The sequence below is a fragment of the Agrobacterium genomosp. 2 str. CFBP 5494 genome, from assembly GCF_900013495.1.
Taxonomy (GTDB): domain Bacteria; phylum Pseudomonadota; class Alphaproteobacteria; order Rhizobiales; family Rhizobiaceae; genus Agrobacterium; species Agrobacterium pusense.
This window is the reverse complement of record NZ_LT009719.1, coordinates 1,740,965-1,798,072: the sequence shown is the minus strand read 5'-3', so window position 1 is coordinate 1,798,072 and position 57,108 is coordinate 1,740,965. Positions and strand designations below refer to the sequence as shown.

The 57,108-nt window shown below is 60.4% G+C and carries 49 protein-coding genes (1 of these 49 running past the window's edge); 18 read left to right on the top strand and 31 right to left on the bottom strand.

The annotated features are described in order from the left end of the window. Both AGR2A_RS23140 and AGR2A_RS23135 read right to left on the bottom strand, forming a co-directional pair. A protein-coding gene (locus tag AGR2A_RS23140; protein WP_004445205.1) for an NAD(P)H-dependent oxidoreductase crosses the window boundary here: on the bottom strand, positions 1–529 show its 5' portion. The gene continues 101 nt to the left of window position 1, outside the view; 529 of the gene's 630 nt are visible here — the first part of the coding sequence; it begins with the start codon at positions 527–529; the stop codon falls past the left edge of the window. 292 nt (positions 530–821) lie between these two features. Then, on the bottom strand, positions 822–2,201 hold the full coding sequence (locus AGR2A_RS23135) for a GH1 family beta-glucosidase (protein ID WP_072493039.1): 1,380 nt from the start codon (positions 2,199–2,201) through the stop codon (positions 822–824). Between the two features lie 623 nt (positions 2,202–2,824). Here AGR2A_RS23135 and AGR2A_RS23130 point away from each other — a divergent pair. Beyond that, complete coding sequence (locus AGR2A_RS23130) at positions 2,825–3,907, top strand: IS5 family transposase (RefSeq protein WP_167378241.1); 1,083 nt, start codon at positions 2,825–2,827, stop codon at positions 3,905–3,907. 253 nt (positions 3,908–4,160) lie between these two features. Here the strand turns inward: AGR2A_RS23130 and xylA are convergent, their stop codons facing one another. From xylA to AGR2A_RS23095, 6 genes are all read right to left on the bottom strand, one after another. After that, positions 4,161–5,471, bottom strand: coding sequence for a xylose isomerase (gene xylA / locus AGR2A_RS23125; RefSeq protein ID WP_004445208.1), 1,311 nt, complete (start codon positions 5,469–5,471; stop codon positions 4,161–4,163). A 241-nt stretch (positions 5,472–5,712) separates the two neighbouring features. After that, positions 5,713–7,167 carry a xylulokinase gene (gene xylB, locus AGR2A_RS23115; protein ID WP_072493040.1) on the bottom strand — a complete coding sequence of 485 codons (1,455 nt, stop codon included), beginning with the start codon at positions 7,165–7,167 and terminating at the stop codon, positions 5,713–5,715. A 103-nt stretch (positions 7,168–7,270) separates the two neighbouring features. Then, complete coding sequence (locus AGR2A_RS23110; RefSeq protein ID WP_072493041.1) at positions 7,271–8,293, bottom strand: LacI family DNA-binding transcriptional regulator; 1,023 nt, start codon at positions 8,291–8,293, stop codon at positions 7,271–7,273. A gap of 116 nt (positions 8,294–8,409) precedes the next feature. Further along, positions 8,410–9,060, bottom strand: coding sequence for a pyridoxamine 5'-phosphate oxidase family protein (locus AGR2A_RS23105; protein WP_072493042.1), 651 nt, complete (start codon positions 9,058–9,060; stop codon positions 8,410–8,412). Positions 9,061–9,306: 246 nt separating this feature from the next. After that, the gene (locus AGR2A_RS23100) at positions 9,307–10,890 is read right to left on the bottom strand and encodes a DHA2 family efflux MFS transporter permease subunit (protein WP_080823382.1); all 1,584 of its coding nucleotides are present in this window, start codon (positions 10,888–10,890) and stop codon (positions 9,307–9,309) included. A gap of 34 nt (positions 10,891–10,924) precedes the next feature. Further along, positions 10,925–12,136 carry an HlyD family secretion protein gene (locus AGR2A_RS23095; protein WP_072493044.1) on the bottom strand — a complete coding sequence of 404 codons (1,212 nt, stop codon included), beginning with the start codon at positions 12,134–12,136 and terminating at the stop codon, positions 10,925–10,927. Between the two features lie 163 nt (positions 12,137–12,299). Here AGR2A_RS23095 and AGR2A_RS23090 point away from each other — a divergent pair, with 163 nt between their 5' ends. The 5 genes from AGR2A_RS23090 (at position 12,300) to lysS (ending at position 19,373) form a co-directional block, all read left to right on the top strand. Then, positions 12,300–12,986: a TetR/AcrR family transcriptional regulator gene (locus tag AGR2A_RS23090; protein ID WP_004445213.1), complete on the top strand. Its 687-nt coding sequence runs from the start codon at positions 12,300–12,302 to the stop codon at positions 12,984–12,986. Positions 12,987–13,179: 193 nt separating this feature from the next. Continuing rightward, positions 13,180–13,938 (top strand): TerC family protein, encoded by a 759-nt coding sequence (locus AGR2A_RS23085; RefSeq protein ID WP_072493045.1) that lies wholly within the window; start codon positions 13,180–13,182, stop codon positions 13,936–13,938. A 242-nt stretch (positions 13,939–14,180) separates the two neighbouring features. Then, positions 14,181–15,953 carry an SLC13 family permease gene (locus tag AGR2A_RS23080; protein ID WP_072493046.1) on the top strand — a complete coding sequence of 591 codons (1,773 nt, stop codon included), beginning with the start codon at positions 14,181–14,183 and terminating at the stop codon, positions 15,951–15,953. Between the two features lie 213 nt (positions 15,954–16,166). Next, positions 16,167–17,624 (top strand): glutamate--tRNA ligase, encoded by a 1,458-nt coding sequence (gene gltX, locus AGR2A_RS23075; protein ID WP_022562751.1) that lies wholly within the window; start codon positions 16,167–16,169, stop codon positions 17,622–17,624. Positions 17,625–17,873: 249 nt separating this feature from the next. Beyond that, the gene (gene lysS / locus AGR2A_RS23070) at positions 17,874–19,373 is read left to right on the top strand and encodes a lysine--tRNA ligase (protein ID WP_004445220.1); all 1,500 of its coding nucleotides are present in this window, start codon (positions 17,874–17,876) and stop codon (positions 19,371–19,373) included. Between the two features lie 254 nt (positions 19,374–19,627). On the opposite strand, the gene AGR2A_RS23065 is transcribed toward lysS, so the two are convergent. Then, positions 19,628–20,563, bottom strand: a complete 936-nt coding sequence (locus tag AGR2A_RS23065) for a hypothetical protein (protein ID WP_153775763.1) — start codon at positions 20,561–20,563, stop codon at positions 19,628–19,630. Between the two features lie 284 nt (positions 20,564–20,847). Here AGR2A_RS23065 and AGR2A_RS23060 point away from each other — a divergent pair, with 284 nt between their 5' ends. The 5 genes from AGR2A_RS23060 (at position 20,848) to AGR2A_RS23040 (ending at position 24,617) form a co-directional block, all read left to right on the top strand. Next, on the top strand, positions 20,848–21,738 hold the full coding sequence (locus AGR2A_RS23060) for a metal ABC transporter substrate-binding protein (RefSeq protein WP_072493047.1): 891 nt from the start codon (positions 20,848–20,850) through the stop codon (positions 21,736–21,738). Then, positions 21,735–22,631: a manganese/iron ABC transporter ATP-binding protein gene (locus AGR2A_RS23055; protein WP_072493048.1), complete on the top strand. Its 897-nt coding sequence runs from the start codon at positions 21,735–21,737 to the stop codon at positions 22,629–22,631. The genes AGR2A_RS23060 and AGR2A_RS23055 overlap by 4 nt, the downstream gene beginning before the upstream one ends. Continuing rightward, on the top strand, positions 22,624–23,484 hold the full coding sequence (locus AGR2A_RS23050) for a metal ABC transporter permease (protein ID WP_072493049.1): 861 nt from the start codon (positions 22,624–22,626) through the stop codon (positions 23,482–23,484). Before AGR2A_RS23055 ends, AGR2A_RS23050 begins: the two co-directional genes overlap by 8 nt. Continuing rightward, on the top strand, positions 23,481–24,335 hold the full coding sequence (locus tag AGR2A_RS23045; protein ID WP_072493050.1) for a metal ABC transporter permease: 855 nt from the start codon (positions 23,481–23,483) through the stop codon (positions 24,333–24,335). The genes AGR2A_RS23050 and AGR2A_RS23045 overlap by 4 nt, the downstream gene beginning before the upstream one ends. Before the next feature lie 108 nt (positions 24,336–24,443). Next, positions 24,444–24,617, top strand: a complete 174-nt coding sequence (locus tag AGR2A_RS23040; RefSeq protein ID WP_003499086.1) for a DUF1328 domain-containing protein — start codon at positions 24,444–24,446, stop codon at positions 24,615–24,617. 56 nt (positions 24,618–24,673) lie between these two features. Here AGR2A_RS23040 and AGR2A_RS23035 read toward each other — a convergent pair whose 3' ends face one another. Then, a complete protein-coding gene (locus AGR2A_RS23035; protein WP_037092311.1) occupies positions 24,674–25,405 on the bottom strand; it encodes an SDR family oxidoreductase in 732 nt (243 codons plus the stop codon). Between the two features lie 205 nt (positions 25,406–25,610). Here AGR2A_RS23035 and AGR2A_RS23030 point away from each other — a divergent pair, with 205 nt between their 5' ends. Continuing rightward, on the top strand, positions 25,611–26,378 hold the full coding sequence (locus AGR2A_RS23030; RefSeq protein WP_006699543.1) for an IclR family transcriptional regulator: 768 nt from the start codon (positions 25,611–25,613) through the stop codon (positions 26,376–26,378). Between the two features lie 103 nt (positions 26,379–26,481). Here the strand turns inward: AGR2A_RS23030 and tal are convergent, their stop codons facing one another. Continuing rightward, positions 26,482–27,447 (bottom strand): transaldolase, encoded by a 966-nt coding sequence (gene tal, locus AGR2A_RS23025; RefSeq protein ID WP_004445235.1) that lies wholly within the window; start codon positions 27,445–27,447, stop codon positions 26,482–26,484. A 205-nt stretch (positions 27,448–27,652) separates the two neighbouring features. Between tal and AGR2A_RS23020 the strand changes: the two genes are divergently transcribed. Beyond that, positions 27,653–28,627 carry a sugar-binding transcriptional regulator gene (locus AGR2A_RS23020; RefSeq protein ID WP_034497564.1) on the top strand — a complete coding sequence of 325 codons (975 nt, stop codon included), beginning with the start codon at positions 27,653–27,655 and terminating at the stop codon, positions 28,625–28,627. A 69-nt stretch (positions 28,628–28,696) separates the two neighbouring features. On the opposite strand, the gene AGR2A_RS23015 is transcribed toward AGR2A_RS23020, so the two are convergent. Together AGR2A_RS23015 and AGR2A_RS23010 are read right to left on the bottom strand one after the other, a co-directional pair. Beyond that, complete coding sequence (locus AGR2A_RS23015) at positions 28,697–29,569, bottom strand: methylated-DNA--[protein]-cysteine S-methyltransferase (RefSeq protein WP_034496818.1); 873 nt, start codon at positions 29,567–29,569, stop codon at positions 28,697–28,699. A gap of 217 nt (positions 29,570–29,786) precedes the next feature. Continuing rightward, positions 29,787–30,266, bottom strand: a complete 480-nt coding sequence (locus AGR2A_RS23010) for a DUF2244 domain-containing protein (RefSeq protein ID WP_072493051.1) — start codon at positions 30,264–30,266, stop codon at positions 29,787–29,789. 37 nt (positions 30,267–30,303) lie between these two features. Here AGR2A_RS23010 and nth point away from each other — a divergent pair, with 37 nt between their 5' ends. Then, positions 30,304–31,086 (top strand): endonuclease III, encoded by a 783-nt coding sequence (gene nth / locus AGR2A_RS23005; RefSeq protein ID WP_072493052.1) that lies wholly within the window; start codon positions 30,304–30,306, stop codon positions 31,084–31,086. Here nth and AGR2A_RS23000 read toward each other — a convergent pair. After that, positions 31,048–31,785, bottom strand: coding sequence for a sulfate transporter family protein (locus AGR2A_RS23000; protein ID WP_072493053.1), 738 nt, complete (start codon positions 31,783–31,785; stop codon positions 31,048–31,050). The genes nth and AGR2A_RS23000 overlap by 39 nt on opposite strands. A 295-nt stretch (positions 31,786–32,080) precedes the next feature. On the opposite strand from AGR2A_RS23000, the gene AGR2A_RS22995 reads away from it, so the two are divergent. Beyond that, positions 32,081–32,914 carry a MurR/RpiR family transcriptional regulator gene (locus tag AGR2A_RS22995; protein ID WP_044459382.1) on the top strand — a complete coding sequence of 278 codons (834 nt, stop codon included), beginning with the start codon at positions 32,081–32,083 and terminating at the stop codon, positions 32,912–32,914. Positions 32,915–33,017: 103 nt separating this feature from the next. Here the strand turns inward: AGR2A_RS22995 and AGR2A_RS22990 are convergent, their stop codons facing one another. From AGR2A_RS22990 to AGR2A_RS22945, 10 genes are all read right to left on the bottom strand, one after another. Then, the gene (locus tag AGR2A_RS22990) at positions 33,018–34,595 is read right to left on the bottom strand and encodes an FGGY-family carbohydrate kinase (RefSeq protein WP_072493054.1); all 1,578 of its coding nucleotides are present in this window, start codon (positions 34,593–34,595) and stop codon (positions 33,018–33,020) included. Between the two features lie 60 nt (positions 34,596–34,655). Next, the gene (locus AGR2A_RS22985; protein WP_072493055.1) at positions 34,656–35,375 is read right to left on the bottom strand and encodes an HAD family hydrolase; all 720 of its coding nucleotides are present in this window, start codon (positions 35,373–35,375) and stop codon (positions 34,656–34,658) included. 7 nt (positions 35,376–35,382) lie between these two features. Further along, on the bottom strand, positions 35,383–36,867 hold the full coding sequence (locus tag AGR2A_RS22980; RefSeq protein ID WP_072493056.1) for a mannitol dehydrogenase family protein: 1,485 nt from the start codon (positions 36,865–36,867) through the stop codon (positions 35,383–35,385). Between the two features lie 119 nt (positions 36,868–36,986). Next, a complete protein-coding gene (locus AGR2A_RS22975) occupies positions 36,987–37,985 on the bottom strand; it encodes an ABC transporter ATP-binding protein (RefSeq protein WP_072493057.1) in 999 nt (332 codons plus the stop codon). Between the two features lie 12 nt (positions 37,986–37,997). Further along, positions 37,998–38,822, bottom strand: coding sequence for a carbohydrate ABC transporter permease (locus AGR2A_RS22970; RefSeq protein WP_004445255.1), 825 nt, complete (start codon positions 38,820–38,822; stop codon positions 37,998–38,000). A 12-nt stretch (positions 38,823–38,834) separates the two neighbouring features. After that, positions 38,835–39,707: a carbohydrate ABC transporter permease gene (locus AGR2A_RS22965; protein WP_034496826.1), complete on the bottom strand. Its 873-nt coding sequence runs from the start codon at positions 39,705–39,707 to the stop codon at positions 38,835–38,837. 166 nt (positions 39,708–39,873) lie between these two features. After that, positions 39,874–41,187: an ABC transporter substrate-binding protein gene (locus AGR2A_RS22960; protein WP_034496827.1), complete on the bottom strand. Its 1,314-nt coding sequence runs from the start codon at positions 41,185–41,187 to the stop codon at positions 39,874–39,876. A gap of 144 nt (positions 41,188–41,331) precedes the next feature. Further along, positions 41,332–42,285 (bottom strand): sugar-binding transcriptional regulator, encoded by a 954-nt coding sequence (locus tag AGR2A_RS22955; protein ID WP_006698333.1) that lies wholly within the window; start codon positions 42,283–42,285, stop codon positions 41,332–41,334. Positions 42,286–42,591: 306 nt separating this feature from the next. Next, entirely contained in the window at positions 42,592–44,442 is a 1,851-nt protein-coding gene (locus AGR2A_RS22950) for an ABC transporter ATP-binding protein (RefSeq protein WP_072493421.1), read from the bottom strand. Between the two features lie 49 nt (positions 44,443–44,491). After that, positions 44,492–45,655, bottom strand: coding sequence for a M20 aminoacylase family protein (locus tag AGR2A_RS22945; protein WP_004445263.1), 1,164 nt, complete (start codon positions 45,653–45,655; stop codon positions 44,492–44,494). Between the two features lie 305 nt (positions 45,656–45,960). Between AGR2A_RS22945 and AGR2A_RS22940 the strand changes: the two genes are divergently transcribed. From AGR2A_RS22940 to AGR2A_RS22930, 3 genes are all read left to right on the top strand, one after another. Further along, positions 45,961–47,670, top strand: coding sequence for a peptide ABC transporter substrate-binding protein (locus tag AGR2A_RS22940; RefSeq protein ID WP_072493058.1), 1,710 nt, complete (start codon positions 45,961–45,963; stop codon positions 47,668–47,670). A 142-nt stretch (positions 47,671–47,812) separates the two neighbouring features. Then, the gene (locus AGR2A_RS22935) at positions 47,813–48,823 is read left to right on the top strand and encodes an ABC transporter permease (RefSeq protein ID WP_072493059.1); all 1,011 of its coding nucleotides are present in this window, start codon (positions 47,813–47,815) and stop codon (positions 48,821–48,823) included. After that, a complete protein-coding gene (locus AGR2A_RS22930; protein ID WP_072493060.1) occupies positions 48,816–49,736 on the top strand; it encodes an ABC transporter permease in 921 nt (306 codons plus the stop codon). The genes AGR2A_RS22935 and AGR2A_RS22930 overlap by 8 nt, the downstream gene beginning before the upstream one ends. 72 nt (positions 49,737–49,808) lie before the next feature. Here the strand turns inward: AGR2A_RS22930 and AGR2A_RS22925 are convergent, their stop codons facing one another. The 7 genes from AGR2A_RS22925 to AGR2A_RS22895 form a co-directional block, all read right to left on the bottom strand. After that, positions 49,809–50,159 (bottom strand): ribbon-helix-helix domain-containing protein, encoded by a 351-nt coding sequence (locus AGR2A_RS22925; RefSeq protein ID WP_065117712.1) that lies wholly within the window; start codon positions 50,157–50,159, stop codon positions 49,809–49,811. 69 nt (positions 50,160–50,228) lie between these two features. Continuing rightward, positions 50,229–50,795 (bottom strand): DJ-1/PfpI family protein, encoded by a 567-nt coding sequence (locus AGR2A_RS22920; RefSeq protein ID WP_072493061.1) that lies wholly within the window; start codon positions 50,793–50,795, stop codon positions 50,229–50,231. Positions 50,796–50,892: 97 nt separating this feature from the next. Beyond that, entirely contained in the window at positions 50,893–52,287 is a 1,395-nt protein-coding gene (locus AGR2A_RS22915) for an amidase (protein ID WP_072493062.1), read from the bottom strand. A gap of 53 nt (positions 52,288–52,340) precedes the next feature. Beyond that, complete coding sequence (locus AGR2A_RS22910) at positions 52,341–53,162, bottom strand: ABC transporter permease (protein ID WP_167378240.1); 822 nt, start codon at positions 53,160–53,162, stop codon at positions 52,341–52,343. Further along, positions 53,159–54,109: an ABC transporter permease gene (locus AGR2A_RS22905; RefSeq protein WP_004445279.1), complete on the bottom strand. Its 951-nt coding sequence runs from the start codon at positions 54,107–54,109 to the stop codon at positions 53,159–53,161. The genes AGR2A_RS22910 and AGR2A_RS22905 overlap by 4 nt, the downstream gene beginning before the upstream one ends. Before the next feature lie 194 nt (positions 54,110–54,303). Continuing rightward, positions 54,304–55,839, bottom strand: coding sequence for an ABC transporter substrate-binding protein (locus AGR2A_RS22900; RefSeq protein WP_035207069.1), 1,536 nt, complete (start codon positions 55,837–55,839; stop codon positions 54,304–54,306). A gap of 211 nt (positions 55,840–56,050) precedes the next feature. After that, a complete protein-coding gene (locus AGR2A_RS22895; RefSeq protein ID WP_035207068.1) occupies positions 56,051–56,953 on the bottom strand; it encodes a LysR family transcriptional regulator in 903 nt (300 codons plus the stop codon). Between the last annotated feature and the right edge of the window lie 155 nt (positions 56,954–57,108).

Below are 57,108 nucleotides of genomic sequence, written 5' to 3'. Positions count from 1 at the left end.
CGGAGCGCAGGCCCTTCTCACGCAGGCCAAGGATTTCATCGAGCTTGGCAGGATCGAAACCTTCCATCGGAGTGGAATCCACACCCTCAAAGGCGGCCTGCGCCACAGCCATGCCGAAACCGATATAGGCCTGACGGGCGGCGTGCTCGAAATTCACCTGCTGATCGCGCTGCGGATAGGTGTTAAGCAGCATCTGGCGATAGGCTTCCCAGCCTTCATTCTTGATGCCGCGCTCTTCATTGACCAGATCGAACATATGGTTGATCCGCTCTTCGGTGTAATTATCCCACGCCGCAAAGACCAGCAGATGCGAGCCTTCGGTCACCTGCGCCTGGTTCCAGGCAATCTCGCGGATTTTGGCGCGCACTTCCGGATCGGTGACGACGATGACTTCAAAGGGCTGAAGACCGCTGGAGGTGGGCGCCAGCCGCGCTGCCTCGACAATGCGCTCGACCTTGTCTTCGGACACCGTCTTGGAAGGGTCCATTTTCTTGGTGGCATAACGCCAGTTAAGTTTTTCGATAAGCATGTTCGTTTTCCCTGGGAGGACCAGCCCGCCCTGCCCCTTGACGGCAGGATGGGCGCTACGCTTCGTAGCCCGTCTCACATAGGAGCCGGGACGGCAGGCGCAAGCAGGCACCGTGGGGTAACCGACAAAAAAGTTTGGAAAACTGATAATAAGGGGAGAGAACTTTTTGGCGTGCCCGCGATACATCCTCTCGACGTCATCCTCGGCCCTGTGCCGAGGATCTAATCACATTGAATAAAATCAGTAGGTTGCAGATCCTCGGGACAAGCCCGAGGATGACGTTGGAGAGGTTTCACCCCTTCACCACCCCGTGGTTCCCCTTCGGAAAATCCGAAGCCAGCGCGCTGTACCACTTCCCGCTGTTCTTCAGCGTGCGCACCTGCGTGTCATAATCCACATGGACGAGGCCGAAACGCATGCGGTATCCCTCGGCCCATTCGAAATTATCCATCAGGCTCCAGGCGAAATAACCGCGCATCGGGTAACCATCGCGGATGAGATCGGCGACGATGCCGAGATGTTCGGCGTAATAATCGAGACGCGGCTGGTCATTCACCTCGCCGTTTTCGACGCCCATATTGTAGCAGGCGCCGTTTTCGGTGATGTAGCACTCCGGCAGATCGTAACGCCTGTAGAGCGTCTCAACCAACGACTTCAGCGCCGGAGCGTAAACCTCCCAGCCGATATCGGTCGTCACATCGCTGACCGCCGGTGCGGGCATAGTCACGGGGAATTCCGCGCCCGGTGTCGCGTCGTCGGCAACGCGCATCGGCGTGTAATAATTCAGGCCCCACCAGTCGAGCTTCTGGCTGATGATGCCGAGGTCTTCCGCCTCCACGACGGGCATACGATCACCCAGCGCCTCCATCATCTCGGCGGGATATTCGCCTTTGAAGACCGGGTCAAAGAACGCGCCATTGTGGAACTGGAAGGCCCGCTCGGCCGCCTTCAGATCAGCCTCGCCATCGGAAGCGGGAATGACGGAATGGGCGTTCAATACCAGCCCCACCGGCACTTTCGGCGCGACGTGGCGGGAAGCTTCCACGCCGAAACCGTGGGCGAGGTTGATATGGTGCATGGCGGCAAGCGCGGCCTCCATGTTGCGCTCGCCCGGCGCGTGGACGCCGTAGAGATGGCTGAGCCACACCGCGCACCATGGTTCGTTGAAGGTCGCCACCGCATCCAGCCGGTCGCCGAGGCGGGCCATGACGGTCTTGGCGTAACGCTGGAAGGCATGTGCCGTGGAGCGGGAAGACCAGCCGCCATCTCCCATCAGGGTCAGCGGCAGATCCCAATGGTACAGCGTCGCATAGGTCTTGATCCCGCGTGCCTTGCAGCCATCAACGAGACGGTCGTAGAAATCCAGACCCTTCTCGTTGATCGGCCCGAAACCATCGGGAATGATGCGCGGCCAGGCGATCGAGAAACGATAGGCCTCCACCCCCATCTCCTCGATGAGATCGAGGTCTTCCTCCCAGCGATTGTAATGATCGCAGGCGATATCGCCATTGTGACGCCCGAAGACATGGCCCGGCATATTGCAGAAGGCATCCCAGATGGAGGGCTTGCGGCCATCCGCCTTGGTGGAACCTTCGATCTGGAACGAGGCAGTTGCGACGCCAAACAGGAAATCGCCGGGGAAACGGGCTGCGAGCGTTTTGGGATCGGTCATTGGAGAGTCCATCGGATGTGAAAAGATCAGCAGCGGTTTAGACCATGTCGCCTGCGAGGTACAGTCGGGCTCGGCGGAGTCTACAACGTTTCAGGATGCGCGGTGAACAGGCCCAAAGCGCTTTGCATGCGAAAACGTCACCGCAGCGCGTAGCGGCGGCATGGGAGGCAGGCCCGGTGAATGCGTGTGGAATGGGTAGTGGTGTAAGTATTTGCATGCACCGGGCCGCATTATGAAGACCATAATCACGGCCTCTCGCTTACAGCCTTTTCACGACATCTATCCGATCAGCCCTTCCCGCCTCTGGCCGTGCGGGACGCCTCTCCGAAACACGGTCTACCAGAACCATGCTTGTCGATGCCGGCAACCGGTTCGCAAAAGGCGCCGCGCGTATCGCCCTTCCGTTCCGGTTGCGGGAGGAATGATGCAGCCAACGGAGGCAATGGGGATGGGAGAGGAAGAATTTTTTCGGAAGTGACTGAAAAGGATGGAGGGGTGGCGCAGAGTTGTCCGCTTCTTCTGGAGCAGAACGGAGAGCGGGCCCCTCAACCGGCCCTTCGGGCCACCTTCTCCCCGGCGGGACCCGTTGCAAAATTCCGTGGTTGTGATTCACTCGGTCGAGGATGGCGGGCGAGGTTACGATGTCGGTGCGAGACAACAGGCAGTTCAGTTTCGTTGAGGCTCTGATGCCGCAGGCGAAGGGTTCCGGTCGGCTGGAGCGCTTGTCGGGCGTTGTGAAGTGGTATCGGTTCGAAAAGCTTCTGTCGCGTCTTCGTGATGAGAAGAGCGCCGGTCGCCCGGCCTATGAACCGCTGGTGATGTTCAAGGCCCTGCTGTTGCAGTCACTCTATGGGCTTTCCGACATGGAGCTCGAGGAGGCGCTTGGCGACCGGCTGTCGTTCAAGCGTTTCGTCGGCCTGACGCTTGAGGAGGCCGTTCCGGATCATTCCACGCTTTGCCGTTTCCGTAACCTTTTGATTGGCGAAGGTCTGCTGGAGAGGTTGTTTGGAGAACTCGACCGGCAGCTCGATGCCGCGGGCCTGATCCTGCGGCGCGGCACGATGCTGGATGCGACGATCATCGAAACGACGGCGTCGCGGCCACCCAGGGGGCGCAATGGTGACTTCGATGCGGCCGCTGGATTTGCAGATGGGCGCAAACCGGAAGAGCCGGATCATTATGGTGCTGCCGGGAGCGATGAGCGGACAATCGATCCGGATGCCCGCTTTGTCCGGCATAAGGGCAAGCACGGCTCGGCCTATGGCTACAAGGCGCATGTCGGTGTCGATGAAGGGTCTGGCCTGATCCGCAGAATTATCACCACGCCTGCCAATGTGAACGATACGGTCGTCGCCGATCGGCTGATCGTCGGCGACGAGGCCTGCGTTCTGGCAGATGGGGCGTATCATACCCATGCGCGGGAGAAAGCCTTGAAGGCGAAAGGCATCAAGCCGCGGCTGATGCGCCGTCCGAACCGGCATCACCGCGTTCTGTCGCCGCGGCTTGCCCGGCTTAACCTGTTGATATCGAAACGGCGGGCAGCCGTCGAAACGACGTTCGCCACACTCAAGAACCGCATGGGGCTTGACGTGATCCGCTACCGTGGGCTGATCAAGGCCAGGGCGCAGGTGCTACTGGCAGCCATGGCCTTCAACATGCGCCGCTGGGTGACTTTGACAACACCTGCAAGGCCCCACTGCGCCTGAAAAACCACCGAAAACATCCCCAACCCACCCAAAACTCGCCAAAGACAGAGGCGGGACGGGAAATCACGGCTGAAAATCTCCCGAAAGGGTCCCGTGATGAATTTTGCAACGGGTCCCGGCGGGGAGAAGAGATATGCCGGGCCCGCCGCGTTTGGCAAGGAGCGTGAAGCTTGTTCTTTCCCCCGCCGGGGCGAAGTGCCGGAGCGCAGCGGGGCGATGAGGGGGCAACGTTGCCGTCACCCCCTCCATCACGTCAAACGTAACGATTGACCACGTTTTCGAGATATTCCTGGCGGCCAGACTTCGGCTCAGGATTGATATCCTCGCGCTCGACCAATGCCGCGATCTCGTCGAGCTTCAGCTCGCCGCGCAGCATCTTCTGGGCTTCCGGCGAATCCCACTTGGCGTAGCGCTCCTTGAGCGGCTTCGAAAGCGCACCGTCCTCGATCATCTTCGCCGCCGCCTTGAGGCCACGGGCGCAGCAATCCATGCCACCGATATGGCCGATCAGCAGGTCCTGCGGATCGAGCGACTGGCGACGCAGCTTGGAATCGAAGTTCGTACCGCCATTCTTGAAGCCGCCGCCGGCGAGAACATGGTAATAGGCGAGCGCCATTTCCGGCACGTTGTTGGGGAACTGGTCCGTATCCCAGCCGGACTGGTAATCGTTGCGGTTCATGTCGATGGAGCCGAAAATGCCGAAGGCGTTGGCCATGGCAAGCTCGTGCTCGAAAGAGTGGCCGGCGAGGATGGCGTGGCCCTGCTCGATATTGACCTTCACTTCCTTGTCGAGACCGTTCTTCTGCAGGAAGGCATAAACGGTGGCGACGTCATAGTCGTACTGGTGCTTGGTCGGCTCCTGCGGCTTCGGCTCGATCAGGATCGTGCCTTCAAAACCGATCTTGTATTTATATTCCACCACCAGATTGAGGAAGCGGCCAAGCTGGTCGAGCTCGCGCGACAGATCGGTGTTGAGCAGCGTTTCGTAGCCTTCGCGGCCGCCCCACAGAACGTAGTTCGCGCCGCCAAGCTTCTTGGTGGCGTCCATGCAGGTCTTGACCGTTGCGGCGGAGAAAGCGAAGACGTCAGGATCGGGATTGGTCGCGGCACCCGACATGAAGCGGCGGTTGGAGAAGAGGTTGGCCGTGCCCCAAAGGAGCTTCACGCCGGTATCGGCCTGCTTCTGCGCAAAATAATCAACGATCTCGTTGAGGTTCTTGGTGTTTTCCGCGAAGTTCTTGCCTTCCGGCCGTACGTCGGCATCATGGAAGCAGTAGAACGGCGAACCGAGCAGCGAAAAGAATTCGAACGCCACGTCGGCCTTCAGTTTCGCGGCCTGCATGCTGTCTTCAAACCATGGACGCTCGAACGTCTGGCCGCCAAAGGGGTCACCGCCCGGCCAGGTAAAAGTGTGCCAGTAGGCCACCGCAAAACGCAGATGGTCTTCCATGCGCTTGCCCGCGACGATTTCATCAGGGTTGTAGTGGCGGAAGGCCAGCGGATTGGTGCTGTCGGGGCCTTCGTATTTGATCTTGGCGATATCGCCGAAGAAGCCTGTGCTCATTGGGTGGTTCCTCCTTGGTGGGTCTAGATGGTGTTCTGAAATTTCAGGGTTGGCGTTTGCCGCTCACCCCCCTCTGTCCTGCCGGACATCTCCCCCTCAAGGGGGGAGATCGACTCGTGGTTAGGTGTCCACCTCTTGCGAGGTTGAAGATGAAGCGAAGTGTCCGCCGCTTGCCGATCTCCCCCCTTGAGGGGGAGATGCCCGGCAGGGCAGAGGGGGGTGAAGCCGCACCCTCAACACCTCAATGCGATAGCCCCCTAATCGCCGGATAAACCGCGTGATACCGCCGGTAAGCCTCCTCATAGGCACCGGCCAGATCGGCCACCGGCTCAATCGTCCGCGCCGTCTCCGGCTGCGAGCACACCGCCACCGGATCAGCTCCGGTTGCAGCAATCAGGCCGAGACGCGCAGCACCGAAGGCCGCACCGAAATCGCCCTCGGCGGGAATATCCACTGGCACACCAAGCGAGGTGGCAATCGACGCCAGCCAATAGGCCGAACGCGAGCCGCCGCCGATGGCGGTGACACGAGAGATCGAGGTGCCGGCGGATTTCAGGGCTTCGAGATTGTCCCTGATCGCGAAGGTCACGCCCTCAAGCACGGCCTGCGTCAGCGCCTTGCGGTCGCTCTCATGCGAAAGGCCGATGAAGGAGCCGCGGATGGCAGCATCATTGTGCGGTGTGCGCTCGCCGGAAAGGTAGGGAGCGAAAGTGACGCCAGTCGGTGCAAGCAGCGTGTCGCCGAGTTCGCCGGTCAGATCGGCGGCGGATTGGCCTGTCAGCCGCGAATACCAGTTCAGCGCATCCGTGGCGGAGAGAATGACGCCCATCTGGTGCCAGGTATTGGGCAACGCGTGGCAGAAAGCATGAACTGCGCTTTCCGGCTTCGGCAGATAAGAGGCATTGGCGGCAAAGAGCACACCAGAGGTTCCGAGCGACACGAAGGCATGACCTTCCTTCACCGTGCCCATGCCACAGGCCGAGGCGGCATTGTCGCCCGCTCCGCCGGCAACCACGGCCCGGCCGGAAATGCCCCATTCGGAGGCGAGCTCGGCGCGCAGAACGCCCGCCTCATCCGTGCCTTCCACCAGAGACGGCATGTGTTTTTCATCGAGCCCCGTCGCGGCAAGCAGGTCGGAAGACCATTTGCGAGCGCCGGTATCGAGCCAGGAGGTGCCGGCGGAGTCGGACATTTCCGAGATATACTCACCGGTCAGCCACAGCCGCAGATAATCCTTCGGCAGCAATACCTTGGCGACTTTTGCGAAGACTTCAGGTTCGTTCTTTGCCACCCAGGCGAGCTTCGGAGCGGTGAAGCCGGGGAAGACGATATTGCCGGTTATCTTGCGGAAGCGCGGATCAGCATCGAGTGCGGCTGCTTCGGCATGGGAGCGGGTGTCGTTCCAGAGAATGCAGGGGCGCAGCACCTTGCCATCGGCATCGACAAGTGTGGCGCCGTGCATCTGGCCGGAAAGGCCGATGCCCTTCACCGCGGCAAGCTCTTTCGGAAACTTCTGCTTCAGGCCGGCAACTGCGGTTTTCGTCGCGGCGATCCAGTCCGCCGGGTCCTGTTCCGACCAGCCATGATGCGGGCGCGAGACATCCAGCGAGCCGTTGGCCGAGCCGATGATTTTCTGATCGCCGTCCATCAGCAGGGCTTTGACGCCTGAAGTGCCAAGATCGAGACCGAGATACATATATTTCTCCATTCCGGCGCGCCATGCGCCAAAGTTCATGCGGTTTTTTAAAGTCGCCGCCAGAGGGAAAACCAGCGACCACTTTTCCTTCGGAAGAGTTTCTTCAGGGAAGATTGTCCCTGAGGAAGATATCGATACGAATACGTTCCTGCGCGGCGATGACGGGCAGGCCATCGGCGCGCGCCTTCAGGACGCGGATGGCGCTGCGCACCTCGTGACCCGCGTCCTGGTTGAGCACGGCATCCAGCAGCCCTTGCCGCAGCGCATTGGCGGTGGTTTCGGTGAGCTCATGGGCGATGACCGAAAGCGGTCTTTCGTCATCTACCGCTCCAAGCGCGCGGATGAGACCTCGATTACCGGCACCGAGACTGTAAATGCCGGCGAGGGTTGCATTGCCGAGCGCCTCGCACACCAGCGCCTCGACGGTCAGCGGATCGTCCCTGCCCTCCAGCACCGGCAGCAGCCGCGCCTGGGGAAACTCTGCCTCGATGACGGCGCGAAACCCTTCCAGACGCTCGCGATGGTCGCGCACCAGCATGGAGCCCGCGACAACGGCGACATCTCCGCCGCGCCCGGAAAGAAAACGTCCCATCAGGCTCGCCGCCGTGCGGCCGGCCGCGACGTTGTCCACACCTGCATAATGATCACGCCTCGAACCCGAGAGGTCCGACACCAGCGTCACCGTGGCGATGCCGTCTTCCGCCAGCCGGTCGGCGGCCTCCGCCACATCTTCGGAATCGGTGGCGACGAAGGCCACGCCGGATGGTTTTTCCCGCCGCGCAACTTCCAGAGCCTCAGTCAGAGCCGCAGCATTAAACGGCGGCACCTCGATGACGCGGATTGCCGTCCGCTCCAGATGCGAGCGGCTGGCCGCAGCCCGTACCTCGGCGCGCAGCGTCGCCATGAAGGAATTGTCGTTGCCGGGCAGGATGAAGATCATCGAGTAATTGCGCCCCTTGGCCAGATTGGCGGCGGCGATGTCGCGCACGTAACCCAGCTCGGCAATGGCGGCTTCCACCCGCGCCCGCGTTGCGGCATGCACGCCGGGACGCATGTTCAGCACCCGGTCTATGGTGGCGAGGCTGACGCCCGCCCGCTCGGCGATATCGTGAACTGTCGGCTTCATGGCTCCTCCCGCCTCCTGCATATCCAGCTTTGCCGCCGCCGTAAATCGAAAAATGATGTACGTACCTCATAATTTATCAAATGGCTGCGGAATATCAATCCCGGCATTGGCTGAGGCTAATAGAGGGTCCGGCGGTAGTCCTGCTCCAGCTGCTCATCCATCTTCCGCAGGTCATCCCCATTTGTCGGAGTGCGCGACGTTTCATCCAAGATGATCTTGATAAGCGAGGGCATTTCCGACCGGGACTGGTGATGCGCGGGATCCCACAGGTGGGAGCGCCGGAACGCCTTGGCGCAATGCATGAAGACCTCATCCACCTTCAAGACGATGGCAAGTTTGGGAATACGATCCGCAACGCTCATCAGCTTCAGTAGTTCTGGATCGTTGCTCAGTGTCGCTCGCCCGTTCACCCGCAGGGTGTCGTCGAAACCGGGCACGATAAACAAGAGACCGACAATGGGGTTGGCGATGATATTGCTGAGCGTATCAAGGCGATTGTTGCCCGGCCGGTCCGGGATCGCCAGCGTGCGCGCGTCGAGAACCCTTACAAAGCCCGGCGGATCGCCGCGGGGGCTGACATCGGCCTTTCCCTCAAGGTTTTGGGTGCCGATGCAGAGAAAGGGCGAACGCCGAATGAATTCCTGCGCATGTTCGCCGAGCCTGTCCTGACACTTCTGTAGCGCGAGGGCATGTGTCGGCTCGAACAGGCCGCGAAGCGACTGCTCATCCGTGATTGCGAAGTCTGGATTGAGTTCCAAGGCCGCCATGATCTCCCCCTCTGAACTGCCCTGCCCAAGGGGCCCAAATCCCGGTCAGCCGTCCTCCCGACCCCGTTTTCGCTCCATTTGCGCCTTTTTGAGGTACGTACCTCATAAATTGATATACATGGCTTGCCCGCTGCGATCAACAGTCGAAATCAGGCAACAGACGAAATCGGGATTTTGAGCGAATGTAAAAAAGGGGCCGTCATTTCCGACGGCCCCAGCTCTGCGGTGGATGGGAGGGGATTGTTATCAGTGCGCCGCGTCTGGTGGCGGCGTTGCCTTGGGTTTCTGGATCAGGATCGTCATGAAGATCAGGCTGGAAAACAGCAGCGTCAGCGCGAAGAACACATCGGCGAAGGCTAGAATCCATGCCTGCTGCGAGACCATGCCGACCATTTTCTTGACCGCGACGGATGCGCCGTCCAGCCCGTAGGAATCATAGTTGGCGCCGACACTGTTCAGCCATTCCAGCGCCTTGGGGTTGGAATAGCTGATATGTTCGGCCAGACGCACATAATGGTCGTCCGTGCGCTGCGACAGCATGGTGTTGATGACGGCAAGACCAACGGCCCCGCCGAGGTTACGCGTGAGGTTGAACAGACCGGACGCGTTGCGGATACGGGCGGGCGGCAGGGTGCCGAGCGCGATGTTGTTGATCGGCACCATGCACATCATCAGGCCGAAACCGCGCAGGATCTGCGGGATCAGCAGCTCGTAGAAATCCCAGTCGGTCGTCACATGCGTCATGATCCAGGTGCCGCAGCCGAAGCTGATGAAGCCGATGGCCATCATCGCCCGCGGATCGAGCTTGGTGGAGACCTTGCCGGCAATCGGCGCGGTGAAGAACATCGCAAGGCCGGACACGAACATGGTCTCGCCGATCATCAGCGCGTCATATCCCCTCACCCGGCCGAGATAGAGCGGGTAGAGATAGGTCAACCCGTAAAGCCCGATGCCCATGACGAAGGAGAACAGCGAGCCGATGGAGAAGTTGCGGTCCGCAAAGGCGCGGATATCAACCACGGGGAACTCCACCTTGAAGGCGCGCCAGAAAAAGACGACCGCGCCGATAACCATGGCGACCGTTCCCATGACGATGTGTTCGTCGTTAAACCAGTCCTTGTTGTTACCCTCTTCCAGCACATATTCCAGCGAGCCGAGGAAGACGGCCATGGAGATCAGCCCCCACCAGTCGAACTTCTTCCACAGTGACTTTTCCGGCTTGTCGAAATCGATCAGGCTCCATGTCAGGATGGTGACGATGATGCCGGGGATGATGTTGACGAGGAACAGCCAGTGCCAGGAAAAGGCGTTGGAAAGATAACCGCCGACCGTCGGGCCGATGGTGGGCGCGAGCGTGGCGACCAGACCGATGATCGGTGAGACGACCGACCGTTTCGACGGCGGGAAGATGGTGAAGGCGGCCGCAAAGACCGACGGGATCATGCCGCCGCCGATAAAGCCCTGGATCGCGCGGTAAACGATCATCTGGTCGATATTGGTGGCAGTGGCGCAAAGCGCGCTCGAGATGGTGAAGCCCGCAGCACAGGTGGCAAAGAGCACGCGCGTGGAGAGGATGCGCGCCAGCGTGCCCGACAGCGGGATCATAATGACCTCCGCGATCAGATAGGACGTCTGCACCCAGGCGATCTCATCCGAGCCGGCGCCGAGGCCGGCCTGGATTTCCGCAAGCGAGGCGGAAACGATCTGAATGTCGAGAATGGACATGAACATGCCGAAGACCATCGCGAAGAATGCGATGAGCCTGCGCCTGTCCATCGGAGGATCGGCGGGGATGGACGCCCCGCCCGTACCGACAACCGTAGCCGCCATGATCTTGCCCTCAACGGCGCGTCAAAGACGCGCCTTACTTGGCCTGCGGATTAGCTTGCGCCGTTCTGGTGGATTCCGGCGCCGTGCGGGTATCGACATCGACAACAACGCTGAGGCCCGCGCGCAGATTATGCTTTTCGAGGTCTTCCTTGGAGAAGACGATCCGAACCGGCACGCGCTGGATGACCTTGGTGAAATTGCCCGTCGCATTTTCCGGCGGCAGCATCGAGAAGACCGAGCCGGAACCCGGCGAGATCGACTGGACCGTGCCTTCGATCGTCGCGTCGTCAAAGGCGTCGACATGCACGCGCACCTTCGAACCGGGTACGACGCGGGCGAGCTGCGTTTCCTTGAAATTGGCGTCGATATAAAGCTCGTTCATCGGCACCAGCGAAGCCAGACGCTTGCCGACAGACACCAGATCGCCATTCTGTACCGCGAGATTGCCGATAACGCCGTCATAAGGCGCCTTCAGAACCGTGAAGGACAGATCGCGGGCCGCCTTGTCACGGGACAGCTGCAGCGAACGGATGGTGCTTTCCGCCTCCTGACGCTGGGCGCGCAGGAGCTCCACATTGGCCTTGGCCGAGGCGATGGCGGCATCGCCGGCGACGACATTCGCCTTGGCCTGATCGAGCGCGACCTGCGCATTATCGGACGCGGCAACCGTGCCGACATCCTTTGCCTGCAGTTGGCTTGCGCGCTTCTGGGTGATTTCCGCACCACGAAGGGCTGCATCCAGCGCGCCCTTCTGGGCAACGGCCTGCTCGAGCGCCGCTTCGCCGCCGATGATCTGCGCATCGATACGCTTCAGAGACAGTTCCTCGGTGCGGATCTGCGCTTCGGCCTGGTCAAGCGCGATACGATAATCGCCGTCGTCAAGCGTCACCAGCGGGTCGCCCGCCTTGACTTCCTGGTTCTCGACCACGTTCACCCTGGCGACGTAACCGGAAACCTTTGGCGCGATGACCGCGATGTCACCTTCGATATAGGCGTCGTCCGTCGACACCAGGAAGCGACCATCGATCCACCAGTTGTAACCGTACCAGCCAGCACCGGCCAGCAGTGCAATGGCAATGACAGGCAGAAGCTTCGAGCGCTTCTTCTGCTTTGGTGCCGGCGCTGCCTGCGGCTGCTGGGAAGGCGCCTCCGCCGGCTTTGCGGGAGAGGTCTCGGCCTTGGCGGAGATATCCGCCTCTTCCGCATCGTTGACGGCGCGAACCGCATTATTCTTCTGGGCCGACATGAGAGAGCTTACCGTGATAGATTGAAGAAAGTTTTTCGAACTGAACCGTTCGGTTCGATTGACATAATCTCTTTCCTGACACATATCAAGTGTTATCGAACCGATTGGTTCGACGTTCGGTTAATTTTTTTTACGCCGTTGTGATGCTATGAGGGCGGTAGCGATGGCAGGTGAAGACAGGGATATGGAGACGGAAACGGAAACGGGCTGTCCGGGCAATGCCGCCGGGCGTTTTGCGGCGGGCGAAGACCCGGCCAAACGCGAGCAGATTCTGGCAGGTGCCTGGCGTGTGTTCAAGCGCAAGGGCTTCGATGCGGCCAGCATGAACGACATCACGCGTGAGGCGGGCGTTTCCAAGGGCACGATCTACGTCTATTTCTCCAACAAGGAGGATCTGTTCGTTGCGCTCGTCGATCACCATCGCAACGAATTCGCCACCTCCATGCGCCATATCCTTGAGGGCACCGAGGAGGTGCGTGAGGGGCTGGAGCAGTTCGGCAAGGCCTTTGCCAACAAGATGATCTGTTCGGACATGATCCCCGCCATGCGTTCGGTGCTCGGCGTCATCGATCGCATGCCAAAACTGGCGCAGCGCTTTTTCCTGTCGGCTCCGAACAACGTGCGCACCGTGCTCCTGGATTTCATCCAACATCAGGTCGAGATCGGCCATCTGAAAGTGGACGATCCTGAACTGGCCGCCCGGCAATATATCGAGCTTTCCACCGGCACCTTCTTCAAGCTGCGGCTGTTCGGCGAACTGGAAGGCCCGGTTCCCGACGAGGAACTGGACCGGGTTATCAGCAGCGCCATCAACGTATTCATGGCGGCTTACGGAACAGACAAGGCCTGAGACCATTCAGCAAGGGACGGCCTGACCGGCATCGGGCCGGCAAGGCAATGGCGTCCGATACGCGGTTTGCGCGAAATTTCGATGAAATCTTGCTAAACACAGGAGCTATCTCCTTGTTTCTCGCGTATTGCGCTATAAATTCCACCCACCGAATATATCGGCTGGCCTTGTTGCTGAAAGGAAAACATACCTGATGGAGTCCATTCTCCCTCTTCTGTCGGACCCCGCCGCCTGGGTGGCGCTCGTCACACTGATCGTCATGGAGGTCGTGCTTGGCATCGACAACCTGATCTTCATCTCCATTCTCACCAACAAGCTGCCGCCTGAACAGCGCGAAAAAGCCCGCAAGATCGGCATAGGCCTCGCGCTCGTCATGCGCCTTGGCCTGCTTGGTACCGTCGCCTGGATCGTGCAGCTCACCACACCGGTCTTCGAAGCCTTCGGTCACCCATTCTCGTGGAAGGACATGATCCTCATCGCCGGCGGTCTCTTCCTCGTCTGGAAGGCGACCAAGGAAATTCACCACAATGTCGATCCGGAAGACCACAAGGAAGACCTGGTGGGCGGCCCTGTGGGCATGAATTTCGGCGCCGCCATCGGCCAGATCCTGCTGCTCGACCTCGTCTTCTCGGTGGACAGCATCATCACCGCCGTCGGCATGACCCCTCACCTGCCGATCATGATCGTCGCCGTCATCGTGGCCGTGACAGTCATGCTGCTGGCCGCAACGCCGCTCGCCAATTTCATCGAGCGCAACCCCACCATCGTCATGCTGGCGCTCGCCTTCCTGATGATGATCGGCACGACACTGATCGCCGAAGGCATGGGCTTCCATGTTCCCAAGGGCTACGTCTATGCCGCCATGGCGTTCTCGGCACTGGTGGAACTGCTCAACATGCTGGCGCGCAATGCAAGGCGCAGGAAGAAGGCGGGTGCGGAAGAGGTGCATTGACCGCACTTCCTTCCGTCGTGCCGGACTTGATCCGGCATCCAGTCAGCCCAAGTCCTTGGGCTGAAAAAGCTCTTCTCGCCGCGCAGACGCGCGGCGGCTGGATACCGGATCAAGTCCGGTATGACGGAGGGGCGTGAATCCTCAGTTCACGCCAGGAACCGCCTCACCCCGGCTTGCGTTCTTCGATATCCTCATCGATAGGTGCGACTTCCGCCGCCTCTCCTTCGAAAGCATAAGCCAGCATGACGACAGACCAGATCCTCGCCTTCACCGTCATCGCCGGCATGATGGTGGCCTTCATCTGGGACAGGTTTCGTTATGACGTCGTCGCCTGCAGCGCGCTGCTGGTGGCTGTAGCACTCGGCGTCGTGCCTTTCGACAAGGCATTTTCCGGCTTTTCGGATGATATCGTCATCATCGTCGGCAGCGCGCTGGTTGTCAGTTCGGCGGTGGCGCGTTCAGGCATCGTCGACATGACGATCAAGAAGTATTTCCCCGAGATGCATTCCAAAGGCCTGCAGCTCGCCTTCCTGATGATCGTCGTCGCCGTCATGTCGGCCTTCATCAAGAACATTGGCGCACTCGCCATCATGATGCCCGTCGCGTTCCAGTTCGCCCGCAAATCCGGAAGCCCGGTTTCCTATTACCTGATGCCCATGGCGTTTGCCGCCTTGCTGGGCGGGCTGATGACGCAGATCGGCACGTCGCCGAACATCGTCGTCTCGCGCCTGCGTGAGGAGATGACCGGTGAGAGCTTCTCGATGTTCGATTTCACGCCCGTTGGGGCTGGCCTCACCGTCATCGGCATCATCTTCCTGACCTTCGGTTATCGGTTGCTGCCGGTGCGCAACCGGGAAAAGGCCTCTGTCGAGGATATTCTCGACCAGTCCGCCTATACCGCCGAAGCGACGCTGCCTGCAGACAATACCTTTGCGGACAAGCCGCTGCGCGAACTTCTCAAGCAGGCCGATGGCGATGTCATCGCCAGCACCATCCTGCGCGGACCGCGGCGCATTTCCCCCTTTCCCGACGTGACGCTGAAGGCCGGAGACACGGTTCTGCTCGAAGGCAGCCCGGAAGGGCTCGACCGCATCGTCTCCCAGGCAAAGTTGCTGCTTTCCGGCAAGCCCCTGATGGAGAACGGCCAGAAAACCGCCGATCTCATTTCCATGGAGGCCGTCATCAGCAACGAATCCGTTCTGAACGGCATTTCGGCGCGGGAACTCGCGCTGTCCTATACGCGTGGCGTCAACCTGATCGCGGTGAGCCGGCGCGGCCAGCGTGTCAGCCAGCGGCTCTCGGAACTGACATTGCAGGCGGGTGACGTCATCCTTTTACAGGGCAGCCGCAAGAACCTGCCGCAGGTGCTGCAGGAATTTTCGCTGCTGCCGCTGGCGCAGCGGGAGATTCTGCTCGGCGTACAGCGCCGCGCGCTTTTGCCGGTCATCGTACTCGCCGCCGCCATGATCGCGGCCGGCAGCGGTCTGGTCCCGGTCTCGGTCGCCTTTTTCGCAGCCGCCTTCATGATGATCGTCGTCGGCGCCATTCCGCTGACCGAAGTCTACAAATCCGTCGATGGCCCTATCCTCGTCATGCTCGCCGCCCTCATTCCCGTCAGCGACTCGCTGCGCACCAGCGGCGCCAGCGAGTTGATCGCCGCCTGGCTCGGCAGCGCGGCTCAGGGCCTGCCGCCCTTTGCCGCGCTCGGCATGATCCTGCTCACCGCCATGGCGGTTACGCCCTTTCTCAACAATGCCGCAACGGTGCTGGTCATGGCGCCGATTGCCGCGGGTTTTGCCACCACGCTCGGTTTCCGGCCGGAGGCCTTCCTGATGGCGGTGGCGATCGGCGCGGGCTGCGATTTCCTCACCCCCATCGGGCACCAGTGCAATACGCTGGTCATGGGTCCCGGGGGTTATCGTTTCAGCGACTACCCGCGGCTTGGCCTGCCGCTATCGATCATGATCGTCATTGCCAGCATTCCCATGCTGCTTTACGTCTGGCCGGTCAACTGAAGCCAGCCGGCAGGACCGGCCGACCTCTGGAGACTCCATATTTCCTTGACGCCTGCGGCAGAATATGGCCTAAGCCCAAGCCGAACGGGAATATGAAAAAGGCACTTTCCTTTCGCCTTTCGACATGATGTCCTGCCGCATCCAAACGAAAACTCCGTGGTATCAGGGTGGAACCGCCCCGATGTCACCGCCACGTCACGACGAGTGAAATTCATGACCACTTCCGGCGTTCGCGTCCGCATCGCACCTTCCCCCACCGGCGAGCCGCATGTCGGCACCGCTTATATCGCGCTGTTCAACTATCTCTTCGCCAAGAAACACGGCGGCGAGTTCATCCTGCGCATCGAGGATACCGACGCCACCCGCTCGACCCTCGAATATGAGCAGAAGGTGCTGGAAGCCCTGCGCTGGACCGGCCTTACCTGGTCGGAAGGCCCCGATGTCGGCGGCCCTTACGGTCCGTATCGCCAGTCAGAGCGCAAGGCCATGTACTGGCCCTATGCCGAAGAACTTCTGGAAAAGGGCCATGCCTTCCGCTGTTTCTGCACGCCCGAGCGGCTGGAGCAGATGCGCGAGGCCCAGCGCGCCGCCGGCAAGCCGCCGAAATATGACGGACACTGCCTCAACCTGAAGGCCGAGGAAGTAACCGCCCGCGTTGCCGCCGGTGAAGCGAACGTCGTGCGCATGAAAATCCCGACCGAAGGCTCGTGCGATTTCCATGACGGCGTTTATGGCGACGTGTCGATCCCGTGGGATTCCGTCGACATGCAGGTGCTGATCAAGGCCGACGGCATGCCGACCTATCACATGGCCAACGTCATCGACGACCATCTGATGAAGATCAGCCATGTGGCGCGCGGCGAAGAATGGCTGGCGTCTGTGCCCAAGCACATCCTGCTTTACCGTTATTTCGGCTGGCAGGAGCCGGTGTTCATGCATCTCTCGCTGATGCGCAACGCCGACAAGTCGAAGCTTTCCAAGCGCAAGAACCCGACCTCGATCTCCTATTATTCCGCGCTCGGTTACCTGCCGGAAGCGTTGATGAACTTCCTCGGCCTGTTCTTCATCCAGATCGCAGAGGGCGAAGAACTTCTCACCATGGACGAGCTCGCCGCGAAGTTCGACCCGGAAGCGCTTTCCAAGGCCGGCGCCATTTTCGACATTCAGAAGCTGGATTGGCTGAATGGCCGCTGGCTGCGCGAAAAGCTTTCGCCGGAAGAGTTCATTGCCCGCACACTGGAATGGGCGATGGAGAATTCCCGCCTGACCGAGGGCCTGAAGCTTGCGCAGAGCCGCGTTTCCAAACTCGGCGAGCTGCCGAACCTTGCCGGCTTCCTGCTCGCAAGCGATGCTGGCCTGACGCCCGCCTCCTTTGCCGGGCTGAAGAGCAAGCCGGAGGAAATCCACGAAATCCTCACCACGGTTGCCGCAGACCTCGAAAAGATGCCTGACTGGAATGTGGAAGCCATCGAGGCCGAGCTGCGCGATGTGGCCGAACGCACCGGCAAGAAGCTGCGCGTCGTCACGCCGCCGCTTTTCGTCGCCATGTCCGGATCGTCGCGCTCGCTGCCGCTGTTTGACTCGATGGCGCTGCTCGGCCGCTCCGTCGTGCGCCAGCGCCTGAAGGCTGCGATCGCCGTTGTGGCCACGATGGTTGGCAGCGGAAGCTGATGATGACGTGCTGGCGGTGACGGCAGCATTTTAGAATACGCTCTTTGCCTGGGGCTCACCCCCTCTGCCCTGCCGGGCATCTCCCCCTCAAGGGGGGAGATCGACAAGCGGCTGACACCTTGCCCATGGAACGGGCGGGCGCGGCATCTGATCTCCCCCCTTGTGGGGAGATGTCCGGCAGGACAGAGGGGGGGTAACCCAGAGCGCCAAGGGTAACCGCAACGAACAAGCCCGCTAAAGGCGAACACGATGACCGACACCAAGACCGAAACCACCGCCCTCTCCTCCGACGCGACAGAAGTGCGCCGCCAGAAACTTGCGCTGCTGCGCGAGCAGATCGGCGACGTCTATCCGGCGCATTTCCACCGCACGATGAGCAATGCCGAGCTGGCGGAAAAATATGCCGATATCGAAGCCGACGTCGAGACCGGTGATACGGTGACGGTGGCGGGACGCGTTTATTCCTCGCGCAATTCCGGCATGTTCATGGATATTCATGACGCCTCGGGCAAGGTGCAGATCTTCTCGCACAAGGATACGACGCCGGAAGCGGCGCGCAACCTGCTGCCGATGATCGATATCGGCGACATCATCGGCGTGACCGGCAAGGTGCGCCGCACCAAGCGCGGTGAGCTGACGATCAACGCCGAAGAAATCACCATGCTGACGAAGTCGCTGCTGCCGATGCCCGAGAAGTGGCACGGCGTCTCCGACATCGAGCTGCGTTACCGCAAGCGCCACCTCGACATTCTCTCCAACGAGGAATCCAAGCTGCGCTTCCTGCAGCGCTCGAAGATTCTCTCCGGCATCCGCCGCTTCATGGAGGCCGAAGGCTTCCTCGAAGTGGAAACGCCGATGCTGCAGACCGTCTATGGCGGCGCGACCGCCGATCCGTTCAAGACCTTCCACAACACGCTGAAGATGGACATGTATCTGCGCATCGCGCCGGAACTTTTCCTGAAGCGCACGCTGGTTTCGGGCCTGTCCGACAAGGTTTTTGAAATCAACCGCAACTTCCGCAACGAAGGCGTCTCCACACGGCACAATCCTGAATTCACCATGATGGAGTGCTATTGGGCCTATGCCGATTACGAAGACATCATGGGTCTCGTTGAGCGGCTGTTCGAGACGCTGGCGATCTCGCTCCACGGCACCACAGAGGTGGAATTCCAGGGCCAGACGATCTCGTTCAAGGGTCCGTTCAAGCGCGTGCCGATGCCTGATGCGGTGAAGGAAGCAACCGGTATCGACTTCCTCGCCATCAAGACCGACGAAGAAGCCCGAGCTGCCGCCAAGGCCGCCGGTTTTGCTGTCGAGAAGGACTGGACCTGGGGCGAATGCCTTGCCTTCATCTTCGAAGAGAAGGTGGAAGGCACGCTGATCCAGCCGAGCCACGTCACGCATTTTCCGAAGGACATCTCGCCCTTCGCCAAGGAAGTGCCGGGTGAACCGCGCCTCGTCGAGCGTTTCGAAAGCTATTGCAACGCCTGGGAAGTGGGCAACGCCTTCTCGGAACTCAACGATCCGGAAGAACAGCGCCGCCGTATGGTGGAGCAGCTGGAACAGGCGCATGCGCGTGGCGAAAAGGACAAGCAGCTGGACGACGAGTTCCTCGACGCCATCGACCAGGGCATGCCCCCCGCCGGCGGCCTCGGCATCGGCGTCGACCGCCTGATCATGCTTTTGACCAACGCCCCGTCAATCCGCGACGTCATTCTCTTCCCGGCCCGCCGCAACAAGGCGGATTGAGGCACCAGGAGCGCTGCCCGGTTCGAATTTCCGGGCAAGCTGCAATCCCCTTGAAGTTGGCGCTGAAGGGTGAATATTCACTCAACCTCATCCTCGGGCTTGTCCCGAGGATTTGCTAACGTAGCGATTTTGTTGACGTGCTTAGAGGCGTGGGACAAGCCCAAGGATGACGTCGCGCAAGCATGACAAGGGAGCGTCGGCGGAACCTGCCGCCGGCATGAAACAGGAACGCCTAGGCAACAGCCGAATCCCTCTCAATGCCCCGCCTTGGCCTTTTCGCCAGCAGCTTCCTCTGCCACCGCCGCCTCTCCGTCCATCGGTTTTTCCTCCGCCGCCTGCGCGGTGGTCGAGCCTTTTCCGAAGATCAGTGACTTCAGATAGGACAGGCTGAAGATGCTGCTGCCCTCGGCTTCCGGTGTCGAGGTCAGAAGCTCGTCGGTGACGGTCTCACCATGCGCTTCGGGAGACGGAGTTTCGTCATGTGCTTCCGGAGCAGTTTCGCCATGGCCGGGCTCCGTTGGCGCAGCGTCATGTTCGCCGCTGGCCCCGCCCTTGCTTTCGCCGTGACCTTTGGCGGACTTGCCCTCGTGGCCGCCCGCTTCCGGCTCCGCAACCGGCGTCGCACAATCGGCGAAGTCGCTGAGGCTGGCAGCCATGGCTTCGGTATCTTCAAGCGGCAGATCGATGCGCAGACCGTAAAACTGGCCGCTGCCATTTGCTGCGCCGTCATAATAGAAGGCTGAATAACGGCGGGCCTCGGCGCCCTCGGGAATTTTCGCCGGATCCGGAATGAAGACCACCTGTGCGGCAATGGCCCGGCCGCGCATTTCCGAACGCAGCTGCGGTCCGTTCCTGTCAAGCACGGAGACCTGAACCAGATCGGGCTTCTGTTTGTCGTAAACCGCTTTGGCGACGCGCAGGGCGGTTTTCAACCGCTCCGTGCCGTCTCCGCCTTCGGTGCGAATGAACTTGCGTACCCATAGCGAGCCGTTCTTGCGGATATTCACTGTCTGGACTGCGTCGCAGGAAAGCCCGTTGGTGGAGGCATAGGATGGGCCAAGCAGCCGCTCGCTGCCGATGAACACGGCAGCGGAACCGGTCGCGCCTGCCAAAAGCAGGATCCCGCCTCCAATCATAACGAGCTTGCGCGAAAACCGCATTCGTCCGAATACAGCTTTCACCCGCAACATCCTGACATCAAGTACCCCGCCTCTCGCCCTCACCCCGGAAACGTGGCTCGAAGGATGAGGAACACACGCGGGATAAGCTTCGGACCACGCTGTCCGAGCCTTCCGATAGTGCCGCTTTCTCATTGAAAAAAGTTTAATCCCGCAGGCAAGATACCCGCAAAAGCGCATCATTTTCGGACATTTCAGAAATCTCAAGATTTGCGAATGATTTGCAATAGCGTTGACAAAGGTGATTTTATAACAGATGGTATTGCGAATTAGTCGCAACAAAATCTGGTGAGCACGTGAACGTCCATAAATTCCGCCACGCCATTTTCGCTTTCTCGCTTTTTCTTCCGGGCGTCGGCTTTGCCCAGGAAAAACCTGTTGTCGTGACCACCTTTACCATCATCGCCGATATGGCGCGCAACGTAGCGGGTGACGCGGCCGAGGTGGAAAGCATCACCAAGCCCGGCGCGGAAATCCACAATTACCAGCCGACGCCCCGCGACATTCTGAAGGCCCGCAAGGCCGATCTGGTGCTGCGCAACGGACTCAATCTGGAATTGTGGTTCGAGAAATTCCTGACTAACCTCTCCGGCGTGCCTGATGTGACGGTGAGCGATGGTGTGAAGCCGATGGCGATCAGCGGCGGCGCCTATCAGGGCAAGCCCAATCCGCACGCCTGGATGTCTCCCGATAACGCCTTGATCTACGTCGAAAATATTCGCAAGGGCCTCAGCGAGATCGACCCCGCCCACGCCGATGTCTACGCCGCCAATGCCAAGGCCTATTCGGACAGGATCAGGGCCACGGTGCAGCCGATCCGCAATGAACTTTCGGCCCTTCCGGAAAACAAGCGCTGGTTGGTGACGAGTGAAGGCGCCTTTTCTTATCTCGCCCGCGATTTCGGCCTGAAGGAATTGTTCCTCTGGCCGGTCAACGCCGACAGTCAGGGCACGCCCCAGCAGGTTCGGGGTGTGATCGACGCCATGCGCGAGCATAATATCCACGTCATCTTCAGCGAAAGCACCGTTTCCGCCGATCCCGCCCAGCAGGTGGCCAAGGAAACCGGTGCGGCCTATGGCGGCATTCTCTATGTGGATTCGCTGAGCGAGGCTGATGGTCCCGTCCCGACTTACCTGGACCTGCTGCGTGTGACGAGCGAAACCATCGCCAAGGGACTGTCTTCATGAGAATGGGGAGTAAAAAATCAGGCGGCGGCCTGACGGTTCAAAATGCGACAGTGACCTATCGCAACGGCCACACCGCATTAAGAGATGCCAGCTTCTCCATTCCCCGCGGAACGATCACGGCACTTGTCGGCGTCAACGGCGCCGGCAAGTCCACGATTTTCAAGGCGATCATGGGTTTCGTTCCTTTGGCCGCCGGTTCCGTCTCGATCTTCGACCTGCCGGTAAAGGAGGCGCTGAAGAAAAACCTCGTCGCTTACGTGCCGCAGGCGGAAGAGGTCGACTGGAGCTTTCCGGTGCTGGTGGAAGACGTGGTGATGATGGGCCGTTATGGCCACATGAATTTCCTGCGCATTCCCTCGAAGCGCGATCACCAGATGGTGGAAGAGGCGCTGAAACGCGTCAACATGCTCGATTATCGCAAGCGCCAGATCGGCGAACTATCCGGCGGGCAGAAGAAGCGCGTGTTTCTGGCCCGCGCGCTGGCGCAGGAAGGGCAGGTGATCCTGCTGGACGAACCTTTTACCGGTGTCGACGTGACGACGGAGGAGCAGATCGTCGCGCTTTTGAAGGCGCTGCGCGACGAGGGCCGCGTCATGCTGGTCTCCACCCACAATCTTGGCAGCGTTCCGGAATTCTGCGACCGCGCCGTCTTCGTCAAGGGTACGGTTCTGGCGTCGGGCAAAACAAGCGACACCTTTACAGAGGAAAACCTGCAAAGGGCTTTCGGCGGCAGCCTGCGCCACTTCCTTCTCGGCGGGGCAGAGTTGCATAGCGACGCCGATCCGCGCCGCCTGAAGGTCATAACCGATGACGAGCGGCCCTTCGTGATCTACGGCAAAAATGGCCAGGACAGGCGCGATTCTGAGGCTCCGAAAGAGAAAGCCGATGATTGACACCCTTCTTGAGCCTTTCACCTATGGTTACATGTTGAACGCCATCTGGGTCAGCGCACTGGTGGGCGGTGTCTGCGGCTTTCTCTCGGCCTATCTGATGCTGAAGGGCTGGTCATTGATCGGCGATGCGCTTTCCCATGCCATCGTTCCCGGGGTTGCCGGAGCCTATATGCTGGGCCTGCCCTTTTCGCTCGGCGCGTTTCTCTCCGGCGGGTTGGCGGCCGGGTCCATGCTGTTTCTGAATCAGAAGACACGGCTCAAGGAAGATGCGATTATCGGCCTGATCTTCACCTCGTTCTTCGGGCTTGGCCTGTTCATGGTGTCGCTCTCGCCGACCTCGGTGAATATCCAGACCATCGTGCTCGGCAATATCCTCGCTATCACCGCTGAAGACACCATCCAACTGGCTTTGATCGGCGGTATCAGCCTCCTTGTGCTTTCGCTGAAATGGCGCGACTTCATGGTGGTGTTCTTCGATGAGAACCACGCCCGCACCGTGGGGCTGAAACCGGAAGTGCTGAAGGTGATCTTCTTCACCCTGCTGGCCGCCTCCACGGTTGCCGCCCTACAGACTGTCGGCGCTTTCCTCGTCGTCGCCATGGTGGTGACGCCGGGCGCTACTGCCCATCTCCTGACCGACCGTTTCGAGCGGCTGATCCTGATGAGCCTCATCATCGGCGCGGCCACCAGCTTCATCGGCGCCTATCTCAGCTATTTTCTCGATGGCGCGACCGGCGGCGTCATCGTGGTGCTACAGACGGCGATCTTCCTTGCCGCCTTCGTCTTTGCACCCAAACACGGCCTGCTCGCCTCGCGCGCCAAGGCGCGCAGGGCGCTGGAGGAAACGCCATGAGCGAATATCTCGAACTGGCCATACTGCCGTTTCAACTGCCTTTCATGCAATATGCCTTCCTGATCACGCTGATGATCGCGGTGCCCATGGCAATGCTCTCCTGTTTTCTGGTGCTGAAGGGCTGGTCGCTGATGGGGGACGCCGTTTCCCATGCCGTGCTGCCCGGCGTGGTGGTGGCCTATATCGTTGGCATCCCGCTTTCCATCGGGGCCTTCATCGCGGGCATGATATGTGCCCTCGGCACCGGTTTCATCAAGGAAAACAGCCGCATCAAGGAGGATACGGTGCTCGGCATCGTCTTTTCCGGCATGTTCGGGCTGGGACTGGTGCTTTACGTGAAGGTGCAGAGCGACGTACATCTCGACCATATCCTCTTCGGCGACATGCTCGGCATCGCGCCCTTGGACATGCTGGAGACGGGCGTGATCGCGCTTTTCGCCACTCTGTTTCTCGGCATCCTGCGCAAGGATCTGCTGGTCAACGCCTTCGATGCGCAACATGCAAGAGCCATCGGGCTGCCCGTGCGTGTGCTGCATTATGGCCTGCTGATGGTGCTGTCGCTCACCGTAGTCGGCGCGCTGAAGGCGGTTGGCATCATTCTCTCCGTCGCCATGCTCGTCGCACCGGGCGCAATCGCCTTCCTGCTGACCCGGCGTTTTTCCGCCATGCTGCTGGTGGCCATTGCGGTTGCGGTCGCCTCGTCGCTTGCGGGCATATGGCTGAGTTTCCTGATCGACAGCGCTCCCGCCCCCACGATCGTGCTCTTCATGAGCGTCACCTTCGTCGCGACATTCGTCCGCACCCTCTGGAAAACCCGCCGTACCGACACGGCCCGTGAGACGGCAATATAAAAGAACGATTTTTACGGGCGCGTGGAACATTTTCTCCTTTTGCGCGTCATTTTATCGAGCCTGTCGCGGGACGGCGGCTCGGGAAAATTTCGCAAGAGGGGAAGTGCCATGCTTAAATGGGCTCTTATTTTCTTTGTCATTTCTTTGATCGCGGGCGTGTTCGGCTTTACCGGCATTTCGGCAGCCGCAGCCGGCGTGGCCCGCATTCTGTTCTTCATCGCCGTGGTGATCTTCCTGGTCTTCCTCGTGCTTGCGCTGATGGCCGGAAGCGCCGTCGTCTGAATGAAAAAGGCGACCGGTTGTCACGCCGGTCGCCCTCCTCTCTCCCTTGAAATCCGTTAGCCCGTCCAGCCGCCATCAATGACATGGATCTGGCCGGTGGTGAAACCTGCTTCGTCTGACGCGAGGTAGGTGACGAGCGCTGCGATCTCTTCCGGCGTGGCGATGCGGCCCATAGGCTGGCGCGCGATGAAATCTGCAAGAGCCTGTTCGTAATTGCCGGTGGCGCGCAAACGATCGTGCAGCGAAGGGCTATCCACCGTTCCGGGGCAGATGGCGTTGCAACGAATGCCCTTTGTCACGAAGTCCGCCGCAATCGCCTTGGTCAGACCCACAACGGCGGCCTTGGAAGCGGTGTAGGCAAACCGGTTTGGCACTCCCTTTACGCTGGACGCAACCGAGGACATGTTGACGATTGCGCCCTTGCCCTTCTCCAGCATGCCGGGCAGGAAAGCGCGGCAGGTACGGTACATGGCTTTTGCGTTGAGGTCGAAGGAGAAATCCCAGTCCTTCTCCTCACACTCGAGGATGGTGCCGGAATGAACAAAACCGGCGCAGTTGAACAGCACATCCGCATGGCCGATATCGGCGGCAAAATCTTTTACGCCATCGCTGTCGAGCACGTTCAGAACCCGCGTCTCTGCCCCCTTGAGCGTAGAAAGCGCCTGCTCATTGATATCGGTGGCGATGACGCGCGCCCCGAGCGACACGAACCGCTCTGCCGCCGCCCGCCCGATACCCTGACCGGCCGCGGTGATCACCACTGTCCGGCCGTTAAAATCCTGCACCATGAATAGCCTCCCGCTAAGGCACGCCCGCCTGCCGGGGCCGAGCCGTTGAATTTCAGTGATCTCAAATATGGATCGACAATTCATATGTAAACGCGGTATTCATATGGCGTCAAGCAAACTTGCGTGGACGGACGGTATAGGGCAAGCCTATTTTCAGGCCCTGCCCGGCGCCGGCGACCATACACACCATCATCATCGAGGCCAGATGACCGACGACGACAGCGAAAGATATCGCGCTCCCGCCCTCGACAAGGGCCTGGACATTCTCGAACTTCTGGCCCGCACCGATGGCGGGCTGACACAGATCGAGATCGCCAAGTCCATCGGAAAGAGCCCCAACGAGCTTTACCGCATGCTGGACCGGCTGGTGCGCCGGGGTTATGTGCAGCGGCTTGACGGCGATCGATTCTCTTTGACGCTGAAAATGTTCGGGCTGGCGCATTTCCATGCGCCTATCCGCCGGCTGGTTTCCTTCGCGGCCCCTGTCATGCGCGATTTTTCGGCGAGTGCGGAGCAGGCCTGCCATCTGGCGGTCCATGATCGCGGCAGCGTTGTCGTCATTGCCCAACAGGAATCATCCACCTACTGGGCCATGTCCATGCGTGTCGGCGCGCAGATGAGCCTGTTCCACACCGGCTCGGGCCACGTGCTTCTGGCCTTCCAGACAGAAGCGCAGCGCCAGATCATGATAACCGAACAGGTGCGCGGCAGCGGCGAGACCATACCGCCGGGTCTTGCCGATCGGCTGGCAGAGGTGCGCAAGAACGGCTTCGAATCCATGGACAGCCTCCAGACCGCCGGTGTCCGCAATATTTCCGCTCCGGTGCTGACGCTCGATGGCACCGCGCTGGCCGTGATCACCTGCCCCTATATTACCCCTCTTGGCGGCAAGGCGCCCACACGCGAAGCCTGCGAGGTGTTGATCCGCGAGGCAGCAAAACGTATCTCCGAGATCGTGACGGGCACTATCTGAGCACAAAAAAACGCGACCGGCAGGGATCCGATCGCGTTTCAGTTGACTGGAGATTTATGTCTCGTAAACGTCGGGGGAACGCGGATGGTTCCCCCTTTTTTCGTCAGGCGGCGGCGGCCGTCAGTTCCTTGCGCACCATTTCGCGCAGCGTCACCAGATCCTTGGCGAAGAGGCGGATACCTTCCGAGAGCTTCTCGGTAGCCATTGCGTCTTCGTTCAGCGCCCAGCGGAATGCCTTCTCGTCCAGCGACTGCAGCGGCTCGGCCTTGACGTTGTCTGCCGAAAGCTTGCGCTCCAGCTTGCCGGTATCCTTGTCCAGCTCTTCCAGCAGCGCCGGGCTGATCGTCAGGCGGTCGCAACCGGCAAGCGCTTCGATTTCGCCGACGTTGCGGAAGGACGCGCCCATGACGACGGTGCTGATGCCATTGGCCTTGTAGTAGTTGTAGATGCTGCGCACGGAAACGACGCCCGGATCGGTCTCGGCGGTGTAGTTTTCGCCGGTCGACTTCTTGTACCAGTCAAGGATACGGCCGACGAAGGGCGAAATGAGGAAGACCTTGGCTTCGGCGCAGGCAATCGCCTGAGCCTGCGAGAAAAGGAGCGTCAGGTTGCAGTCGATGCCTTCGGACTGCAGCACTTCGGCAGCCTTGATGCCTTCCCAGGTGGAAGCAAGCTTGATGAGGATGCGTTCACGCTCGATGCCGCGCTCCTTGTAGGCGGCAATGATGTGGCGGGCCTTCGTGATGGAGGCTTCGGTATCGAATGAAAGGTCGGCATCGACTTCGGTCGATACGCGGCCCGGCACGAGGCCGGCAAGCGCTGCCCCCACGGAGATGGCCAGACGATCGGCAACGGCAGCAACAACGGCGTCGGACTGGCCGCCCTGCTTTTTGCCCCAGGCGACGGCTTCCTTGACCGCATCGGCAAATGCCGGCGTGCCAAGCGCCTTCAGAACGATGGTCGGGTTGGTGGTGCAATCCACCGGCTTCAGGCGCGCAACCGCCTCGATATCGCCGGTGTCGGCAACGACCGTGGTGATGGCGCGAAGTTGTTCGAGTTTGGATGTCATATCGAATGATCCTTCATGATCTCTTGAAAACTTGCTCAGCCGTCATTTCGTTCCCGCACCATGGGTGCGCCCAAGGCCGAAATCGCGGTTTCGTCGGCTCTGACTATCGCAAGCGGCACGGTCGAAAGTCAAGACATTTGCGCATCGCAATTGACATAAGTTTCATGCCTGCGATACTCGGCAAACACAATGAATGGCGGAAACCGTGGCAAAACTGAGAAGAGAAACCCATACGGCCTATTCGGAAGCGGCTTCGCTGCGGCTGCGGGCGGCATGGCTCTATTATAATCAGGGCATGACGCAGAAGGACGTCGCCGAAAAACTGGGTATCAGCCGCTCCACCGTCATACGCCTGCTGGACGAAGCGATGAAGCGCTCCGAAGTGCAGATATGGATCAATGAGGGTATCGAAGATTTCGTCTCGCTGGCCGGCCAGCTTGAGGCGGCTTACGGGCTGGACGAGGCCGTGATCATCCCCTCTCCAGACAAAGCCAGTGCGGAAGGCACCGCCAAGGCCGTCGGGCTGGCGCTCGGGCAATTTCTCTCCGAAGCGGTGCCGAATGGCGCCACCATCGGCGTTGGCTGGGGTCGCACCATGACCGCCTCGCTTTCCAGCTTCCGCCCGCCGCGCCGGGAGAACTGCAAGGTCGTTTCGCTGCTCGGCGGTATCGTCGCCGTGCACCAGACCAACCCGCTCGATTACACCTGGCGGCTGGCGAGCGCACTCGGCGCGGAATGTTACATGTTCCTCGCACCGCTGCTGGTGGATTCGGTCGAGACCAAACGGGCGCTGATCGAAAAATGCGGGCTTGCAACGCTGTACGATCTCGCCGAAACGCTCGATCTTGCCATCGTCTCCTGCGGCGATATCGGCCCGCACTCCACATCTTTGTCGGAAGGTTTCATCTCCAGGGAGACGCTGCGCGAACTCATTGACGCCGGCTGCGTCTGCGACACCATGTTCAACTTCATCGATGCCGAGGGCCGCTCGGTCGATCATCCAATCAACCAGCGCGCCATGGCGATCGATCTCGACACGCTGCGCAAGGCCAAACACATCGTGCTTGCCTCCGGCGGCGCCCACCGCGCCATCGCCATCCGCGCCACGATCAAGCGGATCGGCTGCAATACGCTGATAACGGACGAGGCGGCGGCGCGAGCGTTGATGGAGCTAGTTTAGGCGTTGTCAGGCAGCCTACTCAGACACCCCTCATTCCTGTGACAAGCACAGGGATGAGGGAGACCAGCCTCACACCTTTCCCGTTTCCCAACCCAGCATCGCCCGCTTGCGAGTGAGGCCCCAATGGTAACCCGTTAGAGCCCCGCTTTTGCCGACAGCGCGATGGCAGGGAACGACGAAGGACACCGGGTTTGCCCCCACTGCGGCACCCACGGCACGGGAGGCAGTAGGCTGGCCGATATCACAGGCGATGTGCGAATAGGTGACCGCGCGGCCCATCGGGATTTTGAGGAGGCTTTCCCATACCCGCACCTGAAAATCCGTACCGAGCAGCACAACACGCAGCGGCCTGTCCGCCGACCACATGGACGGATCGAAGATACGGGCGGCATAAGGCGCGGTCGCTTCGCGATCCTCGACATAATCCGCATTCGGCCAGCGGCCGGCCATGTCTTCAAAACAGGCCCTCTCCTCACCCGGATCGGCAAAAGCGCAGCCGGCAAGTCCACGATCGGTCACCATGACCAGCGCAAGACCGAAGGGCGAGGCGTGGAACCCGTAACGGATCGTCAGCCCGCCGCCCTTCGCCTTCCATTCGCCGGGCGACATGGCTTCATGCGTGACGAAGAGGTCGTGCAGGCGTCCCGGCCCCGACATGCCGACCTCGATCGAGGTTTCGAGCAGCGGCAGATCCTCCTCGCGCAAAAGCCGCTTGGCATGATCGAGCGTTACAGCCTGAAGGAATGCCTTGGGCGAAAGGCCGGCCCAGCGGGTGAAAGTCTTCTGCAATTGCGTCGGTGACTGGCCGAGCCTTGCGGCAATGGCTTCGAGGGAGGGCTGCTCGCGATAATCCAGCGTCAAAAGCTCGATGACCCCGCGCACCGTGTCGTAATCGGATCCGATGGGGGTGATGTCTTCGTTCAGCGCAATATTGGCGTTCATCGCAAATCTCCTAACGGGTAAGAGAAAACCATTAAAGCGTGGTCGTCTCCACCCGTTTCTTGCGCCCTGCTCCATTTCTACCGTCATACCGGCCTCGAGCCGGTATCCAGCCAGCCAAAGTCCTTGGGCTGAAAGGAGTCTTTTCCGCCGCGCCGACGCGCGTCGGCTGGATTCCGGCTCAGGGCCGGAATGACGGAGGGAGAGCTGGATTATCCTCTTACATCCGCCGCACCGTCGCCAGCGCACCGCCAAACGCCTTGGCAAAGCTTTCCCGATCATCCGGATTGAGGAACGAGCCGATGTCGGTCGCCCGGCCCTCGCCCGTCACATGCATCGAGACGATGCCGATCTCGTCATGCCGCCTCACCCTGAAACGCGCCCAGAACGGATTGAAGCGATGCTCCACCATTCGTCCGGCAGGGGAGAATTTTCGGATCGACAGGCTGGTGCGCGAGACGCTGACCTCCTCCCGCGCCTTGGCCGCCCGGTAATTGACGCGGAAAGCGATATAGAGCAGCAGAAAATCCAGTCCGAAAAACAGGCCGATCGGCCACGCTCCAGTGGCGAAGAAAAAGCCGCCATAGATCAGGCAGGCAAATCCCGACAGGATGAGAAGCAGCCGGAAACCGCGGCGGCCAAGCGAACGGTGCGGAACGAGTTCCGCCGCGAAAATCGGCTGGTCGTTGAGCGTATCCACGTTGCTTTCCTTTGGGCGGGCTGGCTATAGATAATCCATGACAATCGCCAAGAAACGATCCAGCACCCAAACCTTGAAAAAGTCAAATCCGGCAGCCGCGCGCAGGCCGGCGCGGGTGAAGACGGCCTATTCCAGGGAGGAGCTCAGCGAAATCTTCCGCCGCTTTTCCATCCAGCGGCCGGAACCGAAAGGCGAGCTGGAACATACCAATCCCTTCACCCTGCTGGTGGCTGTGGCGCTGTCCGCACAGGCGACCGATGTGGGCGTGAACCGGGCCACCCGCGCGCTGTTCAGGGTGGCCGATACGCCGGAAAAGATGCTGGCGCTTTGCGAGGAAGAACTGATCGGTTACATCAAGACCATCGGGCTTTACCGTAACAAGGCGAAGAACGTCATTGCCCTGTCGCAGATGCTGATCGACAATTTCGGCGGCGAGGTGCCGAAGACCCGCGACGAACTGGTGACGCTTCCCGGCGTGGGCCGCAAGACGGCCAATGTGGTGATGTCGATGGCCTTCGGCGTGCCCACGCTTGCGGTGGACACACATGTGTTCCGCATCGCCAACCGGCTCTGTCTTGCGCCGGGCAAGACCCCTGACGAGGTTGAAGACCGGCTGATCCGCATCATTCCCGAAGAATATCTGTTCCATGCGCATCACTGGCTGATCCTGCACGGGCGTTACTGCTGCAAGGCACGCAAGCCGGAATGCGAGCGCTGCGTGATTGCCGATATCTGCAAATCGCCGGAAAAAACCTTCGATATTCCGGCGCCGCTGGTGGAATTACCCGCGAAGCTGTTCGGTTCGGCTGGCGGCGAATGAAGGGTCGCGGCGGCTGACAGCCTTGTGCAGATGCACCATCATGGAGGCCGCAAAAAGCGGCGTCAGCAGGTTGAGGAATGGAACCGCCAGAAAGGCCGCAATGACCAGCCCGGCCATGAAGACGGTGGTGCGGTGTTTTACCCGGAACAGCCGGGCGTCAGCGGGCGAGCGGAAGCGCATCGCCGCGAATTCGAAGAATTCGCGGCCGAGCAGGTAACCGTTCACCGGAAAAAACGCGATGAGGTTGATACCGGGAACAAGCAGCAGAAAAAGCGCAATGAGGTTGCCGGCAATGACAACGCCGAAAAACTTGATGGAGGAGAGCACAGCCTCGCCCATCGGCATCGCCCTGCCGGGCGGATCGTCCGGATAGCTCTTTTTTTCAACCACTTCGGCGACATCGTCGAGAAACAGGCCGGCGATGACGGCAGTGACCGGCGAGATGAGCAGCGCCAGTGCCAGAGCCAGCCCTATTCCGGCGAAAATGGCGAAAACGAAGCTCAGCCAGCCCGCCCAGTCCGGCACGCCGGGAATCAGCGCGTCTATCCATGGCAGGGCGAAATAGATGAAGATCGAGCGGATGGCGAACCACAGGGCCGCGAGCACGAGAAGGGTGAGCCCCAGTACCTTCCAGAACACCGACCGGGTTTCGGCGGCAAAGAGATTTTGGAAGGCGAGCCGCGCCGCAACAAAAATCATTCGGAACTCCTTGAAGCTTCTCGGGTTGGGGCACTCTCTCAGGAGGAGATAGGCAATGACCCCATCCTGCGCAAGACGGGGACCCAAAAGGTAGATTAGCGCGATCTAAACCGGAGATGGAATTTCTCTTGAATAAAAGGTATCTCTAAAATATATTAATATACCTATCATAATTCGCATTCCGGTCCGGTGGAGGACAAGGCCGGAAAAGCTATCCCCCACCGTCAAATTGCGGTTCGCACGCTTGTCTGCGCGCGCGCATGCATCATCGTTCAATAAAGATAAGAATGAGGCGTTGGTGGAAAAGCTGCTGTTGAACCTTACGCGCGCCATGAAGGCAGGCACCCCTTCCGAGCGCAAGATCGCCAAATATCTGATCGAACATCTCGACGAATTACCGTTCGAGACGGCGCAGACGCTGGCTGCGAAGCTCGGCCTCAGCCCGATGACGGTCGGACGTTTCCTGCGCTCGCTGGGATACCGGCAGTTCAGCGATATCCGCGCCGATCTGCGCCATGCCGAAGAAACCGCCGGCGCGGACCAGCCCGCAACGGCGGAAGGCGGCGAACGCCAGTCCAACCCGTTTTCACAGCTTCTTTCGCAGCAGATCCAGGCCGTCCAGACTGCCTTCGACATGACGTCCCAGTCAATCTGGCGGCTTGCCATGAACGAGATCGCCACGGCGGGCGATGTCTTTCTGGCAACCTCGCCGGAAGGTCTCGATGCCGGGCGGCATTTCTACGCGCGTCTTCTCGAAAGCCGGGGGCACATCCATTATCTCGGCAGCGACAGCGCCGCCTATGTTGCCCTGTGGGATTTCGACGCCGCGAAGACCCTGCTCGTCATCATGGATTGCGGCGGCAGCCTGTCACCGCTGCAGCGCTTGGCTGCAATGGCGCGCAAGAGCGGCTATCGCACATTGCTGATCACCACGCGCTTTTACGAATGGGGTCCGGAAAGTGCCGACCTCTGTCTCGCCATGCCGCAGGCGCAAAATGGCGGCCAAGGCTTGCTGCAACTGGTTTCCCTGCTGGAATTCACCCTCTGCGCGCTAAGCGCCGGGGCAGATGACGCAACAAAAGCGCGGGCGAAAAACTTTGCCGCGCTGAAGCGCTCGCTACGCGGCTGATCTGCGCTTGGCGGGCGGCAGGATCGAGTGGCCACCACCTGTTTCTTCTCCCGCCGGAGAAGAATCGCGCGGCATCCGTCAGCAAAAATTCCACGCTGATAAGTCAAAGGCTTTCCAGCTCCTGACGATGCCGGTACATGGCGAGAAAACGGCGATAATCCCGCTCATAACGTGGTCCCCGCGCCGGATCGCCTGATATTTCCGCGTTGCCGGGGTACATGGCGGCGCCAGCAGCCGCGAGGCTTGCATGCACCCCGCCGGCGGTTGCCGCTGTCATTGCCGTGCCCAGTAACACCGCATCGGCGGTGGCGGGAACCACGATGCGCTTGCCGGTCACATCGGCATAAAGCTCCATCAGCAGCGGGTTTTTCACATGTCCGCCAGTGACATGCAGGCTCTCCACGGCATAACCGAAACGCTCCATCGCATCGAGCACATGGCGCGCGCCGAGCGCAATCGCAACGGCGGTGCGCCAATAGAGACGGCAGAGACTGTCGAAAGACGTATCCAATGTCAGCCCGCTGATGACGCCGACGGCGTGCGGATCGGCAAGCGGCGAGCGGTTGCCGTGAAAATCCGGCAGCACATGCAGCCGCTCGGCAAAGGCCTCGCCCTCAAGCGCCCGCAATTCCGTTACCCGCGCAACGATGCGGGCATGCAGCGCCGTATCCGGCTCCCCGCCCGCCGCATGCATGCGTACCATATGATCGAGCAGCGCGCCGGTGGCCGATTGCCCGCCCTCCACCAGCCAGTGCCCGGGCAGGATCGCCTGCCAATAGGGGCCCCAGAGGCTATGGCCGGGCATTTGCCGCTCAGACACCGCGACAAGGCAGCTCGAAGTCCCGGCGATCAGCGCAACATGGCGGCCAACATCGGCAGACAGGCATCCGCCCAGCGCCCCCAGCGCGCCGGCATAGGCGTCGATCATGCCCGCAGCGACCTGACAACCGGTATCCAGACCAAGCTCGGCTGCAGCTTCGGGCGAAAGCGGGCCGATGCTTTCTCCCGGCATCACGGTGGTTTCGGGGAGCCCTGCCCGCTCTCTCAAGTCGGCAAGCCCCGCCAGTTCGAGATAATCCGCCTGCCAGCCGGGATTTTCCTGCGCAAGAAAATTCCACTTCGCCGTCTGCGTGCAATTAGAACGTTTTGCTGAACCGGTCGCTTTCCACGTCAGGAAATCCGCCAGATCGAAGGCGAAGGACATGCGCGACCAGCTCCCGGGCATATGCTGCTTCAGCCACATCAGCTTCGGCATCTGCATTTCCGGCGAGACGCTGTTGCCGGCGAAATCCAGCACCCGGTGTCCCGATGCCGTCAGCCGGTCGGCCTCCGATATCGCCCGGTGATCGAGCCAGACGATGGTGTCGAACCGGTCTTCCCCGGTCACGGATACCGAAACCGGCTCACCCCGCCCATCGCGGATGACGAGCGAACAGGTGGCATCGAAACCGATTGCAGCAATGCTTTGCGGCGCAACACCCGCCTCGGCAAGCGCTGCCCTTACCACGATGCAGACTGCCTTCCATATGTCGGTGGAATCATGTTCGGCGTGGTTTTCCTGCGGTCTCTGCATCAGGATCGGATGGGTGGCGCGGGCAAGCAGCCGGCCGGCCGCATCGAAAATGCCGGCCCGGGCGCTGGCGGTGCCGACATCGACAGCGACGAGATTTTGACGCTTCAAGACTGCAATTCCATCCCTTGCGCAACGGCCCGGCGACAGCGGCGGCAGGCGAAATCCGTTTTAGCCTGCATCACGTTCCGCTTGGCCGCCCAAACCGCCCTTCCCCACATAGCTGCCGACAAGTTGGACCAAATCCGGCATCGCGTCAAACACGGCATCCGCGCCAAACCCGGCGATCTTTTCACGGAATGCGGGAAAACGGGCATGCGAACCACCGGTAAAAGCAAAAACGCCCATGCCGGCGGCCTTTGCCGCGGCAATACCGGCCGGGCTGTCCTCGATCACGATGCAGTGACGCGGATCGACGCCCATCTGGCGCGCCGCGTGCAGGAAGAGATCAGGCGCCGGCTTGCCGTTCTTCACCATGGTGGCGCTGAAGACATGTGGCTCAAATTTTTCGATCAGGCCCGTCAGCCCAAGTGAATAACGGATACGCTCCGGCTGGCTGGAAGAGGCGACGCAGCGCCTGAATGGCACAAGCCTGTCGAGCGTCTGCGCAATGCCGTCGATCGGCTGCAACTCGCTTTTGAAGCGCTCGAACAGCGTCGCCCGCATATGATCGAGAAAATCGATATCCGTCTCGACACCGTAATCCTCGAACAACGTCCTTGTCATGCTGGCGACGCTTCGGCCGAGAAAGCGCTCATAGGCTTCCTCCTCCCCCATCGTCACACCCAAATGGGAGAGCATGTCGAGGAGGACGGAGATGGAAACCGGCTCGCTGTCGACAAGAACGCCGTCGCAGTCGAAAATCAAAAGGGGGCCGGTGTCGTCTTCCATCTCATCGTCACTTTTCAGCCAGCTTGTCATCCAGATAAAGCTGCAAGGTCTTCGCTGTACCCTCTTGCCACAGCGTCTTCAGCGCGTGGGCGAAGCGTTTACGGAAAAGTTCCGATTCGGCAACTGCTCCGAAAATATCGTTAAGCGCGAGGAAGGCCATGGGATCGTCCTTGGCCTTGATGGCCGCCGCCTGCAGGCGCTCGGCGCTGGCATCGTTGAAGACGATTTCCTTGCCGCTGTCCGAGGTGCCCTGAAAATAACGGCACCACAAGGCCGAGACGAGGGATAGACCGATGATATCCTCTCCGCGCTCCAGCCGGTCGGCGGTGGAAGGCAGGATGAATTTCGGCTGGCGGTTGGAACCGTCCTGCGCCAGACGCGGAATGGTGTCGCCAATCTTCGGATTGAGGAAGCGCCGCTCGATCAGCGAGAAATACTCATTGAGGTCCGTATCCGGCACCGGCGGAATGACCGGTATGATCTCTTCCTTTTCGAGCTTTGCCAGAAACGCCCGGATCAGCGGATGCTCCATCGCCTCGTGGACAAAGTGGATGTCGAGCAGCGCCGCCGGATAGGCGATTGCCGCATGGCCGCCATTGAGGATGCGGATTTTCATATGCTCATAGGGCGCAACATCGGATACGAACTGCACGCCCGCTTTCTCGAGCGCCGGGCGGCCCGCCGGGAAATTATCCTCCATCACCCATTGCTTGAATTCTTCGCAGAACACCGGCCAGTTGTCGTCGATGTTGAAGTCATCCCGGGCGATGTTGCGTTCGCGATCGCCGGTGGCTGGCGTGATGCGGTCGACCATCGAATTGGGGAAGGCAACGTTTTCGCCAATCCAGTTGGCAAAGGCAGGATCGGACAGGGCCGCCAGCCCGACCACGGCATTTTTCGTGACCTTGCCATTATGCGGAATGTTGTCGCAGGACATGACGGTGAAAGGCTGCACGCCTCTGTCGCGCCGCGCCTTCAGCCCGGCGACGATCAGCCCGAACACGGTTTTCGGCGAAGCCGGATTTCTGCCGTCTTCGGCAATCGCCGGATGCTGCGGGTTAAACGAACCGGAGGCGTCAATGAAATAACCGCCTTCCGTGATCGTCATGGAAACGATGCGGATCTGCGGATCGGCCAGTTTTTCGATGATCGCCGCGCTGTCTCCGACCGGCAGAATATCGATCATCGGCCCGGTGACACGCGCACCGGTGCGGTTATTGTCCTGCTCCACAACGGTCGTCAGGAGATCCTGTGCGGCGAGTTTTTCGCGCATCACCGTATCCGACGGCAGGACACCCGCGCCGATGATCGCGAAGTCATGGTCCGCTCCGGTGTTGAACAGGTCGTCGAGATAAACCGCCTGATGGGCGCGGTGGAAATTGCCAACGCCGAAATGCACGATGCCGGCAGAAAGATCGTCCCGGCTGTAGGACGGAACGGCCGCGGTCTTTTTTGCTTCGTCAAGCGTTGCGAGGGAAAGTTTGCATGTCATGTCATGATCCTCGAAGGGAAAACGGTGGTCTTGCCAATCGCCCTGTCGCGGGCATTCGGACTATCTGCAAACGGCCGCCACCGAATGGCGAGCCGCTGCGTCTTTAGGGCCAGCCCCGCCTAGATTGCCTTGCCCTTGTCATCGAACCTGTGGATTTTGGTATCGTCGGGCGTGATGAAGACAGTGTCGCCGTGCTTGCAGGCGAATTCGCCGTCCGCGCGGGCGGTAATCGGGCCGATGCCTGGGACATCGATATGCAGAAATGTGTCGGAGCCGAGATGTTCGGCGACGGTGACCTTGCCCTGCCAGAGACCGCTTTCCTTCGACAGCACCAAATGTTCCGGCCGAACCCCGGCTGTGGCGGCACCCTTTTGGCGGGCGAAGTCACCGGTGATGAGGTTCATGCGCGGCGAGCCGATGAAGCCGGCGACGAAGAGGTTGGCGGGAGAGCGATAGAGCTCCATCGGCGAACCGACCTGCTCGATATTGCCACGGTTCAGCACCACGATCTTGTCGGCCATGGTCATGGCCTCCACCTGGTCGTGGGTAACGTAGATCATCGTCGTTTTCAGCGTGTTGTGCAGCTCGGAGATTTCCAGCCGCATGGTGCCGCGCAGCGCCGCATCGAGGTTGGAGAGCGGCTCATCAAACAGGAAGGCGGAAGGCTCGCGCACGATGGCGCGGCCAATCGCCACGCGCTGGCGCTGGCCGCCCGAGAGCTGTGAGGGCCGGCGTTCGAGATAATCGGTGAGGTTCAGCACCCGTGCCGCATCCTCCACCTTCCTGTCGATAACCGCCTTGTCGAGCTTGGCCATCTTCAACGGAAAGGCGATGTTGTTCCTGACGCTCATATGCGGATAAAGCGCATAGGACTGGAACACCATGGCAAGGCCACGTTCGGCCGGCGCCCGCTCGGTCACATCCTTGCCGTCGATGACGATCTTGCCGCCGGAGACATCCTCCAGCCCGGCGATCAGGCGCAGAAGCGTGGACTTGCCGCAACCGGAGGGACCGACGAAGACGACGAATTCGCCATCGTTGATATCGAGATCGATCGACGGGATGACCTTTGCCTCACCGAAGACCTTGGACACGTTCTGAAGGGAAATGCTGCCCATGTTTGTCGTTCCTTATTTCACGGCGCCAAAGGTCAGGCCGCGCACGAGTTGCTTCTGCGAGAACCAGCCAATGACGAGAATGGGGGCGATCGCCATCATCGAGGCGGCCGAAAGTTTTGCCCAGAACAGCCCCTGCGGCGAGGAGAAGGAGGCAATGAAGGCCGTCAGTGGTGCCGCATTGGTGGTGGTCAGCCGGATGGTCCAGAAGGATTCATTCCAGGCGAGGATGACGTTTAAGAGCAGCGTCGAGGCAATGCCGGGCACCGCCATCGGTGTCAGCACATGCACGATCTCGTTCCACAGCGATGCACCATCCATGCGCGCCGCTTCCAGGATCTCGCCGGGAATTTCCCGGAAATAGGTGTAGAGCATCCAGATGACGATCGGCAGGTTGATGAAAGTCAGCATGATGGTGAGGCCAATGCGGGTATCGAGCAGCCCGGCATTGCGGAAGATCAGATAGATCGGCACCAGCACGGCCACCGCCGGCATCATCTTGGTGGAAAGCATCCACATCAAAATGTCCTTGGTGCGCTTGGTCGGCGAGAACGCCATGGCCCAGGCGGCAGGAATGGCGATGATCAGCGCGATGATCGTAGAACCTAGTGACAGCACCACCGAGTTCATGAAGGGCTTGAAGTAATCGCGCTGGGTCTGGACCGTCACGTAATTCTCAAGCGTGCCCGAGGGAATGAGGCTGAAGCCGGCGATCGCCTCCGGCTCGGTCTTGATCGAAGTGAGGAAGGCGTAAAGGATCGGAAAGAACAGCAGGAGCGCGACGATCCATGCGGCGATGGAGAAGCCGATCTTTGCGCGAGTGGTTGTCTTGCGGGCCATGATGTTTCCCCTTTACCGGTCGAGGTTCTTGCCGACCGCGCGCATCAGGAAGATGGCGACGATATTGGCGAGGATAACGGCGATGATACCGCCGGCCGAAGCGCCACCCACGTCGTAACCCAGAAGCGCGGTGCGATAGATCAGGAAGGCAAGGTTGGTGGACGCATAACCCGGGCCGCCATTGGTGGTGACGAGGATTTCCGCGTAGACACCGAGCAGGAAGATCGTCTGGATGAGGATGACGACCGTGATGGCGCGGGAAAGATGCGGCAGCGTCAGATAGATGAAGCGGTTGGCGAAGTTGGCGCCATCCATCTCGGCCGCTTCCTTCTGCTCACCATCGAGGGATTGCAGCGCGGTGAGCAGGATCAGCGTCGCAAAGGGCAGCCATTGCCAGGCGACGATGATGATGATGGACAGCAGCGGAAACTGTGCAAACCAGTCCACCGGCTGGAAACCAAAGAAGCGGGAGAGATCGGCGAGCACGCCATAACCGGGATGCATGATCATATTCTTCCACACCAGCGCGGCAACCGGCGGCATGACGAAGAAGGGCGAAATGATCATGATGCGCACGATGCCCTGGCCGAAAATATCGTTGTCAAGCAACAGAGCAATGGCAATGCCGCCGATCACGGTGATCAAAAGCACCCCGCCGACGATCAGCAGCGTGTTCCAGATCGACTGGAAAAAGGCGGGGTCGGTGTAGAAATACTGATAATTGAACAGGCCAGCGAAGCTGACATTGGCCGGGTTCAGGAGGTTGTAGTTCTGGAACGAGAACCACAGGGTCATTGCCAGAGGCACGATCATCCAGACCAGAAGCAGCAGAACCGAAGGCGCAAGCATCACCCGCGCAAGACCGCTTGTGTTTCGCGTTGCCATTTGCACTCACCTCCCCTTGGGCTCGGGCATCAAGAGATGCGCCCGGCATATCCGGAAGAACCGGCTCATTCTTGTTTTGATTTGAAAGCTATCGAAGCCGCATGGCGGTCTTCAGCCCGCAGTCTCGCTGCCCGGCATTGGCGCCGGACAGCGATCTTCGGGAGGATTACTTGATGTAACCGGCGCGGGTCATTTCGCGCGTCGCGGTCGACTGGGCGCTGGCAAGCGCATCATCGACGCTGGACTGGCCGGCAACGACCGCCGAGAACAGCTGACCAACCGTGGTGCCGAGCGCCTGGAATTCAGGGATCGCCACGAACTGACCGCCGGTGTAAGGCACGGGCTTTACAGTCGGCTTGGTGATGTCGGCGGCATCCATGGCGGCAAGCGTCGGCTTGGCGAAGGCGGCAGCCTTTTCATAGTCGGCGTTCTTGTAAAGCGAGGTGCGGGTGCCCGGAGGCACGTTTGCCCAGCCTTCCTTGGAAGCGACGAGTGCGGTGTAGTCCTTGCTGGTTGCCCAGGAGATGAACTTCTCAGCGGCTTCGGCCTTCTGCGAGCTCTTCGGGATAGCAAGGTTCCAGGACCACAGCCAGTTGCCGTGGTTCTTCAGCTCACCATGGGTCGGGAAGAGCGCGTAACCGACCTTGTCGGCAACGGTGGAATCCTTCGGATTGGAAACGAAGGAGGCAGCCACAGTGGCGTCAATCCACATGCCGCACTTGCCCTGCTGGAACAGCGTCAGGTTTTCATTAAAACCGTTGGAGGAGGCACCGGACGGGCCGGCATCCTTCATCAGATCAACGTAGAACTGCAGCGAGCTCTTCCATTCCGGCTGATCGAACTGCGGCTTCCAGTTTTCATCGAACCAGCGGCCACCGAAGGAGTTGGTGAGCGCGCTGATGAAGGCCATGTTCTCGCCCCAGCCGGCCTTGCCGCGCAGGCAGATGCCGTTGATATCGGCCTTGCGGTCGGTGATCTTGCGGGCCGCATCGCCGATGAATTCCCATGTGGGGTTATCAGGCATCTTCAGGCCGGCTTTTTCAAACAGGTCCTTGCGATACATGATCATGGCGGATTCGCCGTAGAAGGGGGCTGCGTAAAGCTTGCCGTCAGCGGAAAGGCCGCCACGGATCGCCGGCAGAATGTCGTCGACGTCATATTTGTCGCCGAGCTTTTCGAGCGGCAGCAGCCAGCCCTGCTTGGCCCAGATCGGCACTTCGTAGTTGCCGATGGTCATGATGTCATATTGACCGCCATTGGTGGCGATATCGGTCGTCACGCGCTCGCGCAGGACGTTTTCTTCAAGCGTTACCCATTCGACCTTGATATCCGGGTTCTTGGCGGTGAAGTCCGAGGTGAGACCCTGCATGCGGATCATGTCGCCGTTGTTCACGGTGGCAATGGTCAGCGTCTCGGCGGATGCAAGGGTCGAAAAGGCGAGTGCCGAGCATGCGCCCAGCAAAATGGTCTTCAATGTCATATCTTCCTCCCAGAAGAAAAATGATGAGCATTCGCTTTGCTCTGGGGCATTTACTCACTCGCAGATCAAAAATGTCAAGCGACATCCTGTGCTGCGACGCAGAGAGAAAAATCAAGTATTTGATTTTACTAAATTAACTTTTGCTCAGTGTGTGAGCAAATATTCACTTGTCGCTTCGTCGGTGATGAGCCCGTTCAACAGGCCACCCTTCAGCGCCGCCAGAATCGATGCGTTCTTGCGCGCACCCTGCGCCATGCCGATGACGGTGCAGGTGTCTCGTGAGGGAATGGGAACGGAGGCGACGCGCTCGTTGACGGAATGCTCGAGAATGCGACCTCCCGCGTCATATATCCAGCCGCAGATCTCACCGACAGCACCGCTCGCCATCAGCGCCTTCATCTCGTCGACGCCTAGAAAACCATCAACGCAGAGCGGCGCGTTCTCACCGAGTTCACCGACACCAACGAAAGTGACGTTGGCAGCAGCGCCGAGCGCCAGCGTGGAGCGCACCATGGACTGATCATGTAACAGTTCCCGCTCCTCTGCCGATGAACAGAGCACCGGTAACGGCATCGGGAAATGCCGCGCCTTGATGGCATCGGCCATGCTGAAGATGACGTTGTAATAGGCGGCCGATCCATCAGGGCCGATATTGCCGGTCAGCGACACGATGCGGTGCTGCGGGCACTCCATCGGCGGCAATTGATCCACGGCAGCCTTCAAGGTGCGGCCGGTACCGATGGCGAGCACGATGGGATCGGCATTCTTCAGCCAGCGCTCGATTTCCGCCGCGCCCGCCTCGGCAATGCCGACGGTCGAGGACACACCGGCGGGATCGCTCGGCACCACCTCGATATATCTAAGGTCGAATTTCTCTTTCAGCCGCTCGGCCTTTTCGAGACAGGCGGCAATGGGGTGGTCGAGCCGGACCTTGATCAGCCGCTCGGCAACCGCCAGCGACACCAGCCGCTGCGCCGACTGCCGGGAAATGCCCATGGCGGCGGCAATCTCGTCCTGCGTGCGACCGGCGACATAATAAAGCCAGCCAGCACGGGCCGCATCATCCAGCCGTCCATGTGCGTCGTTTCGTCTGGCCATGCCGCTGCCCTCTGAGAATTTCGTCTGCGCATTTGCTGGCATTTTTTTGCAGCGGCTGTCAAACGGGGGGATGCGCAGGGGAGCGTGCGACGGGCGTAAAATCATCTGTCGTGGCAGTGCGGCAGGTTTCTTCTCCTCGAGGGGGAGAGGTGGCCCGAAGAGTCGGATGAGGGGGCAAGCTCTCGGTTTATCTCTACCCTTGCCCCCTCATCCCGCTGCCGCGGACTTTTCCCCGGCGGGGAGAAGAAATATGCGGGAACCACCCGGTCCCTTTATCTGCGTCAGCCCGAAGCCAGCACTGCTCAATCAAGCCGCTTCCTGCACCAGGTGCCCCGCCGAAACCTCACGATAAAGCCGCTGCGGCGGCACATAGTCCACCGGCCGGATCGGGCTTCTGATCTCGTCGGTCGCCATGTTGCGCTTGATCTGCCGTCGCGCGGGATCGGGCACCGGAACGGCGGACATCAGCTTCTTCGTATAGGGGTGCTGGGGATTATCGAAAACGGCCGCGCGCGGGCCGATCTCGACGATCTCGCCAAGATACATCACCGCCACCCGGTGACTGACCCGTTCCACCACCGCCATGTCATGGCTGATGAACAGGAAGGCGAGGTTGAGGTTTTGCTGCAGGTCGAGCAGCAGGTTGCAGACCTGCGCCTTGATCGAGACATCGAGCGCCGATACCGCCTCATCGGCGACAATGACCTTGGGATCGAGCATCAGCGAGCGGGCAATGGCGATGCGCTGGCGCTGGCCGCCGGAAAATTCATGCGGGAAGCGCCGCATCATATCCGGGCTCAGGCCCACTTTTTCCAGAAGATCGGCAGCCTTTTCCCGGGCCTGCTGTTTGGTTCCGAGGCGATGTTCGATAAAGGGCTCCATGATCGCCGTGCCGACGCTCATGCGCGGGTCGAGCGAGGCGAAGGGGTCCTGGAAGATCATCTGCACGCTGCGGCGCATGGTTCGCAGCGTCGTCTTGTCGAGCTTCAGCACCTCGTAGCCATCGAGCATGACATCGCCTGACGTCGGCTCGATCAGCCGGGTGATGGAGCGGCCCGTGGTGGACTTGCCGCAGCCCGATTCACCCACCAGCGAGAGGGTTTCGCCCTCGGCGAGATCGAAGGAAACCTTTTCCACCGCATGCACGGCGCCGGATTTGCGGCCGAATAGGCCGGAGCGGATGTCGAAACGGGTGGTCAGATCCTTGACCGAAAGGATGGGCGTGCGGCCGCCGGAGACAGTATCCTTCACGTCCGCCACAGGCTGACTTTCGCCGGTCTTGATATCGATGATCGGGAAACGGGCCGGCAGCAGCCTTTCCTTCATCGAACCCAGCTTCGGCACCGCGGAAAGCAGGGCTCGCGTATATGGGTGGCGGCCACGATGGAAAATGTCGTCGGTGGTGCCGGTTTCCACCACATCGCCACGGAACATGACGATGGTGCGGTCAGAGACTTCCGCCACCACGCCCATATCGTGGGTGATGAAGAGAACCGACATGCCCTCCTCTTCCTGCAATGTCTTGATGAGGTCGAGAATCTGGCCCTGGATGGTCACGTCGAGCGCCGTCGTCGGCTCGTCGGCGATCAGCAGCTTCGGTTTGGAGGCAAGCGCCATGGCGATCATCACGCGCTGGCGCATGCCGCCGGAAAACTGGTGAGGATAATCGTCGAAACGGTTCTTCGCATTGGGAATGCGGACTTTTTCCAGAAGCCGGATGACCTCGGCCTTTGCGGCAGAGGAGGAAATATCCTGATGTACGGTCAGCGCTTCGGCGATCTGCTTGCCGATCGGAAAGATCGGGTTGAGGCTGGTCATCGGCTCCTGGAAGATCATCGAAATGTCCTTGCCGCGGACCTTGCGTATCTCTTCTTCCGGCAGTGCCAGCAGATCGCGCCCGCCGAGCATGACCTTGCCTTCGATGCGGCTCGTCTTTTTATCGAGCAGCCGCATGATGGAGAGCGAGGTGACGCTCTTGCCCGAGCCGCTCTCGCCGACGATCGCCACCGTCTCACGCGGCGCGATCTCGAAACTCATATTGCGCACCACGGATTTCCAGCCGCCATCGACGCGGAAGGAGGTGGTGAGATTTTGAACCGATAAAACCGGGCTGACCGAACCGCCGGTCTGTTCCATTGATGTCGCTGCCAAAAGCATGCCGATCTCCTGAAAAGCAGAAGGCGGCCACGAGGGGCCGCCGGATGTCTCATGCAGCAAGTGCGGTTTCGGCCATCGAAACCCAGTAGCTGATGCCGTAAGGCAGCGCGTCGTCGTTGAAATCATAGGCGGCATTGTGCAGCCCGGCGGTATCGCCATTGCCGATGAAGATGAAGGCGCCGGGGCGCGCCTCCAGCATGTAGGAGAAATCCTCGGCGCCCATATGCGGATTGGGATTGGTGTTGACGGCGTTGGCGCCGGCCACACCCATTGCCACGCCGGTCGCGAATTCTGTCTCGTCACTGTGGTTGAACGTGACGGGATAACCGCGATCGTATTTCACCTCCACCGTCGCGCCATGAGCCATGGCGGTGGCGGCGGCCACTTCCTTGAGGCGCTTTTCGGCGAAATCGCGGGTCTCCGGCAGCAGCGTGCGCACGGTGCCGGTCAGCGTCACCGCACCGGGAATGACGTTGGACGCCGTGCCGCCATGGGTGGTGGCCACGGTGACGACGAGTGATTTCAACGGATCCGTCTCGCGCGAGACGATGGATTGCAGGGCGATGATGATATGCGCCGAAGTCAGCACCGGATCGATGGAAAGATGCGGTGCCGCCGCGTGGCTGCCCTTGCCGGTGATGGTGATTTCGAAACTGTCCGCAGCCGCCATGGTGGAACCCTTGCGGATGGCGAACTGCCCGACGGGGATGCCCGGCTCGTTATGCATGCCATAGACCTGCGAGATGCCGAATTTCTCCATCATGCCGTCATTCAACATGGCAAGCGCTCCCGCGCCACCTTCTTCCGCCGGCTGGAAGATCACGGCCACCGACCCCTTGAAATTGCGCGTCTCGGCCAGATATTGCGCCGCACCCAAAAGCATGGCGGTATGCCCGTCATGACCGCAGGAATGGGCCTTGCCCGGCGTCTTCGAGGCCCATGGCTTGCCGCTCGTCTCAAGGATCGGCAGCGCATCCATGTCGGATCGGAAACCGATGGTCGGACCATCCCCGTGCCGGCCCTTGATGATGCCGACCACGCCTGTTTTGCCAATGCCCGTTTCGACCACGTCGCAGCCGAAGGATTTCAGTTTTTCGGCAACGAATTTCGATGTTTCGTAGACATCGTAGAGCAGTTCCGGGTGTTCATGCAGATGGCGCCTCCAGCCGGCAACTTCTTCCTGCATTTCAGCCACACGGTTCAATATCGGCATTCTCTTTTTCCCTTTTTTTGTTCCCCGCCGGGTTGTCGGACGCCATATTGAGTTTGGAATTTCCTCTTTTGCAAGCATGAAATTTGCTGCATGAGCGAAAAATAGGCCCAAAACTAAATGGCTCAAAATTTGTTCATCAATGAAACATTCGGACTTGCTTTTCAAAAAAACTGACAATAGCATCATCTGGAATGGAGGAATATTCCTTAGCAAAGTCAAATAGTTAGAATAACAGACCTTGCACATGACGACGGGAAAAGCGTCAAACATTCAAACAGATAAAATCCAAAAAGGGGAAAACCACAATGAAGAAGCGCAGCGTTCTCTTTGCCGGCACGGTGGCGGCCATGGCTCTCGCGGGCTCTGCCGCCCACGCCGAGCGCGGCAGTGACGGCGAACTGAAAATCCTGTTCTGGCAGGCCGTATCGACGCTTAATCCCTATCTTTCGGGTGGCACGAAGGAAGTCTACAGCTCGTCCATGGTTATCGAGCCGCTGGCGCGGTATGACGAAAAGGGCGAGCTGGTGCCGATGCTGGTGACCGAGATTCCGACGATCGACAATGGCGGCGTCGCGAAGGATCTGCTCAGCATGACGTGGAAGCTGAAGACCGACGTGAAGTGGTCTGACGGCACGCCCTTCACCGCAGAGGATGTGATCTTCACCTGGAAATATTGCACCGCACCCGATGGCGGCTGCGCGCAGGCGGCACAATATGAGGGCGTGAAGAACGTCGAGGCCATCGACGACCACACCGTCAAGGTCAGCTTCACCGAGCCGAAACCCTACCCCTATTCGGCATTCGTGGGCGCACAGTCGCCGGTCATCCAGAAGAAGCAGTTTGAAAAATGCGTAGGCGCGGCAGCTCCCGGCTGCACCTCCACCAATTTCGGCCCCATCGGCACCGGCCCCTTCGTCGTCAAGGATTTCAAGCCGAACGACGTCATCAGCTTCGTTGCCAACCCCAATTACCGTGACCCCGCCAAGCCCGCCTTCGCCACGGCGACCCTGAAGGGCGGCGGCGATGCCGCTTCCGCCGCGCGCGCCGTGCTGGAAACCGGGGAATTCGACTATGCCTGGAACATGCAGGTCGAGCCGGAAATCCTCGCCACCATGGTGGCGGCCGGCAAGGGCAAGCTGGAAACCGCCTTCGGCACGCAGGTCGAGCGTATCAATCTCAACTGGTACAATGCCGATCCTTCGCTGGGCGACAAGCGCTCCACCAAACAGGCCGGTCCCCATCCTGCCATTTCCGATCCCGCCGTGCGACGCGCGCTTTCGCTCGCCATCGACCGTGAGGTCATCGATGAAGCAGGTTACGGAGAAGCGGGCAAGCCGACCTGCAACATCGTACCGGCTCCGGAAGCCGTCGCTTCCACCAAGAATGACAGCTGGTGCCTGAAGCAGGATGTGGAAGGCGCAAACAAGCTATTGGACGATGCCGGCTGGGTGAAGGGTGCCGATGGCATTCGCGCCAAGAATGGCGTGAAACTTTCCTTCCTTTACCAGACGTCCACAAACTCGGTTCGCCAGGCCACGCAGGAACTGGTGAAGGACATGTGGTCGCAGATCGGCGTCGCTTCCGAACTGCGCAATGTCAGCGCTTCGGTCTTCTTCGGCGGTGACCCGGCGAGCCCGGATACCTTCCAGAAATTTTATGCCGACGTCGAAATGTACACCAACAATTTCGACGGTACGGACCCGGAAAAATATCTGGCGGAATGGCTGTGCGACAAGATTCCGGCCCCTGAAAACGGCTGGCAGGGGCAGAATATTCCGCGTTACTGCAACCCGGAATTCGACAAGCTTGTGGGTGAACTCTCCAAGACCGCCGACCTTGCCAAGCGTGCGGAGATTTCCAAGCAGCTCAACGACATGCTGACGGAGGAAGGCGCGCATATTCCGCTCATCCACCGCGGCAGCGTTTCCTCGCATTCGCTGACGCTGGAAGGCGTGCGCATGAATGCCTGGGACTCGGAACTCTGGAACGTCGCGGACTGGTCCCGCAAGAAGTAACACGCAGATGCGCCGGCTTCTCCCCCGGAGAGGCCGGCCTTCTGCATGCCCCTGGACCATGTTCTGAAGACACATTTGCCGCGTTAAGGCGAAATAGCTCCCAATTTTCGCTCTGCCGCGCTCTGGGTCTGGAGAGTTTCAGATGTTTACCTTTACGCTCCGGCGGCTAGCCTTTGCCGTTCCGACGTTGCTCGTCATCAGCTTCGTCATCTTCGCGCTGCTTGATCTCGCGCCCAACGATCCGACCGGCGACCTTCCCCTCACCATCCCGCCTGAAGTGCGTGAGCAAATCCGCGCCTCGCTTGGCCTCGACCAGCCCTTCTTCATCCGTTACCTGATGTGGCTGCAGCAATTCTTCATCAACGAGCCGCTGAACCTCTTCGAAAAGCTGACCGGCTGGCAGATCGGCGATGGCAGCCGTATGCGGGTGCTTTCCTGGGCGACACGCAGCCCGGTGGTCGATCTCGTCATCCAGCGCATGCCGCAGACACTGTGGGTGGTGGGCCTTGCCTATCTCTTCGGTGCGCTGCTGGCGATCCCGATCGGAGTGATCTCCGCCTACAAGCAATATTCGATCTTCGACCAGATCGGCACTTTCGTCTCCATGGTCGGTTATTCGGTGCCGACCTTCTTCACCGGCGTGCTGCTGGTCGTCATCTTCAGCTCTCACCTGCAATGGTTCCCTTCAGTCTACGACACCAATCTGAGGGTCACGGACTGGGCGAGCTTCGTGGCGCAGGTGAAGCAGATGTTCCTGCCGGTGCTGGTCCTGACGCTCTATAACGTCTCGCAGATCAGCCGCTTCGTGCGCGCCTCCATGCTCGACAATCTGCATCAGGATTACGTGCGCACCGCACGCGCCAAGGGCGTGAAGGAAAAATCCGTGCTGCTCATCCACGTGCTGCGCAACAGCCTCATCCCGGTCGTAACGGTTATTGCGCTTGGGGTGCCGACCATCTTCTCCGGCGCCATCATCACCGAGCAGATTTTCCGCGTGAACGGGCTTGGCCAATTGCTGATAACAGCCGTTCAGGGGGCGGATATTCCGCTGGTTCAGACGCTGACCTTCATCTTTGCGGTGCTGATCGTGCTCTTCAACCTGATTGCCGACGTGCTTTACGGCATTCTCGACCCGAGGATCCGCTATGACTGACGCCACCATTACAGCGCCGACGGTTGCGGCCACCCCCACGCAATCCGCCCTTGCCGATATCTGGAAACAGTTTCGCGTTCACAAGGGCGGCGTGGCGGGGCTCTTCGTCTTTGTCTTCATCCTGCTCGCGGTCTATGTCGGGCCTTATATCCACACCGTTGCTCCGAACGCCATCAATGTGAAGGCGCGCAACCAGTGGCCGTCGCTGGCGCATCCCTTCGGCACCGATAATCTTGGCAAGGACATGCTGGCGCAGGTCCTGGCCGGCGGGCGCATTTCACTTGCCGTCGGCATCACCGCGATGCTGCTGGCTCTGTTCCTCGGCACGCTGGTGGGTGTTCTATCAGGTTATTTCCGCAGACTGGACGGACCCTTGATGCGCCTCACCGACCTGTTCCTGGCGCTACCGCTTTTGCCGCTGCTGCTCGTCATCCTGATGCTGTTTCGCGACACGCTGCGTGCGGCCTTTGGACCGGAGACTGGCATCTTCATCCTGATCGTCTTCGTGATCGGGATAACCAGCTGGATGCATACAGCCCGCATCGTGCGCGGTGATGTGCTGACGATCAAAAGCCAGGAATTCATCATGGCTGCGAAATCGAGCGGCATGCGCGAATACCGCATCATCCTCAGGCATATTCTGCCGAATGTGCTGAGCTCGATCATGGTCTCCGCCACGCTCGGCATCGCTGCCGCCATCATCACGGAATCCGCCCTCTCCTTCCTCGGTCTCGGCTTCCCCTCCGACTTTCCGACCTGGGGACGGCTGCTGTTCGACGGCGCGAACTTCCTGCAACTGACGCCCTCGCGCGTGTTGTGGCCGGGGCTGGCGATTTCGCTGACGGTTCTGAGCGTGAATTACATCGGCGATGCCGTGCGCGATGCGCTTGATCCGCGGGCGCTGAAGAGCTAAACGCTTCCCTCATCCCTGTGCTAGTCACAGGGATGAGGTTGAGCGTATCGCGGCACAAAAGCGGGACGCGTCCTAGTGATAATTCACCTTTTCTGCATCCAGAATGCTGTCCGCATCCAGCGCCGCAATCGGAATATCTGTCCGCGCCGGAATATCTCCGGAAAGCTGAAGCGCGAGATAACGCCCGCAGCAGACCCGCAGGAATGAGGTGAAATTGCCGAGATCGTGCCCGGCATCGATCGATTCATTATAAAGCTTGGCGATGAGCTGCACGCTGTTCATGCCGTCGCGCCGCGCGATCTCGTCCAGCGTCGTCCAGAAAAAGTTCTCAAGCCGGACACTGGTGACCATGCCATCGATGCGGAGCGACCGCGTATGGCTTTCCCAGAGCGTCGGGTCTGCCTTGATGAAGAGCTTGCACATGGTTTCCTCCCTCACCACGCCTGAGATATAGGCGGAAAACAGGGCCGGAAAAAGCCCCGTTCGCCGGTCTTATTTACCGAGCACCGCCATGAACTGCGAAAGCCAGGCGGGATGGGCGGGCCATGCGGGTGCCGTCACCAGCTTCCCGTCGGTCACCGCCGCATCGATGGCGATATCGGCATAGGTGCCGCCTGCCAGCTCAACCTCCGGGCGGCAGGCGGGATAGGCCGAGCAGGTGCGGCCCTTGAGCACACCCGCAGCCGCCAGCAATTGCGCGCCATGGCAGACGGCCGCGACAGGCTTGTCTGCCTCGAAGAAATGTTTCACCGCCGCCAGCACGTCCGAATTGAGCCGCAGATATTCCGGCGCACGGCCACCCGGAATGACCAGCGCATCGTAATCCGCCGGTTTAATATCGGCGAAGGTGGCATTGAGCGCAAAATTATGGCCGCGTTTTTCCGAGTAGGTCTGGTCGCCCTCGAAATCGTGGATGGCCGTGGCGATGGTCTGGCCCGCCTTCTTGCCGGGGCAGACGGCGTGCACCGTGTGGCCGACAGCGAGCAGCGTCTGGAACGGCACCATGGTCTCGTAATCCTCGGCGAAATCACCGGTGATCATCAAAATCTTCTTCGGCATGTCTGCTCCTCCCGTTTTCGAATGCCTTTTGGCACCCTAACAGGAGGGATCGACGTGCGGGTATTATGGCAATACTACATGCCCGATAAAGGAGATATCAGCCGGCCGGCGGCTCCGGCCAGCGCCGGACGCCACCACCCCAATCCTCGAAAGACTTGGACAGTTTGAGCACGAATAGATCCTGGTAACGCGGACCGACGATCTGCAGGCCGATGGGCATGCCGGATGTGGAGAAGCCGCAATTGATCGAGGATGCGGGCTGCTCCGACATGTTCCACGGCACGGTAAAGGCGATATGTTCGAAGGGCCGTGCAGGATCGTTGGTGGGAGAAGCCCAGTCGGCAGGATAGGAGACGATGGGGTTAACGGGTGAAATCACCACATCAACGGACTGCATCAACCGCCCGCAAACTTTACGCATTTCCATGGTCTGGTTGAAACCGAAAACGGCACGCGCGCCGGAAACATCAGCACCCTTTTCCGCCCATTCGTGAATATAGGGAAGGATCGCGGCACGACGATCCGCGCTCAACGCCACCATGTCGCCCCAGAACTTCGCCCGCCAGAAATCATCCAGCCCGTCGAGCATCTCACGCGTCAGCACCGGCTCGACCGGGATGACAATGGCGCCGGCCGCCTCGAACAGTTTTGCAGCCGCGACAACGGCGTCGCGCACCTCTTCGTCCAGCGGCAGGCCGCAGCCCGCATCCAGCATCAGTCCGATTTTCAGGCCTTTCACATCAATATCGAGGTCCATCCAGTCGATGCTGTTCGGCGGCAGCGATGTGCCGTCGCGCCAGTCCGGCCGCGAAAGCGTTGCCATGGCATAAGCCGCATCAACGACCGTGCGCGTCATCGGCCCGGCACAGCGGCCGGTATAATAGGGATCAACCGGGATACGACCCTGGCTCGGCTTGAAGCCGAAGAGGCCCGTCCACCCCGCCGGCAATCTTACCGAGCCGCCAATATCCGTGCCGATATGCAAGGTGCCGTAACCCGCAGCACCGGCCGAAGCAGCACCGGCGCTGGAGCCGCCGGGATTCTGGCTCGGGTCCCACGGGTTGCGGCTGAGCTTATGGAAGCTGGAAAGGCCGGAAGAGAGCATGCCGTAATCCGGGCACGTCGTCTTGGCATAGATAATCGCACCATCCTCACGGCAACGGGCGGCCACCGGCGCGTCTTCAACCGCGGGCAAAAGCTCCACCGCCCTGGTGCCGAGCGGCACAGGATGGCCTTTCGTGGCGATGAGTTCCTTCAGCGAGACCGGAATTCCATCGAGGGCTCCCAGCGTTTCACCCTTTTGCCAGCGCTCCGTCGAGGCCAGCGCCTGCCTGCGCGCATCCTCCGGATCATAAGCGTAAAGGGCGTTCACGACAGGCTCGAATGCCTCGATACGCGCCTCCACCGCCTGCCAATATTCCGATGGCGAGAGTTTCTTTTCCCGGTAAAGCGCCAGAATTTCGAGCGTGTTGAGGTGTATGAGATCGGTCATGGCATCGTCTCGTCAGAAAAACAGGAAATAGGGGCGATATCGGCGTGAAGCGGTCAGCTTGTATCGCGCGGGTCCAGCAGGTCGCGCAGGCCATCGCCGAGAAGATTGAGGCCGAAGACGGCGAGCGCAATGGCAAGGCCGGGCATGATGGCAAGCCAGGGCGCCGCATCGAGATAGGTCTGGGCGTCGGCCAGCATCCGCCCCCAGGTGGCGGCGGGCGGCGGCATGCCGAGACCGAGGAAGGAAAGGCCTGCCTCCGTCAGTATTGCAAGACCCAGCTGGATCGTCACCTGCACGATGATCTGGTTGGAAATATTCGGCACGACGTGCAACATCGTGATCGTGGCGCGGTTCTGGCCAATGCTTGTGGCGGCGGTGATGTATTCCCGCGCCCAGATTTGTAAGGCCGCCCCCAGCGTCAGTCGCGCAAAGACCGGCACCATGAAGGTGGCGATGGCGATGATGGCGGTAAAGCGTCCCGTGCCGATGAAAGCGCCGAGCATCATGGCCGACAGGATGGGCGGCACGGCGAAGATGATATCGCAGATGCGCATGACGACGGTTTCGGTAAAGCCGCGCAGCGCCGCGACCGTGACGCCGATCGCCGTGCCGATAAAGGCGCCAATGGCGACGGCGGCAATGGCGGTGGAAAGCGAGTTCCACGCACCGGCCATCAGCATGGAGAGCACATCGCGGCCGAAATGGTCCGTGCCAAGACCGCCATAAACAAAAGGCGATTTCAGCTTTTGCACGATCTGCATCTTGGTGGGCGAAACCGGCGTCCAGACTAGCGACAAAAGGGCGACGGCGACGAGAAAGGCCGTGACGACAATGCCGATAACGAAGGCCGGGCGGCGGCGGATAAATCGCATCATCGCGCACCTGCCCGCAGTCTCGGGTCGATGAAGAGATAGGCTATATCGACCACGAAATTCATGATGATGACCAGCGCCGAGAAGAACAGCACGACGGACTGCATGACGACGATATCCCGCTGGGTCAGCGCCTGATAGGCAAGCCGGCCAAGGCCCGGCAGGTTGAAAACGTTTTCCACCAGCACCGCACCCGCAATGAGGAAGGTGAATTGCAGGCCGATCATGGTGACGACGGGTATCATCGCGTTCGGCACCGCATGCCGCCACAGCGCCACTCGCTCGCTCAGGCCCTTGGCCCGGGCGGTGCGCACGAAATCCTCGTTCATCACTTCAAGCACGGCGGAACGGCAGACGCGGGTAAGAACGCCGGCCTGCGACAGTGCCAAGGCGACCGCCGGCAGGATGAGCGCCGTGAGACCCGCTGCAAAGCTTGGCGACCAGCCGGGAAAACCGCCCGCCGGCATCCAGCCAAGCGTGGTGGAAAAGACGATGATGAGCAGCAGCCCGACCCAGAAGCCCGGCACGGCAATGCCCACATGGGAAAACAGCCCGGCCGCGAAATCCAGCGCCCCGTTGCGGTTCCTCGCCGCCGCTACGCCGAGCGGGATGGCGATAGTGACGGACAGGCAAACGGCCAGCAGCGCAAGCGGCAGCGTCACGGCCAACCGCTCGACGATCAGGCCCGCCACCGGCACGCCATAGGTATAGGATTGTCCGAGATCGCCGCGGAAGACGCCAGCAAGCCAGTGGATGTAGCGCAGCAGCAGCGGCTGATCGAGACCCATCTGCTTTTGCAGTGCGGCCAGCGTATCCGGACTGGCCGAGGTTCCCAGCATGATGGCGGCCGGATCACCCGGCAACAGGCCCATGACAAGATAGATGATGAGCGAGACGGCAAACAGCGTGATGACGAGGCTTACGAGACGCCGGATGAGGACGGCTAACATCTGGCATCTGCTCCTTGCGATACTTTACGAGCGACGGCTGGAAAGCTCCACACTCTCCCGTCATGCCGGACTTGATCCGGCATCCAGCCGACGCGCGTCTGCGCGGCGGAGGGAGCCTTTTCAGCCCAAGGACTTGGGCTGGCTGGATGCCGGATCAAGTCCGGCATGACGGAAGACATGAGTATCGTCAAACGTCACTCTTCCCAATGCACATCCGTCAGCACATTCGAGGGAATGGGCTCGTTTTCCCACAGCCCTTTCACCTTCTTGTCCCAGACCCCGAGCTTCGGCATCACGAACAGGAACAGCGCCGGCACATCTTCGGCGAGGATTTTCTGGGCGTCGCCATAAAGCTTTTCCTGCTCAGCCGCATCCGCCGTCTTTTCGACGCTGGCGATGACCTCGTTGAAGGCCGGGTTCTTGTAGTTGAAATAATAGGGATCACGGGAGTAGATATCGATATCCATCGGCTCGGCATGGGCGACGATGGTCATGTCATAGTCCGCACCCTTCAAAACATCCGCCACCCATTTGGCCGGAAATTCCGTGGTCTCGATGGTCATGGTCACGCCGATTTCAGCCAGCATCGCCTGCAGGATTTGCGAGGTGCGCTGGGCATAGGCCATCTGCGGGGCCTTGATGGTGAAGCTGAAACCGTCCGCATACCCCGCTTCGGCAAGCAGCGCCTTGGCCTTATCGATATCATAGGGATGAACGCCCGTCGTATCGATGTATCCGCGATCATTCGGCGTATAGTGACTGCCGATGGCCGTTCCGAAACCGGACCATGCACCCTCGATGACGGTGCCACGATCCACCGCCATCATCAGCGCCTGGCGCACGCGCTTGTCGCTGAAGGGCTTGCGGGCGCTGTTCATGCCCGCCACGACCTTCAACTCGGTATTGCCGACGAAGGTGCCGAGGCGCGCATCGCCGTCAAACGAGCTCATCAATTCCGGCGCACCGAATTCCGGGAAGGCGTCGATATCGCCGGATTTCAGCGCCGCCGCCTGCGCCTGCGGATCGGAAACGAAACGGAACGTCGCCTTTTCCAGCTTTACCGACACGGCCTTGTCCCAATAGGCGGCGTTCTTCTGCAACTCCACCTTGTCGCCCTTGGCCCAGTTCACGAATTTGAACGGGCCGGTGCCGACGGGCGTGGTGCGGTTGGTCTCTGCGCTCTTGGGCGCGACCATGACGGAGGCCGGCCAGCCGAGCCAGTAGATGAGGCTGCCGGCGGGCTGCTTCAGCTTCAGAACCAGCGTGTCGGCATCCGGGGTCTCGATGCTGTCGATCGCCGCAAAGAAGCGTTTCTGCGGATTGACGGAAGCTTCACCACGCGCCCGGTCCAGCGAGAACTTCGCGACGGAGGAATCGAACGCCTCGCCGTCATGGAAGGTGACACCCTTGCGCAGCTTGAAGGTATAGGTCTTGCCATCAGGGGAAATCTCCCAGCTTTCGGCGAGCTGCGGCTTCACCTTGCCCTTGCTGTCGATGGTGACGAGACCTTCGAAAATATTCTGCCAGGTGACCTGACCGATGGCGACGGGAGCGGCAATGGTCGGATCGAGACCGGTCGGCTCTACCGTCATGCCAAGCGTCAAAGCGGTTTTCGCCGCAGCTTCGGCCTCAGCAATCGAGAGCGGTAGAAAGAGCGCCGTGCCGAGAGCAAGCGCCAGCGCGGTACGGCGCGAGAGCTTCGCCGCCTGCGAAAGATAGGTACGTGGCATCCTTTAGTCCCCTGTCTGGCGGCCGGGGCATTTTTGCCCTTCCAAAGACCACCCGTTGCAAAAAGAGTGTCATGTTGCAGGCGCACACACAATCATGATTTTTGTGTGCTCCGTGTAGCTGAAATGGCTACACGGGAATGCGGGTGAAAATCAACCTTGGTGGGCAATTCCGGGAACGTCTCCGGTTCCTCGCCCCGCCGAGGAGAAGAAACTACCCTGCCGTCGCCTCACGCATGAAACGCTCGATGAAATCGGCAAGCTTGGAAGCTGCGAAGGACAATTGCCTGTCGGGCGCCACACAGAGGTCGATCTGGGTGTGGATACCCTTCTTGCCCGAGAGCGGAACGGCGACCATCTGGCCGCTACGGATTTCGCGCGCCACCGAAAGCGCCGGCAGCAGCGTGGCCGCGGCGTGGCCCAGCACCAGCTCTTTCAGCATTTCCAGCGAACTGGTGATGAAAACGGGGTCAAGTTCGATATCCGCCTCGGCAAAAAGCGTATCGAAGGCCTGCCGCGCGGCAAAACTCTTGTCCGGCAAGGCAAGTGGCAACCCGGCCAGTTCCTTCAGCGACACCTCCGGCTGACCGGCAAGGGCATGACCGGCGGGAAAGATCGCATCGTAATTGATGCGCGTGCGCGAGCGCACCTTGACCCCGGAAACCTTTGGCGCAAACAGGCTGACGACGAGGTCTGCTTCCGCAGCTCCCAGCGCTTCCATGGCTTGGCGCGCACTGGTGATATGGACCTCGAAACGCAGCTTCGGATATTTGAGGCTGAACTGCGCCAGCACCGGCGCCAGAAGGTTGGCCACTGTAGCGCCATTGGCGTAAATCGTCACCCGGCCGCGCTGCAGACCTTTGAGATCGTCGATCAACTGGTGCACATGGTCGAGTTCGCGCAGCGTCTTGCCGGCGCGGGCGGCCAGCAGCTCGCCCGCCGCCGTTAGCTTCACGCCACGGCTGGAACGCTCCACCAGGGGCGAGCCGAAATAATATTCGAGATTTTCGATCTGCCGGCTCACCGCCGTCGGCGCCACATTCAGGTTTTCCGCCGCGGCGCGCATGGAATTGGTGCGGACGAGTTCATCGAAATACATCAAGGCGCGCAATTGCATGGGTGGTACCTTGTTCGGGTGGGCTGGTGTGCGGCTCACCATATCATCGCAGCGTCGCGAGAGAATACTTCACCCGGAAAGATCGCTCGTGAAAGCAAAGCTCGCCGCTTGTTTCTTCTCCCCGCAGGGGAGAAGGTGGCCCGAAGGGTCGGATG

What these genes read in the sequence shown, in the direction of transcription:
- AGR2A_RS23135 (WP_072493039.1), bottom strand. Translation starts at nt 2,201, where the DNA reads ATGACCGATCCCAAAACGCTCGCAGCCCGTTTCCCCGGCGATTTCCTG.
- AGR2A_RS23130 (WP_167378241.1), top strand. Translation starts at nt 2,825, where the DNA reads ATGGCGGGCGAGGTTACGATGTCGGTGCGAGACAACAGGCAGTTCAGT.
- xylA (WP_004445208.1), bottom strand. Translation starts at nt 5,471, where the DNA reads ATGAGCACAGGCTTCTTCGGCGATATCGCCAAGATCAAATACGAAGGC.
- xylB (WP_072493040.1), bottom strand. Translation starts at nt 7,167, where the DNA reads ATGTATCTCGGTCTCGATCTTGGCACTTCAGGCGTCAAAGCCCTGCTG.
- AGR2A_RS23110 (WP_072493041.1), bottom strand. Translation starts at nt 8,293, where the DNA reads ATGAAGCCGACAGTTCACGATATCGCCGAGCGGGCGGGCGTCAGCCTC.
- AGR2A_RS23105 (WP_072493042.1), bottom strand. Translation starts at nt 9,060, where the DNA reads ATGGCGGCCTTGGAACTCAATCCAGACTTCGCAATCACGGATGAGCAG.
- AGR2A_RS23100 (WP_080823382.1), bottom strand. Translation starts at nt 10,890, where the DNA reads ATGGCGGCTACGGTTGTCGGTACGGGCGGGGCGTCCATCCCCGCCGAT.
- AGR2A_RS23095 (WP_072493044.1), bottom strand. Translation starts at nt 12,136, where the DNA reads ATGTCGGCCCAGAAGAATAATGCGGTTCGCGCCGTCAACGATGCGGAA.
- AGR2A_RS23090 (WP_004445213.1), top strand. Translation starts at nt 12,300, where the DNA reads ATGGCAGGTGAAGACAGGGATATGGAGACGGAAACGGAAACGGGCTGT.
- AGR2A_RS23085 (WP_072493045.1), top strand. Translation starts at nt 13,180, where the DNA reads ATGGAGTCCATTCTCCCTCTTCTGTCGGACCCCGCCGCCTGGGTGGCG.
- AGR2A_RS23080 (WP_072493046.1), top strand. Translation starts at nt 14,181, where the DNA reads ATGACGACAGACCAGATCCTCGCCTTCACCGTCATCGCCGGCATGATG.
- gltX (WP_022562751.1), top strand. Translation starts at nt 16,167, where the DNA reads ATGACCACTTCCGGCGTTCGCGTCCGCATCGCACCTTCCCCCACCGGC.
- lysS (WP_004445220.1), top strand. Translation starts at nt 17,874, where the DNA reads ATGACCGACACCAAGACCGAAACCACCGCCCTCTCCTCCGACGCGACA.
- AGR2A_RS23065 (WP_153775763.1), bottom strand. Translation starts at nt 20,563, where the DNA reads ATGTTGCGGGTGAAAGCTGTATTCGGACGAATGCGGTTTTCGCGCAAG.
- AGR2A_RS23055 (WP_072493048.1), top strand. Translation starts at nt 21,735, where the DNA reads ATGAGAATGGGGAGTAAAAAATCAGGCGGCGGCCTGACGGTTCAAAAT.
- AGR2A_RS23050 (WP_072493049.1), top strand. Translation starts at nt 22,624, where the DNA reads ATGATTGACACCCTTCTTGAGCCTTTCACCTATGGTTACATGTTGAAC.
- AGR2A_RS23045 (WP_072493050.1), top strand. Translation starts at nt 23,481, where the DNA reads ATGAGCGAATATCTCGAACTGGCCATACTGCCGTTTCAACTGCCTTTC.
- AGR2A_RS23040 (WP_003499086.1), top strand. Translation starts at nt 24,444, where the DNA reads ATGCTTAAATGGGCTCTTATTTTCTTTGTCATTTCTTTGATCGCGGGC.
- AGR2A_RS23035 (WP_037092311.1), bottom strand. Translation starts at nt 25,405, where the DNA reads ATGGTGCAGGATTTTAACGGCCGGACAGTGGTGATCACCGCGGCCGGT.
- AGR2A_RS23030 (WP_006699543.1), top strand. Translation starts at nt 25,611, where the DNA reads ATGACCGACGACGACAGCGAAAGATATCGCGCTCCCGCCCTCGACAAG.
- tal (WP_004445235.1), bottom strand. Translation starts at nt 27,447, where the DNA reads ATGACATCCAAACTCGAACAACTTCGCGCCATCACCACGGTCGTTGCC.
- AGR2A_RS23015 (WP_034496818.1), bottom strand. Translation starts at nt 29,569, where the DNA reads ATGAACGCCAATATTGCGCTGAACGAAGACATCACCCCCATCGGATCC.
- nth (WP_072493052.1), top strand. Translation starts at nt 30,304, where the DNA reads ATGACAATCGCCAAGAAACGATCCAGCACCCAAACCTTGAAAAAGTCA.
- AGR2A_RS23000 (WP_072493053.1), bottom strand. Translation starts at nt 31,785, where the DNA reads ATGATTTTTGTTGCGGCGCGGCTCGCCTTCCAAAATCTCTTTGCCGCC.
- AGR2A_RS22985 (WP_072493055.1), bottom strand. Translation starts at nt 35,375, where the DNA reads ATGGAAGACGACACCGGCCCCCTTTTGATTTTCGACTGCGACGGCGTT.
- AGR2A_RS22980 (WP_072493056.1), bottom strand. Translation starts at nt 36,867, where the DNA reads ATGACATGCAAACTTTCCCTCGCAACGCTTGACGAAGCAAAAAAGACC.
- AGR2A_RS22975 (WP_072493057.1), bottom strand. Translation starts at nt 37,985, where the DNA reads ATGGGCAGCATTTCCCTTCAGAACGTGTCCAAGGTCTTCGGTGAGGCA.
- AGR2A_RS22970 (WP_004445255.1), bottom strand. Translation starts at nt 38,822, where the DNA reads ATGGCCCGCAAGACAACCACTCGCGCAAAGATCGGCTTCTCCATCGCC.
- AGR2A_RS22965 (WP_034496826.1), bottom strand. Translation starts at nt 39,707, where the DNA reads ATGGCAACGCGAAACACAAGCGGTCTTGCGCGGGTGATGCTTGCGCCT.
- AGR2A_RS22960 (WP_034496827.1), bottom strand. Translation starts at nt 41,187, where the DNA reads ATGACATTGAAGACCATTTTGCTGGGCGCATGCTCGGCACTCGCCTTT.
- AGR2A_RS22955 (WP_006698333.1), bottom strand. Translation starts at nt 42,285, where the DNA reads ATGGCCAGACGAAACGACGCACATGGACGGCTGGATGATGCGGCCCGT.
- AGR2A_RS22950 (WP_072493421.1), bottom strand. Translation starts at nt 44,442, where the DNA reads ATGCTTTTGGCAGCGACATCAATGGAACAGACCGGCGGTTCGGTCAGC.
- AGR2A_RS22945 (WP_004445263.1), bottom strand. Translation starts at nt 45,655, where the DNA reads ATGCCGATATTGAACCGTGTGGCTGAAATGCAGGAAGAAGTTGCCGGC.
- AGR2A_RS22940 (WP_072493058.1), top strand. Translation starts at nt 45,961, where the DNA reads ATGAAGAAGCGCAGCGTTCTCTTTGCCGGCACGGTGGCGGCCATGGCT.
- AGR2A_RS22935 (WP_072493059.1), top strand. Translation starts at nt 47,813, where the DNA reads ATGTTTACCTTTACGCTCCGGCGGCTAGCCTTTGCCGTTCCGACGTTG.
- AGR2A_RS22930 (WP_072493060.1), top strand. Translation starts at nt 48,816, where the DNA reads ATGACTGACGCCACCATTACAGCGCCGACGGTTGCGGCCACCCCCACG.
- AGR2A_RS22925 (WP_065117712.1), bottom strand. Translation starts at nt 50,159, where the DNA reads ATGTGCAAGCTCTTCATCAAGGCAGACCCGACGCTCTGGGAAAGCCAT.
- AGR2A_RS22920 (WP_072493061.1), bottom strand. Translation starts at nt 50,795, where the DNA reads ATGCCGAAGAAGATTTTGATGATCACCGGTGATTTCGCCGAGGATTAC.
- AGR2A_RS22915 (WP_072493062.1), bottom strand. Translation starts at nt 52,287, where the DNA reads ATGACCGATCTCATACACCTCAACACGCTCGAAATTCTGGCGCTTTAC.
- AGR2A_RS22910 (WP_167378240.1), bottom strand. Translation starts at nt 53,162, where the DNA reads ATGATGCGATTTATCCGCCGCCGCCCGGCCTTCGTTATCGGCATTGTC.
- AGR2A_RS22905 (WP_004445279.1), bottom strand. Translation starts at nt 54,109, where the DNA reads ATGTTAGCCGTCCTCATCCGGCGTCTCGTAAGCCTCGTCATCACGCTG.
- AGR2A_RS22900 (WP_035207069.1), bottom strand. Translation starts at nt 55,839, where the DNA reads ATGCCACGTACCTATCTTTCGCAGGCGGCGAAGCTCTCGCGCCGTACC.
- AGR2A_RS22895 (WP_035207068.1), bottom strand. Translation starts at nt 56,953, where the DNA reads ATGCAATTGCGCGCCTTGATGTATTTCGATGAACTCGTCCGCACCAAT.